Origin of the sequence: Pelovirga terrestris (assembly GCF_014773365.1) — a bacterium.
Taxonomy (GTDB): Bacteria; Desulfobacterota; Desulfuromonadia; order Desulfuromonadales; family Geopsychrobacteraceae; genus Pelovirga; species Pelovirga terrestris.
Window position 1 is genome coordinate 115,343 of record NZ_JACWUN010000001.1, and the last position, 57,671, is coordinate 173,013.

At 50.3% G+C, this 57,671-nt stretch carries 45 protein-coding genes (2 of these 45 running past the window's edge); 34 read left to right on the plus strand and 11 right to left on the minus strand.

The annotated features are described in order from the left end of the window. The 4 genes from ICT70_RS00500 to ICT70_RS00515 all read right to left on the minus strand — a co-directional run. Positions 1-787: the 5' portion of an MlaD family protein gene (locus ICT70_RS00500; RefSeq protein WP_191153421.1), read on the minus strand. It extends 296 nt beyond the left edge of the window; the window shows 787 of its 1,083 coding nt (coding positions 1-787); its start codon is at positions 785-787; the stop codon falls past the left edge of the window. 35 nt (positions 788-822) lie between these two features. After that, complete coding sequence (locus tag ICT70_RS00505) at positions 823-1,572, minus strand: ABC transporter ATP-binding protein (protein WP_224746718.1); 750 nt, start codon at positions 1,570-1,572, stop codon at positions 823-825. Beyond that, on the minus strand, positions 1,572-2,654 hold the full coding sequence (locus ICT70_RS00510; RefSeq protein ID WP_191153422.1) for an ABC transporter permease: 1,083 nt from the start codon (positions 2,652-2,654) through the stop codon (positions 1,572-1,574). The genes ICT70_RS00505 and ICT70_RS00510 overlap by 1 nt, the downstream gene beginning before the upstream one ends. Before the next feature lie 191 nt (positions 2,655-2,845). Then, a complete protein-coding gene (locus ICT70_RS00515) occupies positions 2,846-4,384 on the minus strand; it encodes a sensor domain-containing diguanylate cyclase (protein WP_191153423.1) in 1,539 nt (512 codons plus the stop codon). A gap of 232 nt (positions 4,385-4,616) precedes the next feature. Between ICT70_RS00515 and ICT70_RS00520 the strand changes: the two genes are divergently transcribed. The 11 genes from ICT70_RS00520 (at position 4,617) to glnA (ending at position 22,149) form a co-directional block, all read left to right on the plus strand. Beyond that, complete coding sequence (locus ICT70_RS00520) at positions 4,617-5,540, plus strand: homocysteine S-methyltransferase family protein (RefSeq protein ID WP_191153424.1); 924 nt, start codon at positions 4,617-4,619, stop codon at positions 5,538-5,540. Further along, the gene (locus ICT70_RS00525) at positions 5,537-7,969 is read left to right on the plus strand and encodes a methionine synthase (protein ID WP_191153425.1); all 2,433 of its coding nucleotides are present in this window, start codon (positions 5,537-5,539) and stop codon (positions 7,967-7,969) included. The genes ICT70_RS00520 and ICT70_RS00525 overlap by 4 nt, the downstream gene beginning before the upstream one ends. Before the next feature lie 39 nt (positions 7,970-8,008). Then, complete coding sequence (locus tag ICT70_RS00530) at positions 8,009-9,382, plus strand: sodium:solute symporter family protein (RefSeq protein ID WP_191153426.1); 1,374 nt, start codon at positions 8,009-8,011, stop codon at positions 9,380-9,382. A gap of 290 nt (positions 9,383-9,672) precedes the next feature. Continuing rightward, on the plus strand, positions 9,673-11,418 hold the full coding sequence (locus ICT70_RS00535; RefSeq protein ID WP_191153427.1) for an autotransporter assembly complex protein TamA: 1,746 nt from the start codon (positions 9,673-9,675) through the stop codon (positions 11,416-11,418). Beyond that, positions 11,412-15,332 carry a translocation/assembly module TamB domain-containing protein gene (locus tag ICT70_RS00540; protein ID WP_191153428.1) on the plus strand — a complete coding sequence of 1,307 codons (3,921 nt, stop codon included), beginning with the start codon at positions 11,412-11,414 and terminating at the stop codon, positions 15,330-15,332. Before ICT70_RS00535 ends, ICT70_RS00540 begins: the two co-directional genes overlap by 7 nt. Positions 15,333-15,732: 400 nt before the next feature. Next, a complete protein-coding gene (locus ICT70_RS00545) occupies positions 15,733-15,918 on the plus strand; it encodes an antitermination protein NusB (RefSeq protein ID WP_191153429.1) in 186 nt (61 codons plus the stop codon). A gap of 271 nt (positions 15,919-16,189) precedes the next feature. Then, positions 16,190-17,158: a calcium/sodium antiporter gene (locus ICT70_RS00550; protein WP_191153430.1), complete on the plus strand. Its 969-nt coding sequence runs from the start codon at positions 16,190-16,192 to the stop codon at positions 17,156-17,158. Positions 17,159-17,283: 125 nt separating this feature from the next. Continuing rightward, complete coding sequence (gene lysA, locus ICT70_RS00555; protein ID WP_191153431.1) at positions 17,284-18,552, plus strand: diaminopimelate decarboxylase; 1,269 nt, start codon at positions 17,284-17,286, stop codon at positions 18,550-18,552. Positions 18,553-18,554: 2 nt separating this feature from the next. After that, positions 18,555-19,877: a class I SAM-dependent RNA methyltransferase gene (locus tag ICT70_RS00560; protein ID WP_337906468.1), complete on the plus strand. Its 1,323-nt coding sequence runs from the start codon at positions 18,555-18,557 to the stop codon at positions 19,875-19,877. Positions 19,878-20,126: 249 nt separating this feature from the next. Continuing rightward, a complete protein-coding gene (locus ICT70_RS00565) occupies positions 20,127-20,465 on the plus strand; it encodes a P-II family nitrogen regulator (protein WP_191153433.1) in 339 nt (112 codons plus the stop codon). Positions 20,466-20,739: 274 nt separating this feature from the next. Continuing rightward, on the plus strand, positions 20,740-22,149 hold the full coding sequence (glnA, locus tag ICT70_RS00570) for a type I glutamate--ammonia ligase (protein ID WP_191153434.1): 1,410 nt from the start codon (positions 20,740-20,742) through the stop codon (positions 22,147-22,149). A 151-nt stretch (positions 22,150-22,300) separates the two neighbouring features. Here the strand turns inward: glnA and ICT70_RS00575 are convergent, their stop codons facing one another. From ICT70_RS00575 to ICT70_RS00585, 3 genes are all read right to left on the minus strand, one after another. Further along, a complete protein-coding gene (locus ICT70_RS00575; RefSeq protein ID WP_191153435.1) occupies positions 22,301-23,131 on the minus strand; it encodes a mechanosensitive ion channel family protein in 831 nt (276 codons plus the stop codon). Between the two features lie 54 nt (positions 23,132-23,185). Next, a complete protein-coding gene (gene thrC / locus ICT70_RS00580; protein WP_191153436.1) occupies positions 23,186-24,577 on the minus strand; it encodes a threonine synthase in 1,392 nt (463 codons plus the stop codon). Positions 24,578-24,775: 198 nt separating this feature from the next. Next, a complete protein-coding gene (locus tag ICT70_RS00585) occupies positions 24,776-27,037 on the minus strand; it encodes an NADP-dependent malic enzyme (RefSeq protein WP_191153437.1) in 2,262 nt (753 codons plus the stop codon). 464 nt (positions 27,038-27,501) lie between these two features. On the opposite strand from ICT70_RS00585, the gene ICT70_RS00590 reads away from it, so the two are divergent. Together ICT70_RS00590 and ICT70_RS00595 are read left to right on the plus strand one after the other, a co-directional pair. Further along, on the plus strand, positions 27,502-28,101 hold the full coding sequence (locus ICT70_RS00590) for a MotA/TolQ/ExbB proton channel family protein (protein WP_191153438.1): 600 nt from the start codon (positions 27,502-27,504) through the stop codon (positions 28,099-28,101). A gap of 1 nt (position 28,102) precedes the next feature. Beyond that, the gene (locus ICT70_RS00595; RefSeq protein WP_191153439.1) at positions 28,103-28,537 is read left to right on the plus strand and encodes an ExbD/TolR family protein; all 435 of its coding nucleotides are present in this window, start codon (positions 28,103-28,105) and stop codon (positions 28,535-28,537) included. A 39-nt stretch (positions 28,538-28,576) separates the two neighbouring features. Here ICT70_RS00595 and ICT70_RS00600 read toward each other — a convergent pair whose 3' ends face one another. After that, positions 28,577-29,083: a hypothetical protein gene (locus tag ICT70_RS00600; RefSeq protein ID WP_191153440.1), complete on the minus strand. Its 507-nt coding sequence runs from the start codon at positions 29,081-29,083 to the stop codon at positions 28,577-28,579. Between the two features lie 177 nt (positions 29,084-29,260). Between ICT70_RS00600 and mutS the strand changes: the two genes are divergently transcribed. From mutS to ICT70_RS00630, 6 genes are read left to right on the plus strand one after another with little or no spacing between them, the layout of a single operon-like run. Continuing rightward, positions 29,261-31,870 (plus strand): DNA mismatch repair protein MutS, encoded by a 2,610-nt coding sequence (mutS, locus tag ICT70_RS00605; RefSeq protein ID WP_191153441.1) that lies wholly within the window; start codon positions 29,261-29,263, stop codon positions 31,868-31,870. Continuing rightward, positions 31,867-33,573, plus strand: coding sequence for an N-acetylmuramoyl-L-alanine amidase (locus tag ICT70_RS00610; protein WP_191153442.1), 1,707 nt, complete (start codon positions 31,867-31,869; stop codon positions 33,571-33,573). The genes mutS and ICT70_RS00610 overlap by 4 nt, the downstream gene beginning before the upstream one ends. Continuing rightward, positions 33,570-36,263: a [protein-PII] uridylyltransferase gene (glnD, locus tag ICT70_RS00615; protein WP_191153443.1), complete on the plus strand. Its 2,694-nt coding sequence runs from the start codon at positions 33,570-33,572 to the stop codon at positions 36,261-36,263. Before ICT70_RS00610 ends, glnD begins: the two co-directional genes overlap by 4 nt. A gap of 15 nt (positions 36,264-36,278) precedes the next feature. Next, on the plus strand, positions 36,279-37,169 hold the full coding sequence (gene xerD, locus ICT70_RS00620; protein WP_191153444.1) for a site-specific tyrosine recombinase XerD: 891 nt from the start codon (positions 36,279-36,281) through the stop codon (positions 37,167-37,169). Positions 37,170-37,188: 19 nt separating this feature from the next. Then, entirely contained in the window at positions 37,189-38,388 is a 1,200-nt protein-coding gene (locus ICT70_RS00625) for a cofactor-independent phosphoglycerate mutase (protein ID WP_191153445.1), read from the plus strand. 3 nt (positions 38,389-38,391) lie between these two features. Beyond that, on the plus strand, positions 38,392-38,832 hold the full coding sequence (locus tag ICT70_RS00630) for a DNA polymerase III subunit chi (protein ID WP_191153446.1): 441 nt from the start codon (positions 38,392-38,394) through the stop codon (positions 38,830-38,832). A gap of 126 nt (positions 38,833-38,958) precedes the next feature. Here the strand turns inward: ICT70_RS00630 and rpmB are convergent, their stop codons facing one another. The 3 genes from rpmB to purM form a co-directional block, all read right to left on the minus strand. Next, on the minus strand, positions 38,959-39,150 hold the full coding sequence (rpmB, locus tag ICT70_RS00635; protein ID WP_191153447.1) for a 50S ribosomal protein L28: 192 nt from the start codon (positions 39,148-39,150) through the stop codon (positions 38,959-38,961). A 234-nt stretch (positions 39,151-39,384) separates the two neighbouring features. Next, on the minus strand, positions 39,385-40,038 hold the full coding sequence (gene purN / locus ICT70_RS00640; RefSeq protein ID WP_191153448.1) for a phosphoribosylglycinamide formyltransferase: 654 nt from the start codon (positions 40,036-40,038) through the stop codon (positions 39,385-39,387). Positions 40,039-40,053: 15 nt separating this feature from the next. After that, positions 40,054-41,097: a phosphoribosylformylglycinamidine cyclo-ligase gene (purM, locus tag ICT70_RS00645; RefSeq protein ID WP_191153449.1), complete on the minus strand. Its 1,044-nt coding sequence runs from the start codon at positions 41,095-41,097 to the stop codon at positions 40,054-40,056. A 252-nt stretch (positions 41,098-41,349) separates the two neighbouring features. On the opposite strand from purM, the gene rimI reads away from it, so the two are divergent. From rimI to ICT70_RS00720, 15 genes are all read left to right on the plus strand, one after another. Further along, complete coding sequence (rimI, locus tag ICT70_RS00650; RefSeq protein WP_191153450.1) at positions 41,350-41,799, plus strand: ribosomal protein S18-alanine N-acetyltransferase; 450 nt, start codon at positions 41,350-41,352, stop codon at positions 41,797-41,799. 119 nt (positions 41,800-41,918) lie between these two features. Further along, positions 41,919-42,794 carry a dihydroorotate dehydrogenase electron transfer subunit gene (locus ICT70_RS00655; RefSeq protein ID WP_191153451.1) on the plus strand — a complete coding sequence of 292 codons (876 nt, stop codon included), beginning with the start codon at positions 41,919-41,921 and terminating at the stop codon, positions 42,792-42,794. After that, positions 42,791-43,729: a dihydroorotate dehydrogenase gene (locus ICT70_RS00660; RefSeq protein WP_191153452.1), complete on the plus strand. Its 939-nt coding sequence runs from the start codon at positions 42,791-42,793 to the stop codon at positions 43,727-43,729. Before ICT70_RS00655 ends, ICT70_RS00660 begins: the two co-directional genes overlap by 4 nt. A gap of 12 nt (positions 43,730-43,741) precedes the next feature. Next, positions 43,742-46,441, plus strand: a complete 2,700-nt coding sequence (locus ICT70_RS00665; RefSeq protein WP_191153453.1) for a CBS domain-containing protein — start codon at positions 43,742-43,744, stop codon at positions 46,439-46,441. Positions 46,442-46,513: 72 nt separating this feature from the next. Continuing rightward, positions 46,514-47,200 carry a site-2 protease family protein gene (locus ICT70_RS00670; protein WP_191153454.1) on the plus strand — a complete coding sequence of 229 codons (687 nt, stop codon included), beginning with the start codon at positions 46,514-46,516 and terminating at the stop codon, positions 47,198-47,200. 11 nt (positions 47,201-47,211) lie between these two features. Then, on the plus strand, positions 47,212-47,982 hold the full coding sequence (locus ICT70_RS00675; RefSeq protein WP_191153455.1) for a segregation and condensation protein A: 771 nt from the start codon (positions 47,212-47,214) through the stop codon (positions 47,980-47,982). Then, positions 47,975-48,526 (plus strand): SMC-Scp complex subunit ScpB, encoded by a 552-nt coding sequence (gene scpB, locus ICT70_RS00680; protein ID WP_191153456.1) that lies wholly within the window; start codon positions 47,975-47,977, stop codon positions 48,524-48,526. Before ICT70_RS00675 ends, scpB begins: the two co-directional genes overlap by 8 nt. A 19-nt stretch (positions 48,527-48,545) precedes the next feature. Then, complete coding sequence (locus tag ICT70_RS00685; protein ID WP_191153457.1) at positions 48,546-49,259, plus strand: pseudouridine synthase; 714 nt, start codon at positions 48,546-48,548, stop codon at positions 49,257-49,259. A 317-nt stretch (positions 49,260-49,576) separates the two neighbouring features. Then, positions 49,577-51,697, plus strand: a complete 2,121-nt coding sequence (locus ICT70_RS00690) for a tetratricopeptide repeat protein (protein WP_191153458.1) — start codon at positions 49,577-49,579, stop codon at positions 51,695-51,697. A gap of 40 nt (positions 51,698-51,737) precedes the next feature. Beyond that, positions 51,738-52,640 (plus strand): ExeA family protein, encoded by a 903-nt coding sequence (locus ICT70_RS00695; RefSeq protein ID WP_191153459.1) that lies wholly within the window; start codon positions 51,738-51,740, stop codon positions 52,638-52,640. A 92-nt stretch (positions 52,641-52,732) separates the two neighbouring features. Continuing rightward, positions 52,733-54,589, plus strand: a complete 1,857-nt coding sequence (gene mutL, locus ICT70_RS00700; protein WP_191153460.1) for a DNA mismatch repair endonuclease MutL — start codon at positions 52,733-52,735, stop codon at positions 54,587-54,589. Continuing rightward, on the plus strand, positions 54,586-55,521 hold the full coding sequence (gene miaA, locus ICT70_RS00705) for a tRNA (adenosine(37)-N6)-dimethylallyltransferase MiaA (protein WP_191153461.1): 936 nt from the start codon (positions 54,586-54,588) through the stop codon (positions 55,519-55,521). The genes mutL and miaA overlap by 4 nt, the downstream gene beginning before the upstream one ends. Positions 55,522-55,531: 10 nt before the next feature. Next, positions 55,532-55,765 carry an RNA chaperone Hfq gene (gene hfq / locus ICT70_RS00710; protein ID WP_191153462.1) on the plus strand — a complete coding sequence of 78 codons (234 nt, stop codon included), beginning with the start codon at positions 55,532-55,534 and terminating at the stop codon, positions 55,763-55,765. A gap of 90 nt (positions 55,766-55,855) precedes the next feature. After that, a complete protein-coding gene (locus tag ICT70_RS00715) occupies positions 55,856-57,169 on the plus strand; it encodes a DUF512 domain-containing protein (protein ID WP_191153463.1) in 1,314 nt (437 codons plus the stop codon). 33 nt (positions 57,170-57,202) lie between these two features. Then, on the plus strand, positions 57,203-57,671 hold the 5' portion of the coding sequence (locus tag ICT70_RS00720) for a heavy metal translocating P-type ATPase (RefSeq protein ID WP_191153464.1). 1,754 nt of this gene lie beyond the right edge of the window; the window shows 469 of its 2,223 coding nt (coding positions 1-469); the start codon lies at positions 57,203-57,205; its stop codon lies beyond the right edge, outside the window.

The following is a 57,671-nucleotide window of genomic DNA, read 5'->3' on the forward strand; positions in this document are numbered from 1 at the left end:
CTTGGAACGCCGTCTCTAGGTTAGCATCGATGCCGGTCAGGGATTTTTGCGATCGGTTCAATGTCTCTTCAACGTTATCCATCAGTGCTGGAATCCCGGCGTTCATCGCGATCAGCAGCTCGTTGAGCAATGCGGCAGTGGTGTCAAATTGTTCAACGGCATTGTGGAGATGAGATGAGTTAAACAGCCGCTGTACCCCATCAGCAGATTGCATCAATTTGTCGACCAGCTCCTGCCAGGGAAGATCCTCAAAGGTTTTTGTCAGTTCGGCCAGGCTTGAGCTGATAGCAGGAATCTGTGGGTAGTCGCTCGGCAGGTCAACCTTTGAGGTCGGTGATTCCGGAACCATATCCAGATTCACAAACAGCTGACCGGTCAACAAGCTGTCAAGCTGCAGCTGAGCTCTTAAGCCTTCAGCGATCAAGGGTAAAATAGGATCCTCCGCCTGAACGCTGGTTTTTAATGTTTCAAATAGGCCCTGCTCGGATCCTTCTGCCCGGATTTTTTTAGGATCCAGTTCAATCACCACAGGGATATGAAATTCGAGATCATCGGGGCGAACCCTGATACTGATTTCTCTGACCTGACCAATCCTGACCCCGCGAAAACGTACCGGTGAGCCGACGTTTAAGCCCTTAACCGAGCTTTCGAAATAGATGACATAACGACTGGTTTCGGTGAACAGTCCGCCGGGGCCAAAAAAAATCAATCCTCCGACAATCAGGACAACGGCACCGATAACAAAGATACCAATCGTGCGCGGATCAACCTTTTTTCTTGTATGCATGGTGTTCCTTTAGCCCCCGGATTGCAGTAGCAGGATCAAGCGCTACGGGTGAGAAAATTGCGGACTCTGGGGTCGGTAGATTCTGTTAATAGCTGTTTTGGTGGACCTGATGCAATCATGGTTTTTTCATCAGTATCCAGAAAAATTGCCGTATCACCTACCGAAAAAATACTTTCCAGCTCATGGGTGACCATCACGATGGTTGTGCCCAAGCTCTCCCGCAGCTCAAGTATCAGCCGGTCGAGCAGTTTTGCACTGATCGGATCAAGTCCCGCTGAGGGTTCATCGACAAACAGGATATCGGGGTCCAGAGCCATCGCTCTGGCGAGACCGGCACGTTTACGCATGCCACCACTGATTTCCGAAGGGTAGTAGTCCTCAAATCCAGCCAGCCCAACCAGTGACAGTTTATAGGAAGCAATTTTTTCAATCTCGGAGGAAACCAAAGATGTGTGTTCGGAAAGAGGTAACGCAATATTTTCGCCGAGGGTCATGGAACTGAATAATGCACCACTCTGATAGAGAACACCAGTGCGGCTGATCATCTGTATGCGCTCATCGACGGTGGTGTCCCAGATATTAATGTCATTGATCAGGATCTCGCCCGCGGCCGGTTCCATCAAGCCGATCAAGTGGCGCAACAGGGTGCTTTTACCACATCCGCTGCCCCCCATAATGATAAATATTTCCCCGTGTTTAACGCTAAAACTGAGGTTCTGCTGAATCACTGTGTCAGCATAAGCCATGGTCAGATTTTTTACCTGAAGGTGAGTGGACTGTGACATTAAACCCCCAGAACCTGACAGGCAACGGTAATAATAGCGTCGGCAACGATAATCAGCACCAGCGAGGTAACGACCGCACTAGTGGCTGCAAAACCAACCGCAGAGGCACTGCGACCACACTGTAAACCACGAAAACAGCCCGAGCCGGCCACCAGCACACCAAAGACCGCAGCCTTTAGAATTCCGATAATGAAATGTTTTAATTCAACAAAGTCCTGTATCTGCAGGTAATACTGATAAAAAGAAACATCAAAAAGACCGGCACTGACAACAGCACCGCCAAATATCCCCATAAAGATAGAATAGATACATAGCAGGGGCATGGTGATGCAAAGCGCCAACAAGCGTGGCAAAACGAGAAATTCAATAGGAGAGATCCCCATGGTTCTGAGTGCATCAATCTCTTCGTTAACCTGCATGGTACCGATTTGCGCAGCATAGGCCGATCCGCTGCGACCGGCCATGATGATCGCCGTCATAATCGCACCCATCTCACGCGCCATCCCCAGTCCGACCAGATTGGCGATAAAGATTTCGGCACCAAAAAGACGTAGCTGCACAGCGCCAACAAAAGCCAGAATCATGCCGACCAGGGTGCTGATCAGAGTGATAATCATCAAGGCGGAAGGACCCGCGGCTTCAATCTGGTAAAACAGATCAGAAAGGCGCAAACGTGCCCGCCCACGCGCGAGGTTGAGTGTCGCTTTACCCATATCCCCTATAAAGGTCAGCATATCGTTCCAGGAACGATGCATCTCAATCGTCACAGTGCCGATTTTCGCCAGCACCGGTTGCCCCAGTATCGTGCGGCGCGCCCCCTTACGTTCAGGAACCGCATAGGCCAGTTTCAACAGGCGTCTGGCTCCCTGAGGCAGATGCGTTTTGTCAATCAGGATATTGTTTTGTTTACAATGATCGATCAGCTCGATCAGAAAGGTCATCAAGCCACTGTCCCACGCCTGAAGTTGCTCCGCATTGAAGGCGATAGTCGTTGTTTTCGTGTTGTTGATGTGATGTAAAAGAGGAGGGACGGCAGGAATGCCGGCAGAATACGACCAGTCGCCAACAAGATGAAGCAACATGCCTTTTTCAGTGGATTCAAACCGGTATTTTGCAGGTACTGATTCAACCATGGTATCCCTGTCATTGTGGGGAATTCATCACAATGAACAAGAAGTTACCATGTTAGCGGCTGGGTATCCAGCCGGATTCTGTCCGAAATCGGTCTTGTTTCGTCCAAAAAAAGGTCTTTTCCACCCCACTGGCGCAATCTTCAGCTGTCAATGTGACGTATATCCAGAGTAGATATCTGATTTCTGCCACTACTTTTTGACAGCATCAGGGCCTGATCAGTGGCTAAGATCAATTCGTCCTTAGAAACCTCATTGGTCTCCGGGGTGGTCGTGGTTAAGCCGGCACTCATGGTGACGTATATCACCTGATCCAGATGATTGGTTACAATCCCTTCAACACAGCATCGTAAGCGTGAGGCAAAGACCCGTGCTCCTTCTGCCCCGGTTTCAGGAAGAATAATCGCAAATTCATCGCCACCATAGCGGGCAACAATGTCACAGGGTCGCACAGCTAAACAAACAGCCTTGGCAATATTCATCAGGATAACGTCACCTACCGGGTGGCCGTAGCGATCATTGGTTTTTTTGAAATGATCAATGTCAAAGATGATCAGGGAAAGAGAGGAATGATAGCGCCTGGCGCGCGAGAGTTCCTTGTCCAGGGTTTCATGAAAATAACGATGGTTATAGAGCCCGGTGAGCCCATCGCGGTATACCAGCTCACGTAGACGTTCATTGCTTTCCTGCAGCCGGCGCGTCATCCGTTCTGATTTGGTCCGGGCAACATTGAGTTCCAGGACCATCTGTTCCTTGCTCAGGTTGATACGCGTCAACTCGGCATTGGCCTGCTGTAAAAGCACTGAATACGGCACCATTTGTTCTGATTTGATATCAAACAGCTTAATAATAGCATTACTTTCCGTTGCCGTTTCGTCAAGCAGACGGTAGGTCTGTTGATCTGTAAGACCGTAATCTTTTTCCAGTTGTTCCTGCAGCACCGGGGCGGTTGTGGTGGCTCCGTAATCACGACAAAGGGACGCCAGCTCACCGGCAAAATAAAGGATTCCAGCCGTTTGTCGGTTTTCTTCAGGCGCACGGTCAGGATGAACATGATGGAGGATCGGTTCACAGATATCGTCCGGCAGGTTCCAATGCTTCAACAGTGCATATCCGACTTGTGCGTGGTTATAGCCATACATGTTGTTCTCTGCTTTAACCAGATGATTATTATCACTAACTTCTGCGATCAAGCGGTTATATATGTCGCCTTTTGCCTGGGCGATCACCAGGATACCAATATCTTTCAACAGGGCAGTGATAAAAATATTATCGTTTTGTTGATTCAGTTCCCGTGACAAAAGTTCTGCGGCCACAGCGGCTGCTACCGACAGTTGCCAGAATCGATCCATATTAAAACCGGATTTTCCACTGTCGCGGTAGTCAGAAGAGATAACAAAGGAAAGAGCGATATTCTTGATGACATCGGTTCCCAGTGCAACCATGGCTCGTTGAATATTGGATATATTGCCTTTTGAATAGAACATTCCGGAATTGGCAATCTTGAGCATCTTAGCTGTTAACGCCGGATCCTTGGCTATGACATCACCGAGCGCCGTAAGGGGTGCTTCGTCTTTTCGAACAGCATTCAGGATATTGACGGCAATCGCAGGGGGAGTTGGCAATTGCAGATTATTCTCTATCAACTTGATGATGTTGGCATGTTGTGACGTTTTTTGCATGGTATATCCACCGATTTTTTATGACGTTTCAGATAACTGACTAGCGTCATTCTATCATAAATAGTTAGTCGTTGGTAATAAATCTTGCTCAACATATGTCAAGGGAATAAATCTTGATGCTGGACAGGGCCATTGGCTCTAGTTACTATAGCGACAATTTTGCCGGGCAACTGGTGCTGGTCGGCACTGGTCTTGAGGTTTTCTGGCCTAACCCTACGCTATGGATTTTTTGATGAAACTGACGGAATACCCTGTTCTAATCTTCGATGGTGCCTGCGGAACTAATCTTCAGCTGTTTAATATTCTCCCGGCAGAATGGAATGGCTGTGAAGGATGTAACGAGTTCCTCAATGTAACCGCCCCCCACCACATCGCGCGACTTCATGGTGAGATGCTTGATGCCGGTGCCATGGTGCTTGAAACCAATACCTTCGGGGCTTCACGTATTGTGTTGGCTGAGTACGGTTTGCAGGACAAGGTGCGGGATATCAATATCCGGGCGGTAGAGATTGCCAGACAGGCCATTGACGGCAGGGAAGGGCGTTTCATTGCCGGTTCGGTCGGGCCGGGAACCAAGCTGCCGTCTCTGGGCCATATCGATGTTGATGCTCTGAAAACCGCAACCTCCGAGCAGATTGCTGCCCTGCTGGATGCCGGAGTGGATTGCCTGATTATTGAGACCTGTCAGGACATGCTCCAGACTAAAACTGCGTTAATTGCTGCATTTGAAATGCTTGAAGTTGCCGGGTTGGAACTGCCGGTACTGGCCTCGGTGACCATTGAACAGCAGGGGACGATGCTGGTCGGCAGCGATATTGCCGCCGTTGTAGCCACCCTGGAGCCCTTTCCTGTCCTTTCGTTGGGACTGAATTGTGCTACCGGTCCCAAAGACATGGTTTCCCACGTTCATTATCTCAGTCAGCATTGGCCGGGACGGATCTCGGTGATTCCTAACCAGGGGATGCCCGAGGTTGTTGATGGCAAAACCCATTATCCCTTGACGCCCGAAGATTTTGCTGAACAGATGTGGCGCTTTGTTACCCGGCAGGGGGTCAGCATTGTCGGTGGCTGTTGTGGCACCAGTCCGGGCCACATCGCTGCTTTGGCCGCGCGCCTTAAAGACACGACTCCGGCCCGGCGGGAGGTGATTCAATGAAAGCATCGGTAGCCAGCCTTTATCAGGCCGTAGAGTTGCATCAGGAAATCCCGCCTTTGTTAATTGGCGAGCGTTGTAATCCTAATGGTTCCAAGGCTTTTAAAGAAGCGCTAATTGCTGAAGATGATAACGCCTGCCTTAAGGTTGCTCTGGATCAGGAAGCCCGTGGCGCTCAAGTCATTGACCTGTGTGTTGCCTATGCCGGTCGGGATGAGTTGACCGACATGATGCGGCTGACCCGGTTGTTTGCCGGATCCTGCAAGGCCCCCTTGATGTTTGATTCCACCAGCCCCGATACCCTGGAAAAGGTCCTGCCCTTGTATCCGGGTCGTGCCATTATCAATTCAATTAATCTAGAAGATGGCGGTGCGAGCCTTGATCGCATCTGCAAACTGGCAAAAAAATACGGCGCTGCGGTGGTCGCACTGGTCATCGATCTAGAAGGAATGGCTTTGACCTCGGTCAGAAAGTTGGCTGTCGCTCGGGAAATCTACCATCGTGCGGTAACGATCCATGGACTGCGGCCACAGGATCTATTGTTTGATCTGCTGACCTTTACTGTCGGTTCCGGCGATGAAACCATGCGCCGTTCAGCGATTGAAACCCTCGAGGCGATCAGGCTGGTGCGCCGTGAACTTCCTGGCGTTGGTTTTACCCTGGGGGTCAGTAATGTCAGTTTCGGGCTGCGCCCGGCCGCGCGCAAGGTCCTCAACTCCATTTTTCTGCATGAAGCGGTTGAGGCTGGTTTGAACACCGCTATCGTTGATGCGGCCAAGGTCCTGCCTTATTCGGCCATCAGTGAAGAGGACCGCAAGATCTGTTTTGACCTTTTGTTCGATCGTCACCCTGACGCCCTGATGGCATTTATTGATTATTATGAGCAAGCAACCACTAATGACGATCAGAATGAGGATGCTCCGCAGTTGCGCCTCGAAGAGCAATTACGCGAGAAAGTGCTCAAAGGCGACAAGAATGACCTCGAAGACCTGCTTGCCGAATTGCGCGGACGCTGGAAACCTCTTGATATTGTTAATCGCCTGCTGGTGCCGGCAATGCGTGAGGTCGGTGAGCTGTTCGGTCGTGGCGACTTGCTGCTCCCCTTTGTTCTGCAGTCGGCCGAGGTGATGAAACTCAGCGTCGCCCTGCTCGAGCCCTACATGGAAAAGCTCGACCAGCAAGGACAGGTCAAGGTGCTCCTTGCCACTGTTGCCGGTGATGTTCACGATATCGGTAAAAATCTGGTTGATATCATTCTGACGAATAACGGTTACAAGGTGTTCAATATCGGCATCAAGGTTCCGGCTGAGGAAATCCTTGCTAAAGCTAAAGAATATCAGGTTGATGTTATTGGTCTTTCGGGATTGCTGGTCAAATCAGCATTATTAATGAAGGACAATCTGGCCCAGTTCAACGATGTCGGCCTCAACCTGCCGGTGTTGCTTGGTGGCGCCGCGTTAACCCGTAAGTATGTCGCTCTGGATTGCGTGCCACAATATCAGGCTCCGGTCGTTTACTGCGCGGATGCTTTCGATGGTCTTAAGGCCATCCGTGCCTTTGAAGCCGGTGAGTTAACATCTACAAGCTGGTCCGACACTGCCGTTGCTCCCAATCGTCCCGGTGCACAGATCGCCGTTATTGACCGTCAATGGGAGTGCCCACCAGTTCCTTTTATTGGTGACCGTCAGGTCCTCGACATCGACCCGGAGATGCTCTTTAATTATCTCAATCAGCCGGCCCTGTTCCGCGGCCGTTGGGGTTATCGACGTGGAAAGATGGCTAAAGATGAGTATGAGCGTCTGCAGGCTGAGACCGTCCTGCCCCTCTTCGAGCGACTTAAAAACGAAGGGTTAAGTGATGGCTGGTTCGAGCCTAAAGTCACTTATGGTTACTTCAATTGCTTCAGTCGTGAGAACCAGTTGGTCGTTCAGCATGATGGGCAGGATTACACTTTTGACTTTCCGCGCCAGCAAAGCGCTGCCGGCTTGTGTATTGCCGATTTCTATCATAGTGAGGAAGAGGGTGGGGATAAGGCTGGTTTTTTTGTCGTCACCATTGGCGAAAAACTGGCGCGGGTTACCTATGAGCTCTACGCCGCAGACAGCTACCACGATTACCTGATGCTCCATGGATTAGGCGTCGAATTGACCGATGCCCTGGCCGAATACTGGCATGAACAGATGCGCATCGAGATGGGGATCCAAGCCGGACATACCGACATGACGGCCTACGTGGCGCAAGGGTATCAGGGTTCACGTTACGGTTTCGGTTATCCCGCCTGTCCTGACCTGGCGGCCCACGGGCCGGTTTTTCAGCTGCTGCATCCCGAGCGGATTGGGGTCAGCTTGACCGAATCCTTTGAAATGGTGCCGGAGATGACCACCTCGGCGATTGTTGCCTATCATCCCCAGGCCAAATATTTTGCGGTCTGATCTGTTGCTCGCCGGCAATGGCAGCACTCTGGTTGACCCATGACCCTGGATCTGTCATTTCTTCTGGCTTTCTTCGCAACCCTGGCCGGCATCTTTTATCTGGCCTGGGGGGGGAAGGCCCGGGCGACCAATGGTGCTGATTACGTCTTGACTGGTCGCAAAGCATCGAGCCTCAATGTGTTTGGTGCCATTACCGGTACCCTCGTCGGTGGGGCCTCTACCATCGGTACCGCCCAGCTGGCCTTTATGTATGGCTTGTCAGCCTGGTGGTTTACCTTGGGAGCCGGACTGGCCTGTTTATTTCTTGGCTTGTTTATTGCCGTCCCCCTGCGGCAGAGTCAAGCCCAGACCATCCCTGAGTTTATTGCCCTGTATCACGGTGAACGGGTACGTACTGCTGCCAGCCTCTTTACCGCCGCCGGCATGTTTATCCAGATTGTTGCCCAGCTGTTGGCCTGTGGTGCTGTGATGGCAGTTCTTTTTGACCTGTCGATGGTGGCCAGTGCGACTATCTCTGTCCTGCTGGTAGCTTTTTTTACCCTTGGTGGCGGGATGAAATCTGCCGGCGTGACCGGTATGATCAAAATGGTGCTGATCTACTTGACTATGGCGGTGGCGGGCCTGGTTGCCCTTAATCTGGCTGGTGGTTGGCGTGGTTTGACATCAGGTTTTGCCGCCTGGCCCTGGTTCAGCCTGTTTGGGTACGGGATCAAGGAAGGGGTCTCTGATTTGGTATCGATGCTGGTAGGCGTTATATCGACCCAGACCTATCTGCAGGCAATTTTTTCTGCCAACAATAGCAGTGTAGCCCGGCGCGGCACCCTGCTCAGTGCAGCGCTGATTCCTCCTTTAGGGCTGTTCGGTATTCTGGTTGGTCTGTTTATGCGCCAGACCATGCCGGAGATCCAGAGCGCCCTGGCGCTGCCAACCTTTATTCTGCAGCACTTGCCGTCAGGTTTTGCCGGTATTGCCTTTGCTACCCTGTTGATTGCCGCAGTGGGCACTGCGTCAGGCCTCGCCCTGGGTGTAGCGACAACCTTGAAAGTCGATCTGCTCCGTTACTGGCTGCAAAACAAGCCATCCGAATTGTTGATATTTCGATTAATCACCCTGGCTGTTGTAGTTGGAGCTTTTATCCTTCTGCTGAGTAACCTGGGTTCTGCGATTATGGACTGGAGTTTTTTGTCCATGGGGTTGCGCGGGGCCACCCTCTGTTTCCCTTTACTTTTTGCAGTCTTTTTACCCAAAACCAACTGGCGTCAGGCCGGTTTTGTTTCGATTATGGTAGCGCCAACAGCGGTCGTATTGCTAGGATTTTTCCCCATAACCGGCATCCCCCCGTTGTTTTTTGGTCTGGGTTTGTCGTTGCTGGTCTTTTTGTTGACACTGCCCTTGCCTGGGACAAAGAGTTAAGGTCGGTTAGAGTTAATTCATCGGTTAACTTCTTTGCCTGAAAACACCACAGTCAGATCAAATTAATGCTATATTGATAGTATCTATTCAGCACCTGATCTTCGGTTTCTATGTCAAGGGACGCTTTTCGTCATCCCTGGCCGCTAGTTGTCACCATGGACGGCGACAAACACCCTTGCCACAGGATCCAAAGGCCCTGCGCAAGGACAGTGGTGAATAGTTACATTGTTTTTTTAGCCTGTTATTTGACGATGTTATTAATGATTGCGGTTCTGAGCTTTTGACACCTGATGCGTCTTGTTACTCTGTTTCTGTTTTTTTTCATCATCACAACTTCTACCGCTTATGCGACCCGCCTTGACGTCGATGTGCGCAGTAGTGAGCCCTCTTTGCAGCAGATTGTCAAAGGTGCCCTGACTACGCCTCTATTGTCGCAAAAGGATGAGCGTCTTAATCGCCAACGTCTGGGTTCATATCAGCGTCAACTACCTACAATAGTTAAAGAAATAATCGAACCTTACGGATACTTCTACAGTACTGTCTCGACCCGACTGGAACAGCCAGCCGCAGACCACTTTCGTATCATTATTGAAGTGGAAGCCGGGGAGCCGTTGGCGATCACCAAATTCAATCTAGACCTTTCTGGTGCCGGATCAAATCATCCTGCGCTGCAACGGCTCATCAATCAGTTCCCGTTGCGGATCAATGATATTCTCCGTCAGGATCTCTATGAGCAGGGCAAGGCTGGTCTGCGTCAGGCAGCGGCGGCCCTCGGTTATCTGGACGCTTCCTTTGAGGTCCATCTGATAGAAGTTTATCTGCAGGAGCGGCGTGCCGAGATTGACCTGCGGTTTAACACCGGTGAGCAGTATCATTTCGGCGCAATCCGTTATGTCGATCGGGCCGGCTACCCTGAGCGATTCCTTAAACGTTTTGTCAGCTATCATCAGGGTGATGTTTTTTCTTACAGTCTGCTGGGTAAAACCCAGGTGAATCTGATGAATGCAGATCTGTTCAGCTCCGTGTCGGTTCAGGCCAAGGCGCATGAGGCGGAAAATTATCAGGTGCCGGTGGAGATTGCATTGCTGCCATTGCCACGTCATCGTTTGCGTCCGGGAATCGGCTATGGCACGGATACCGGTGGTCGGGTATCCCTTGATTATCGCCACCTGAACCTGTGGGAGGCTGCTCACGAACTGGTAGGTAAACTGCTTATTGCCCAATGGCGTCAGCAGCTACAGACAACCTACATTATCCCTGATCGCCGGCGCCTTGACAGTCTGACTCTGTTGACCGTCGGTACCGAACGGGAAGATGTCGATGCCTACTATCGGCGTGAAGTCTTTGGTGAAGCGGAATATCGGCGTTCTTTTGGCCGAGGATACAGAGGATCCCTGTTTGTTCGGGCGACGTCGGAACGCTCGCGCGTTGCTGATAGTGACAGACGCACCCAGCTGTTATTGCAAGGATTCCGCCTGAGCTGGCAGCAACTTGATCACCCCATGACTCCGGAGCGTGGCAGCAAGATTCAGCTTCAGGTGCAGGGCGCTGATGAAAACTGGTTTTCAGATACTTCCCTGTTGCAACTCACCGTTGATGCCGCGACCCTGATACCCCTGCCACAACGCTTTTCTGTTTTTTTTCGTTTAGGTGGAGGGACAACCTGGCATCGCCAGGAATTTAATATCCTGCCGGTTTCGTTACGCTATTTTGCCGGCGGTGATCGTAGCGTCCGAGGGTTTAAATACAATTCCCTCGGCCCCGTCAATGAAGACGGCGAGGTAGTTGGTGGCAAACATCTTCTGGTAGGCAGTGTCGAACTGGAAAAAAGGTTTCTGCAACGGTGGGGATTTGCTACATTTTATGATGTCGGAAATGCCTTTGACTCGTTCAACGATTATGAACTCAAACAGGGAGCCGGGCTAGGTATTCGTTACTTTACCCAGATAGGTGCAATCCGCCTTGATGTCGCCAGACAGCTGGGGGAAAAGGACAACGGTTATCGTCTGCATTTCAGTCTGGGGTTGGCATGGTAAGAGGATTGACCGTCACCTTCGTGGTTTTCTCTCTGGTTGTCACCCTGATGGTTGGTGCTGCTATCTGGCTATTCTACACTTCTGCCGGCGCGGACTTCGCCTTGCGGCGATTGGCGCAGCAGCTTGATGCCCGGATCACAATGTCACAACTTAGCGGCTCTTTGGCACGCGGGCTCAGTATCACAGAACTGGCGTTCGAACAGGCAGACGTCGGCTTGCAAGCTCGCCACATCCAACTGGATATGGCTGTTTCTTCCCTTTATCCCTTCCATTTATCCCTGTCTACCGTTGCCCTGGCTGATGCTGACTTGCTCCTGCCTCAAGCTGAGCCAAGTGGACAACAACCGGGTCTTGCCCTGCAGATTCCGCAGTTGCCGGCAATCCTTGATCTGTTGCAGGTTGATATCGCGCGGCTTGATGTAACAAATATGTCAATCATCCGGGGTGATGACATTCGGGTGGTAGAAGAGTTGAACGCGGCTATAGATTTTCACTACAGAACATTATCAATAAGCGATCTTCGTTTGCGTATTGATGATCTGTTTGTTGCTGCAACATTGAATCTGGATATGGCTGATTCGGCCTTGGATCTGGCGGCAACGGTAGAAAACAGTGGTGTCGACCAGCCCTGGAGAGCGATCAGGGTAAAAAGTTCACTAACCGGTATTGATGCTGACACTATGGCTGGAAAAATTGATTTAAGGGTGGATCTGGTTGATCGGCAGCCCTTTTTTCTGCAGGCGGATATGAGTATTAGTGAAAATTTTCTGGGTATAGAAAATCTTCGGTTACATCAGACCCAACGGCCCGGTTCCGTTACGGCTGCGGGACAGCTGCAGTTTAAAGAAAATGGACCGGCCCTGACGGTCGATATTTTCCTTCGGAATCTTGATTTAAGCCAGGAAGCAGGTCTGTCTATAGCTGTGGACGGAAAAATAGCCCTGACGTACGCCCAGATGCAGTATCACGGTCAGCTCAATCTGAGTACCCAGGGTGATGAGTTGGCCATGACTGAGCTGGCTGCTGACTTTTCCGGTGATCATCAGCATTTGCAACTGCAGCAGATCAATGCCTCCTGGCTGGCAGCGCAGATTAGCGGCAATTTCGACCTGGATTGGTTGGAAACCTTGAATGTGGCAGCGCAGTTACAAATCGAACATCTCTGCCTGGAACCCTTTCTCCCTGATAGTAACAGTCTGCTCAATGCCCACCTGGAGGCCAGTTACCGTCATGACGAGCAATCCCCTCAAGCTCATATCAATGTCGAGCTGTATGATTCAATCCTTTACGAATACCCTCTGTTTGGTGTTGTCGCAGCAGACTACAAGGATGATAGTCTGATCCTTCACCACTTGAATCTACTCAGTCACAGTGCGCAATTGCAGGCGCAGGGGGATTTACAGAACAGCATCGATTTTACTCTGACACTGCAACAAATTGGAGATTTTTATCCGCCGGCTGCCGGTGCCCTGACGGCGCAGGGATGGCTGACCCACGGGGAGGAAGGCAGCGCAGCAGATCTTCATCTTGCCGGCTCGGATCTCTTGTATGATCAGTGGCAGTTATCTTCCTTCAACACCCACTTCAGTCTTGATCCGGATCAGAGCGTCGAAGCGGTTGCCCACTTTCGTCAGTTAAGCTCCATCCCGCAACAGCTGCTGGTGAATGCGATTGATCTACAGGTTTCAGGTTCACTGCTCAATCATCAGATCGATATTAATGCCCGAGCCCAAGAAACGACCCTGAAAACAAAACTGCAGGCGAGCTGGTCCGAGTCCTTGTGGACAGCGCTGCTACAGCAATTGGATATCAATGCCTTAGGCAGTTATTGGCGTCTTAATGATCCTGCTTCAATTGTCGTTGGATCACAGATTGTCAGGGTGTCTGACCTGAATCTAGATGCTGGAGCACATCAGTCAGTGCGCTTACAGGGAGAATTTTTACCTGCAAAAGAATCCATCACTATTGTCCTTGACTGGTCGGATCTGTCACTGAGCCTTTTTAGCCCCTGGCTTGACCCATCTTTGATGCAGGGGCATACAGGCGGAACCTTGTCTGTGGATCATGATCCTGAACATACTAAAATCCACCTCTCTGCGAAATTAAATGCCGACGTTCAGTACCAACAGATGCATCTGCAGGACACCAGCACCCGATTAACCCTGGATTGGGGGAGGGATGGGCTGACGGGAAATGTCCGTATCGATATCGGCTTGCCGGCGCATCTTGAGCTTAACGTTGATTCTCCTGCCCCGGCAGGGATGGCGTTACCTGACATCACCAACGTTACATTGGCGTGTCGGCAGGTGCCCTTACAGTTGATCCAGCCCTGGTTGCCGGGAGAAATTATTTCCAAGGGGATTTTAACATGCGATATGGAAGGTACGTGGTCCGCAGAAAAGACCTTTGCTCTCCACGGAAAGGCCGATATCAGTGCGGGTTCCCTGTTTTGGTATGATGATGAACAAGAAATTGAGCTTGGTCTGGAAACCGCCATGTTCAACTTTTCCTGGGAGGAAAAGTCCCTGCGCGCTGAGGTGAATCTGGTTCATGATTTTGGTCATATCAACGGCCATCTCGAGCTAGGGCTTCCAGCGCAAGTGCCGATCAATCTGGAGGGCCATACCCCCGTTGCCGCTGATGTCGGCTCATTGCTGCAAGAAAGCGGGTTGCTAACTCTGTTATTTCCTCAGTATGTTTATGACAGCAAAGGGGAAATCGAGCTGCAGGCGACCATCGGCGGGACCATCGGTGATCCGTTGTTTGCCGGTACAATGAGCGTGCAAGGGGCTCAATTGTACGTACCGGCAGCTGGAATACGTATTGCGGACATTCATGCATCGGCACAGCTGGATGGACAACAACTTAACCTGTCAACGTTGCGGATGACTTCTGCCGGCGGCACAATCAGCGGTCAGGGACGTTTGGATCTGCTTGGATGGTCTCCCGACAGCTTTCACCTTTCACTGTCGGGCGAAGGTTTCCAGTTGATCAATGTAACTGACCTGGCTGTCCAGATCAGCCCTGAACTTGTCATTGATGGTGATTTCGATCTCATTCGTGTCCGTGGAAGTTTACGCCTTCCGCAGGTGATGATCAAAGATCAAACCCGTAGCCAGGTCGTTCAAAATAGCCCTGATCTGGTTATTGTCGATCGTCAGGCGCCCGGACGCAAGGCAACCGCTATTCGTCACGATATTGATCTTAATCTGATTCTTGGTGAGCAGGTGTTGCTCGATGTTGCCGGGCTGCAAGCGCGAATTGCCGGGTCATTGCGTCTGTACAGCGATGCACAACAGGATATTGCGGCACAGGGACAATTATTTGTAGAACGTGGCCGTTTTTCAACCCTTGGTGTTTCCCTGGATATCGAACGGGGTGATCTGTATTTTGCCGGCGTCCCCTTACGGTATCCTGCCTTAGATATACTGGCAACCCGCCGCGCCGGCGAAGTCCGGGCCGGGGTGCGAGTGACCGGAACGCCCCAGGACCCACTGGTCAGTCTCTATTCGGAACCGCCTATGCCCGATGCGGATGTGTTGTCGTATGTGGTGCTCGGTCGCCCCCTCGACAGCCGTGGCGGCGATACGGATCTGTTGATGTTAGCCACTGGAGCATTATTATCGCAAGGGGAGTCCATTATTTTACAGGAACGGCTGAAAGGTCGTATGGGGCTGGATGTGCTTGAATTTTCTGCTGGGGATGGTAATGCCAGCGATGCTGTTATCACTACCGGGAAATATGTTACCCCCGATCTTTATGTGAGTCTCGGTTATTCACTGTTCAATAACAGCAACGAGATCAAAATACGTTATCGGCTTTCATCCAGACTGGAACTGGAGTCAAGTTTTGGCCAGGAATCCGGAGTGGATCTTTTTTATCGTTTGGAAAGGGATAGGCTGATTAAAAAGTGAAAGGCCCGCCATGGTAGCGGGCCTTCAACGATTACTGTGTCGTACCTTCAGAATCCTCCCTGTCACGGGAATTGCCGGTGTCTCGAAACACCGGTGTGGTGGAAAACCTTCTCAACTGCTGTATCTCGTCTTCGATAGGCATTCCTCCTTTCTGATGTTGTTTTTATTATAGCGAACTTGAAAAAATAATCAAAGGGGACAGAACCGATTTTAACAAAGCAAGCGGTCAGGGATGATCCAACGGGAAACAATCGCGGCCCTTGACCTGGGAACCGAAAATCCGGTGCAAAGGGTTTATCTTTACCGCTTTTTATATTTGCTGTACCTTGCTGTTGGCGCGAAATTGGTTTGTTAAAAAGCTTCAGTCCATTGGCTGAGCTGACATGAAAGGTTTTTTAGTATGACAAACAGTGTCCCTTTTTTTGTTTTATGGGTTGTCATGGCCTGTGGGGCTTATGCTGTGGCCAAAAGTCGGGGGCGTAACTGCCGTCTCTGGTTTGCGATTGGATTGATGATCGGACCCTTCGCCGTCCTGATTGTGGCATTGCTGCCATTGGGGCCGAATGCCAAAAAAGGGTACCATTAATTCTTCAATGAAAAAACGTTTCTACAAATTACTCCTCTTTGTCACCGTGGCTTCACTTGGCGGCGCATTTATCGGTTACCTCGGACACTGTGTCGGCAGCACCTGAGGTGCTTTTGTCAGCCCCTGGTCAGGGGCTTTGTTTGGCGCATTGATTGGTTTTTTCCTTGGCCTGCTCCCGTCAGATCAGGGTAGGTGAAATGTCATGGTCCGTTTTGTTGCTGGTCTGAGAGATCAACCTGTTTTTTCTAGGTTGTCCTGGAGATAAATCACCTTGATCCTTCCTGTTATAGCTCTGATATCCGGTTTAATATTACTGGTCTTTAGTGCTGATCGTTTTGTTGACGGTGCCGCAGCGACTGCCCGCCATGCCGGGATGCCGTTGCTGCTGGTCGGGATGGTCGTCATTGGTTTTGGTACTTCAGCACCTGAAATCCTGATCTCCGCCATTGCCTCTGTTCAGGGGAACCCCGGCCTGGCGCTGGGAAATGCCTATGGTTCGAATATCTCCAATATTGCCCTGATTCTCGGGGTCACTGCTCTGATCAGCCCAATTCCGGTCCCTGCCAAAATTCTCCGTTCTGAACTACCGGTCCTGGTAGCAATTACCCTGTTAACAGTTGTGCTGCTGTGGAATCTGTCCATCAGTCGTCTCAATGCCATCCTGTTGCTGGTGGCGTTTGCTGCGGTTATTGTCTGGTGGGTCATCATCGCTTTGCGTCATAAGAACGCTGATAAGTTGCTGGCCGCATCGGAACATGGAGAAGATGCATTTTTGCCGCTAAAGCCGGCAATTTTCTGGTTGGTTGTCGGGTTAATCATGTTGGTCGCAAGTTCCCGGATACTGGTTTGGGGCGCGGTTGAAATTGCCACGTCCCTGGGTGTCAGTGATTTAATGATCGGCCTGACAATTGTCGCAGTAGGTACCTCTTTGCCCGAATTGGCTGCTGCTGTTGCTGCCGCCCGCAAAAAAGCTCACGATCTGGTTTTGGGCAATATTATTGGTTCCAATATTTTTAATACCCTTGCGGTCGTGGGTATTGCCGGTGTTATCCACCCCCTTGAGATCGGCAGTGAAGTTCTCTACCGTGATTGTCTGATTATGGGTCTGCTGACCTGTTGTCTTTTTGCGGCGGCATGGCGCGGCCGTTATCGTTTGTCTCGCCGGTTTGGCGGCATACTGGTGTTGAGCTATGTCGCCTATCTGGGATTACTGGGATTCCAAATTCTTGGCTATCTATGAAAAAAAAACGGTGGCTTACCCCTTGACACATCGTTGAATATGAATGATTTTGATAGATTATAAAATCCATCTTCCAGCCCACTAAAAACTTTTAGTTACAAAATATTGACGATTAAGGAGTCATTATGCCGATTTCTGAAGATTTTAAATCACGTTTGTACCCTGTCGCCAACCAGTTGGTGGAACACTATGGGACCCCTTTTCATATTTATGATGAGGTCGGAATCCGACAGACCGGTGAACAGCTCAAACAAGCATTTTCTCATCTGGCCGGCTTTCGCGAATATTACGCGGTCAAGGCTTTACCTAATCCACGCATCCTCCAGTTAATGGCCGAAATGGGCTTTGGTTTCGATTGCAGCTCCATTGCTGAAGTACTGCAAAGCCGTCAGGTTGGTGCGCGTGGTGAAGACATCATGTTCACCTCGAACAACACTAATCAACTGGAATTCGAAACTGCTCTGGCGGACGGTGGATGTATTTTAAATCTGGATGATATTTCCCTGATCGACAAAGTAAAGGACTTTCCCGAGTTGATTTGCTTCCGCTATAATCCGGGTCCGAGACGATCAGGCAATGTCATTATCGGTAATCCGGTTGAAGCCAAATACGGGGTAAGCTACGAGCAGATTATTGATGCCTATCGCCAGGCCAAGCAACGTGGTGCCCGTCGATTCGGCCTGCATACCATGGTTGCCTCCAACGAACTGGATTACACCTACATAGTGGAAACGGCGCGCATGGTGCTGGACATTGTTGAAATGGTCAGCAATGAACTCCATATCCGGTTTGAATTTGTCAATATCGGCGGTGGTTTCGGCATTCCCTATCGTCCCGAGGAAAAGCCTCTTGACCTTGCCGCTATGTCCCGTGAGATGGGCGATATTTTTACGGCCTTTAAGGCCAAACAGGGTTATGTCCCGAAAATGTACATGGAAAGCGGCCGTTATATGACCGGTCCCCATGGTTGCCTGGTGACCAGGGCGATTAATCACAAAAATATCTATCGCAACTATATTGGTGTTGATGCTTGTATGTCTTCTCTCATGCGCCCGGGCATGTATGACGCCTATCATCATATCGAGGTTATCGGTAAAGAAAACGAACCCGCTGATCAGATCTACGATATCGTCGGCTCTTTGTGTGAAAATAACGATAAATTCGCTATCCAGCGCCAGTTTCCTCGAATCGAAGAAGGAGACATCCTGGCAATTCACGATACCGGTGCCCATGGTCATTCGATGGGCTTTCAGTACAATGCCAGATTGCGCCCACAGGAGCTGCTGCTGAAGGCTGATGGCACTGTTGAGTTGATCCGTCGGGCCGAAACGCTTGAGGATTACTTTGCTACCCTGAATTTTAACGCTGATCATTTTTCTCCAAGTCGGTCATAGATGTGTCGTTAGAACAAAGTCGAACAAGGCGGGAACACCAGATATTGCCGCCATTGACTGTGGAAACCCTGGTCAATGGCGGTTCCGGTCTTGCCCGTTTTAACGGATGTGTTGTGTTTGTCCCCCACACCAGTGCCGGTGATCTGGTTCGTGCCAAGGTGGTGCGCTCCAAAAAAAATTACCTTGAAACAGAATTACTTGAGGTGCTGGAACCGGGCCCGGACCGTCATACCCCTGTTTGTCCGGTGGCAGGGGAGTGCGGCGGTTGCCAGTGGCAGCACCTTCCTTATGACCGACAGCTTCATTGGAAACATCAGCTCTTTGTTGAAACCTTGAGCCACCAGTGTCAGATTGATGTTTCCATCATCAAACCAATTATCCCTTCCGCAGACCAATGGCACTATCGCAGCCGTGTCCAGGTGAAATGTTTTAACCGTGACGGTCATTTTATCACCGGTTTTTATCGGCCCCGTAGTCGTTATGTCGTTGCTGTTGATCAATGTCCGATCATGGATCAGCGCCTTAACCGGTTGCTGACTGACCTTAGGTCTCAGATCAATGGCTCTGCCTTTGCTGATAAAATTCCACAGATCGATCTGGCGGTCGATGATAGCGGCAAATGCGTAGCTGTTGTGCACTATCTAGGCGGGCAGGACTCAGGTCTGATCGATTGCTTGCGCCATTCCGGCTTGAAGGCGGATGTTCTCGTTCAGTTTGGCTCCAGAAAAAACAACCAAACGATTTGTGGTGACGGGATGTTGGAGATTCAGGTCGATAGCCCACCAATATATCTCAATTACCGCGCGGGATCTTTTGCCCAAATCAACCTGCAGCAGAACCGGGTGCTTGTCGATAGTCTGATCGCCACTCTCCCCTGGAGCAAAAATCAACGGGTGTTGGAGCTTTTCTGCGGCATGGGGAATTTGTCTTTTCCTCTGGCTCGCCGGGTAAAGCATCTGACCGGCATTGAAGAATCGGTGACCTCAATCCGCATGGCACAGCATAATAGTCACAAAAATGCCATCACCAACCTGACGTTTGCCGCAGCTTCAGCCGAAGATGTCTTGGCCACTGCAATCGCTCAGGAACATTTTGATATTGTTGTGCTTGATCCACCCCGATCGGGGGCCTATGCTGTGATAAAGGGTCTGGTCACAGCAGGAATTCCTTCTCTTGTGTATGTGTCCTGTGATCCACAAACCCTGGCTCGCGACTTGAAACCTCTGGTACATGGCGGCTATCAAGTCGTTGTCACTCAACCGCTTGATATGTTTCCGCAGACACATCATTGCGAAAGCATCACATTGTTGCAGAAGATCAACTGATTCATCATTGTCTGTTTTCTGTGCAAACCTGATTTTGATGATTATTATTTGTGCAACTGTTTGTTGGCATCCTTGTACTTCAATTTTTTCAACCTTCAAATTTGATGTAACTGTCCGATTATATTCAACAATATATTTTTCATCATTTTCATATCGTTATGGCAAGGTCTTTGCTTTTTTTAGGTGGGTGTTGGCGGTTGGGATCGACGCCCGGTCGAAATATTTATCTGGTGACAGGAGGCAAGTGTTATGCGCAAGGTCGAAGCAATAATTAAACCGTTCAAGTTGGATGAAGTCAAAGAGGCGTTGAACGAAATCGGCATCCAGGGAATTACTGTAAGTGAAGTGAAAGGTTTCGGGCGGCAGAAAGGGCATACCGAACTCTATCGCGGGGCCGAATATGTTGTCGATTTTATTCCCAAGATCAAAATGGAAATTATCGTGGCTGATGATCTTGTGGCTAAGGTTGTTGATACCATTGCCGAAACTGCGAAAACCGGACGTATCGGTGACGGCAAGATTTTTGTCACAACCATTGATGAAGTTGTCAGGATCAGAACCGGTGAGCGGGGAGAAGATGCCCTTTAATTATTGATCCATCTACCCACAGGATCCATCAGAGTAATTATTTGTGTATCTGTTCAGCACCGCGTCTGTGAATCCTATGTCAAGGGACGCTTTTCGTCATCCATGACCGCTTTTTGTCGCCGTCTATGGCGACAAAAAGCCTTGCCACAGGACCCCCGACCCTGCGCAAGGATAGAGCTGCATAGCTACTTATTTATATCGTCATCATATTTTCAGCTTGTAAGGGCTGTGAAGCGTTCCAACAGTCCCATACTATTCAAAGGAGAAGGAAACAATGACACCAAATGAAGTCGTTAAGTTTGCCAAAGAAAATGATGCTAAATTCGTAGATTTCAAGTTTCTCGATTTTGTTGGAATTTGGCAGCATTTTGCCACTCCCATTAGTGAGTTCAGCGAAGATATTTTCGAAGAAGGTCTGGGATTCGATGGTTCGTCTATACGTGGTTGGCAGCCCATTCATAATTCCGATATGCTGCTGATCCCCGATCCCACTACCGCAAAAATTGACCCTTTTATTGAAATGACAACCCTAAGTCTGATCTGTAACATCTTTGATCCGGTGACTCGTGAAGGCTATACCCGCGATCCGCGATTTATCGCTCAGAAAGCCGAAGCGTACCTCAAATCAACTGGTATTGCCGATACGGCCTATTTCGGTCCGGAGCCTGAGTGCTTTATCTTTGATGATGTGCGATATTCCTCCAGCTCTAATGAGTCTTTTTACGCCATCGATTCCGTTGAAGGGATCTGGAATACAGGTCGTGAAGAATTTCCTAACCTGGGGTACAAGCCGAAAAACAAGGGGGGTTATTTCCCTGTTGCGCCAACCGATAGCATGGTTGACCTGCGCAATGAAATGATGATGGTACTGCAGGAAGTCGGAATGGTCGTTGAGTGTGGCCACCATGAGGTTGCTACCGGCGGTCAGTGCGAAATCGATATGCGTTTTGATTCACTGCTGGCGATGGGAGACCATCTGCAGTGGTTTAAGTATGTCCTCAAAAACGTTGCTTTCCGTAATGGTAAAACCGTTACCTTTATGCCGAAACCGATCTATGGTGACAACGGCTCCGGCATGCACTGTCACCAATCTCTGTGGAAAGACGGCAAGAATATGTTTGCTGGTGATGGCTACGGTGGCCTTTCTAAGATGGCCATGTACTACATCGGTGGGATTATGAAGCATGCCAAGGCGCTCTGTGCTTTTACCAACCCAACCACCAACTCCTACAAGCGTCTGGTTCCAGGTTATGAGGCACCGGTTAACCTGGCTTATTCCAACCGCAACCGTTCAGCCTCATTACGAATTCCGGTAACCAGCAATGAAAAGGCCAAACGGGTTGAATATCGTACTCCGGATCCTTCAGCCAATGGCTATCTGGCCTTCGCCGCCATGCTGATGGCCGGTCTTGACGGTATCGAAAACAAGATTGATCCAGGTCAACCTCTCGATAAGGATATCTATGGCTTGTCCCCGGAAGAGTTAAAGGATATTCCCAATGTTGCGACTTCCCTTGAAGATGCCCTGAACAATCTGGAAGCAGATCATGCCTTCCTCCTCAAGGGAGATGTCTTTACCCCAGATGTTATTGAGATGTGGGTCAACTACAAACGCAGCGCTGAGGTTGATCCGGTCCGTATGCGTCCGGTACCCGAAGAATTCGCTCTCTACTTTGATTGCTGATTTTCAGTAAGATCTTAATCACAGATAAAAAAGCCTCCGGTACCACCCCGGAGGCTTTTTTTACGATCTTCTGCTGTTACTTTATCCCGATTCAAACTTCCATCCCAAGTCGGTTTCAGGACCTGGCTGCCTGGACTAAACCGATCAGGTTTTACGCTGCAACAGTGTCTTTTGGGTTACTGACAATGTGGATATCTCGTTGTGGAAAGGGAATGCTGATACCTTCAACATCAAAACGCAGCTTGATCGCCTCCTGCAGATCAAATAATACCGGCCAATAATCACCGCTGTTAACCCAGGGACGGACAGCAAAATCAACACTGCTTTCACCAAGCGCCAGCACCCCGATGGTAGGTTGCGGTTCCGGTAAAATTCGTTCCTCTGTGGCAAGCACTTCGTTTAGTACCGCTTTAACTTTCTGCAGATCATCTCCATAGCCAACCCCAATAACCAGATCTAGCCGGCGGGTCGGTTTGGTTGAGTAATTGGTAATGGTCGTTCCCATAACCTGGGAGTTGGGTACAATAATCTGTTTATTATCCCCAGACCGCATCAGCGTGCTAAATATCTGAATTTCTTCAACAATCCCTGAAATGCCAGCAGCCTCTATAAAGTCACCTGTTTTAAATGGTCTGAAAACAATCAGCAGAACACCAGAAGCAAAATTGCTTAAGGTTCCCTGAAGTGACAGACCAATAGCCAGACCGGCGGCTGCGACGACAGCAGCAAAAGAGGTTGTTTCGACGCCCATTTTGCTGATAGCGGCGATAACAACAAAAACCATGATCGCCACAAACAGCATATTTTTGGTGAATTTGACCAGGGTTTCTTCGACCTTGGCCTTGGTCATGGCTTTCGCTACAGCGCTTGAAATAATTCTGGCAATCATCCGACCGACAATAAAAATGATCACTGCCCATAGCAGTGGCAGGCCGTAGGTCTGAATCAAGCCGTAAAACATGTCAGGTGAAATGTCGTTCATGGTGCCCTCCTTGGAGAAGATTGACTGTCGTAATGGGAGTAATTTTTTGTGATTTTATGATTTAGAGGAATTTCGCGCAACCATCTCTTTAATTAAGCTGGCATCAGCAGCAAGCCGTTCACAACGGCGGGGTAAGCCACGTAATCGCTCGATGATCTCAAGGGGTGGCCGTTTATCCTTAATCGCCTTGTTGATGGCTTCCGGAAACTTGGCCGGGTGAGCAGTTGCCAGGCAGACCAGGGGGACATCTTCGCCAACCTTACTAGCGGCCTTAACCCCGACCGCCGTATGTGGGTCCAAGAGATAGCCAGTGTGATGGTAAAAGGATGAAATCTGCTCGAGGGTTTGCTGATCATCGACGCTGGCAGCAACGAAATCCTGTTGAATTTTAGTCTGCAACGCTGCAGAAAAAGTGATTTTTCCGGTTTTTTTAAAACGATCCATGGCCGTAACAACTGCCGCAGTGTCGCCCTCATACAGATAATAGAGATAGCGTTCAAAATTGCTGGCAACCTGAATATCCATCGATGGAGACAGGGAATGGTGGACATCGGCAAGGGAATAGTCACCTTCATTGACAAAGCGACAGAGAATGTTATTGGAATTGGTGGCCAGAATAAAACGACGGGTTGGTAAACCCATCTTTCCGGCGATATATCCGGCAAAAATATCACCGAAATTACCCGTTGGCACACTAAACTGGACCTGTTCACAGGCCGTTTGTTCACGGACGCGGAAATACGCATAAAAGTAATAGACGATCTGTGCCAGCACGCGTACCCAGTTGATTGAATTGATCGAACCTAAAGCGTGTGTCTGTTTGAACTGTTGATCATTGAAAATCTCTTTGATTATCGCCTGGGCGTCATCAAAGGTGCCATCAATCGCGACATTGAAGACATTGTCATCAGTAACCGTCGTCATCTGCATTTCCTGAACGGAAGAAACCCGACCGAAGGGAAATAGAATGAATATGTTGATATTTTTCTTGCCACGTACGCCGGCGATGGCAGCGCTACCGGTGTCGCCACTGGTGGCCCCGATGATGTTGAGATTCCTGTTATCCCTGATCAGATAGTATTCGAACAGATTGCCAAGAAACTGCAGGGCCACATCCTTGAAAGCCAGGGTCGGGCCATGGAAGAGCTCCAGAATGTAGACATCATCCTGCTTCACCACCGGTGTAATTTCAGGGTGATTAAATGATGCATAAGACGTGTTCACCAGACGGCGCAGATCGGCAGCAGGCACATCGGTTGCGTAAAGGGAAATAATCTCGTAAGCCAGATCGGTATAGCTGAGGCGGCTAAATGACTCCAGTTGCGGTTGCGTAAGCTGAGGAATCTGTTCCGGCAATAATAAACCACCATCGGAAGCCAGCCCCATCATCACTGCGTCACTGAAGGATAAATCCCGAACCTGGCCACGTGTGCTGCAATATTTCATAGGTTTAGAATCACTTTCCTGAAGTATTTTCTAGCGCCGGTTTTATGCCGGCATGTCAACCTGCCCTTGAATCTTCTGAAAGTATTAAGCAGGTTCAGATATAGTACTGATTATCATAGCCGAATAAAAGTCGTCAGCAAAAAAAAAGCGTAAGGCCCTAAGAGGACCTTACGCCTGGTATTGATAAGGAAAAGTTACTTAGTTGTGCTCAGCTTCCTGAGCGTCAACCACAGCAACTGCAGCCATATTGACGATGTCAGCAACATCGTCACCGCGCTGAAGCACGTGAACCGGTTTTTTCATCCCCATCAGGATCGGACCAATGGCCTCGGCGCCACCCAACTTGTTCAGCAGCTTGTAACTGATATTGCCTGACTGCAGGTCGGGGAAGATAAAGACGTTGGCATCACCCTTAAGCATGGAGAAGGGGTATTGTTTTTCAGTCAGTTCCGGATCAAGAGCCACATTCGCCTGAACCTCACCATCAACAATCAGATCAGGATCAAGTTGCTTGACCAGTGCTGTCGCTTTTTTAACTTTCAGTGCTTGTGGTTCGGTACTGCTGCCAAAGTTAGAGAAGGACAGCATGGCAACCTTGGGGACGATATCAAACTGGCGTACTTTTTCAGCCACCAGAATCGCTGTTTCCGCCAATTCTTCCGGTGTCGGGTCGATGGCGACCGTAGCATCGGCAATAAAGACGACCTGTTTTTTGAACACCATCATATACATGCCGTGAACCTTGGACAGGTTGTTTTGCTTGCCGATGATTTCAAGTGAGGGTCTGATCGTTTCCGGATAGTGATGGTTGATACCGGAGAGCATGGTGTCAGCATCTCCTTGTTGCACCATCAGGGCACCAAAATAATTATAGTTGCCTTTGAGTTGACTTAAGGCCCCGTTGTGGGTGACGCCTTTACGCTGGCGCAGTTCAAACATTTTGCCGACGTAATCATCGCGCATTTCGCTGGTAGCTGGATCAATAATAGTGATCCCGTGTAAATCAATATGCAGAGTGGTCGCCTTGGCAGCGATGTTGTCTGGATTGCCGAGAAGAATCGGAGTCGCAATGTTTTCGCTGACCAGGATCTGGGCCGCACGCAGGATTTTATCTTCTTCGCCTTCAGGGAAGACAATGCGTTTTGGCGCCGCCTTTGCTTTATTGATCAGGGTACGCATGACCTCCTTGGATCGGCCCTGCATCGCTTCAAGTGATTCACGATACTTTTGCATATCCTTGATCGGACGGCGGGCAACGCCACTATCCATCGCTGCCTGGGCGACAGCCGGAGCCACATGCAGCAGCACGCGCGGGTCGAAGGGTTTAGGGATAATATAGTTGCGCCCGAACTGGATATCTTCACCTGCGTAGGCTCTGCGGACAGAGTCCGGCACATCCTCCTTAGCCAGATCGGCAAGAGCTTTAACTGCCGCAAGTTTCATTTCGTCATTGATAGCGCTGGCGTGAACATCAAGTGCTCCGCGAAACAAAAACGGGAAACACAGAACATTATTGACCTGATTCACATAGTCGGAACGACCGGTACCGATGATGACATCATCACGAACTGCCCAGGCTTCGGGGGGGGTGATCTCAGGATCAGGGTTTGCCATGGCGAAAACTATGGGATCTTTTGCCATTGTTTTCAGCATTTCTGCAGTTAGGGCACCCTTTGCCGATACGCCGAAGAAAATGTCTGCACCAACTATTGCATCAGCAAGGGTTCGAGCCTCGGTGTCGGCAGCCAGGCGTTCTTTGTATTCATTCATTCCCTCGGTTCTGCCCTTGTAGATGACACCCTTGGTATCACAAAGAATGACGTTATTCTTGTCAATTCCCATGGTGACCGCCAGGTTGGCGCACGCAATGCCTGCCGCTCCGGCACCATTAACAACCATTTTAACGTTGTGGACGTCTTTGCCGACAATTTCCAGAGCGTTGATCATGCCGGCTGCGGAAATAATCGCCGTGCCATGCTGGTCATCATGAAATACCGGAATATCCATGATTTCCTTGAGCTTTTCTTCAATGTAGAAACACTCAGGCCCTTTGATATCCTCAAGATTGATGCCACCAAAGGTCGGTTCCAGTAGTTTCACCGTACGAATAATTTCGTCAGAATCTTTGGTGTTCAGTTCAATGTCAAAAACATCAACATCGGCAAAACTCTTAAACAGAACACCCTTGCCTTCCATCACCGGTTTACCCGCTAACGCACCGATGTCACCAAGACCAAGTACCGCCGTGCCGTTAGAGACAACCGCGACGAGGTTTCCCTTGGCTGTATATTTGTAGGCATCAGCGGGGTTTTTTTCTATTTCCAGGCAGGGCTCGGCCACCCCGGGACTATAAGCGAGAGACAAGTCCCGGCTGGTCGCGCAGGGCTTGGTGGTGATGACTTCGATTTTTCCTTTTCGACCGGTACTGTGATAATCAAGAGCATCTTGGCGCATTGACATGGATGTATTTCCTCCTGTAAGAGAGTGTGAAGTTAACGGGTGTGACGAGAAATCAACGCATTTGATTTTTTTGCACACGACATTATTCAGGGTAAAAAATTATAGTTTTACTAAATATCTGTCAAGCTGAAAGGTCATAACGTATAGAATATAAACTATTTCTGCTAATACGCAATGCCAATGCCAAAATTGTGGTTATGCTAAAAAATAGATAAATTCGTTAGTTGCAAAATCTTGTGCGACTTATGGTAATAAATGCACTCAAAGATGTGCTTATTTCCGTGAATTCAGGCGCTTTTTCGCCATAAAATGAATTCAGATCGAAGGCAATTGTTGTGAAAATTGGTGTCCTGACAGATATTATCGATCTATCGTAGTCTCGTCATACTGGAACACCACTTGACCTGGCTGTTAGTTCATCCGCTTGTCAGTTCTGACCTCAATATGTAAGGAAAGTTGTTTTTATGCTGGATATTTTTTTTCGTGGTGGCCCGTTGATGTATCCGATTCTTTTTTGCTCGATCATCGGCTGGGCAATTTTCATGGAACGCTTTGTTGCCTACGTGCAGATCCGCAGGGAGTTACTTCGCCTGAGAACCAAGGTTTCAGATCTATTAAGCAACAATCGGCCCGAAGATGCCCTTGAACTTTGTCTGCAGGGGAGATCACCGCTGGCCCGTATTCTGGTGGTTGTGCTTAAAAATCGTGGTGCTTCACGGGCTCACCTGAAATCCCTGGCAGAAGAAGTAGGGGAGCGTGAAGCCGTATTTCTACAGCGCTACCTTGGCCTGCTGGCCACTATTGCCAACGTATCCCCCTTGCTGGGACTGCTCGGGACGGTGCTGGGGATGATCAACGCATTTAATGTGATTGCCGTTGAAGGGGTCGGTACACCGGCTACCCTGGGCGGTGGTATTTCAGAAGCATTGATCACCACCGCTGCCGGACTCAGTGTGGCAGTGCCGATGCTGCTGGTCCATCGCTACCTGTCTGCGCGCTCCGATCGCTTGACCCTTGAGCTGGAAGAAGCCTCCATGAAGATCGTTGACCAGGTTGAGGGTTAACATGGGATTTCGGCGTAAGGACAGTGAATCTCCACGGGTCGAATTGACCCCGATGATCGATGTGGTTTTTCTGTTGTTGATTTTCTTCATGATCTCAACAACCTTCATTGAGCGCCCGGGGGTGAACATCGATCTGCCGGAAGGAGGAGCCCAGCAGGTTGCTACGGAAAAAAAAGAGGTTGAAGTCTATCTGACTGAAGAAGGAGACCTTTACCTGCAGCGTGAGGCTATTACCCTGTCTGAGTTGAACGAGCATCTGGTCGGATTAGGAGTTGAAACGACCAGGGAAATGACTTTTTTGCTGATGGCTGACAAGTCAGCCCGTCACGGCTGGGTTATTGAGGTGATGGAAATTGCCCGCCGCAACGGTTTTGTCCGCCTTGCTATTGCGACGGATAAAACGATAGATGAAAAGACGATCAGGCAAGGGGAATGACTCTGGATTAATGCCACGCCAACGCATAGTAGTCATTTTTCAATTTGTTGGGCACTGTTCACACCACCCCGGATAATCATCACCGGTCAAGGCGTGAAAGCTGTCGATACGTTCACGAAAGTAATCTAGATCGCAGCAGATCTCAGCAATCTGATGGCAAACGGTTGTCTCTGCCCAACTATTATTTGCACAGTAGCAATAAAACTCCCGCACGCCCTTGAGTATCGTCTCAAGCTCTTTCATGTTGGGTTCAAGGTTACGATGAACGTACCAGTTGCCGGCGAAACCGCGTACTTGCCTGGCGGTGATATGAAAAATATTAGCCCGCAACGAGTCGATGACAAAATCGCGGAGAAAGTAATCCGCCCCTGAGGCCATGGACCCGGCTTCAAGCGGGCTGAACTTGCCACTATCGAGAAGATGTTGATGGAAGTGCTTTAATAGTTTCTGACACAGCTGCTCTACGCGGATTTCATCACTAAGGTGGTTGATGTAAAAATTGTCGGGCTGGACGTTTAGCTCAGCCGTTTTGTTCAGCGAGTTCATTTTCGTATATCCTGTTCCTATTTGTTGACGTATAGTTGTGCTCTTTTACCCCGTCAGATATTTACGGTCAAGCTCCAGCACCTGGTTACCGACAATCCCTGATTTACACCGTCACCGTCCTTTGCTAGACTCACGGCCTTGTTTGCCGTCTGTATCCTTCTGTCACTGGAAAACTGCATGTCAACAACCACTCCTTTGATGCGTCAATTTCTCGAAATCAAAGCTGATTACCAGGATGCTATCTTGTTTTTCAGGCTTGGTGATTTTTATGAAATGTTCATGGATGATGCCGTTATCGCCGCAAAGATTCTCGGTATTACCCTGACCTCGCGCAACAAGGGGGATGAGGATGCCGTTCCCCTGTGTGGGGTCCCGTATCATAGCAGTCAGGGATATATCGCCAAATTGGTAGCAGCCGGCCACCGGGTGGCTATTTGCGAGCAGGTAGAAGACCCGAAAACCGCTAAGGGTATTGTCAAGCGCGAGGTGGTCAAGGTTGTCACTCCGGGTTTGATTACCGATACCGACACCCTGGAGCCTAAAGAAAACAACTATCTCCTCGCTTTAGCCGCAACCGCTGATGCTTTTGGGATGGCCTGTGTTGATATCACCACCGGCGCTTTCCGCGTTACCCAGGTCGAAACCATCGCCCAGGTGGAGAGCGAAATCAGTTCCATCCGACCACGTGAAATCGTGATGGGTGAAGGGGAGGGTGGCCAACGCCTGCAACGTCAACTGACCCAATTGCTTGAGCCCCTGATGTGTAACCGGCTGCCGGAATGGATCTTTACTGAAGATTATGCCAGGGAGCAGATCTGTTCCTTTTACGCCGTGGCGAATCTGTCCTCTTTTGGTTGCGCCGATCTGCCGGCGGCACGTCAAGCCGCCGCTGCTATTCTTTATTATCTGCAGCAGACCCAGAAGGATCAGCTTAAGCATCTGCAGCCTCTTAGCACTTATCACGTGCGCGACTCGATGGTGCTTGATGATGCCACCCGACGTAATCTTGAACTGACAGCGACCTTGCAGGACGGCAAAAAGAAAGGATCATTGCTGGGTGTGCTGGACCGCACGGTAACGGCGATGGGTGGCAGAACCCTGCGGCACTGGATCCATTATCCGTTGCTTGACCTCGATCAGATCACCAAACGCCAGTCCGCGATTTCCGAACTGGTGGACAACAGTCTGCTGCGCCTGGATGTACGGGAAGCCCTTGATGGCGTTTACGATCTCGAACGCCTGAACGGCAAAATCTCCATGGCTGGTGCCAATCCGCGCGATCTGGTGGCGCTACGTGATTCCCTGGCACGCATCCCGGCGATTGCTGACTACCTTGATTCTTTTGCCGACCCCTATCTGAAGGAATTGCAATCCCGGTTGGACGCCTTACCCGACTTGAATGCGTTACTCACCCGCGCGATTGCAGATGAACCACCCTTTGTCGTGCGTGACGGGGGGATTATTAAGGATCATTACCATGAAGATCTCGACGAATTGCGGGTGATCAGTCGCGAAGGCAAAGGCTGGATCGCGGCGATGGAAACCAGGGAGCGCGAGCGCACCGGCATTTCATCTCTGAAGATTAAATACAATCGGGTGTTCGGCTATTTTATCGAGGTAACTCATCGTCATCTTGAGCGGATACCCGATCATTATCAACGAAAACAGACCCTGGTCAACGCCGAGCGCTATATTACTGCCGAGCTCAAAGATATTGAGGCCAAAGTTCTTGGTGCCGAGGAACGCATGGCAGAACTCGAATACAGCCTGTTTCAGGACATTCGTCTTCATGCCGCTGCTCAATCGGAGCGGATCCAGCGCAGTGCTGAGGCCCTGGCGATTGTTGATGTATTGACGGCGCTGGCCGATCTATCGCATGAACGACGCTATGTCTGTCCCCGCATGGATCATTCCGGCAAGATCCGGATTGACGCCGGACGCCACCCGGTCATCGAAGGGATGCCTCTGCAGGAGGCCTTCGTGCCTAATGATGTCCTGCTTGATAAGCAAGAGAATCAGCTGCTGATCATTACCGGTCCGAATATGGCGGGCAAATCAACCTTTATGCGGCAGGTGGCGCTGATCACTCTGATGGCACAAATTGGCAGTCATGTTCCGGCTGATGAAGCGCAGATCGGTGTGGTTGACCGGATCTTTACTCGGGTTGGGGCAAGTGATAATCTGGCTAAAGGTGAATCAACCTTCATGGTGGAGATGAATGAAACCGCTAATATTTTGCGCCATGCGACACCGGATAGTCTGATTATCCTTGATGAAATCGGCCGAGGAACCTCTACCTACGATGGTGTCAGTATCGCCTGGGCGGTTGCTGAGTATGTGCATGATCATCCCGATGTTGCCGCCAAAACCCTGTTTGCCACTCATTACCACGAGTTGACGGATCTGGCGTCAAGTTGCACGCGGGTTAAAAACTTTAATGTTGCAGTCAAGGAGTGGAACGACCAGATTATCTTTCTGCGTAAGATCGTCGCTGGTAGCGCCAGTCGCTCATATGGGATTCAGGTCGGCCGTCTGGCAGGTCTGCCGGAAGCGGTTATCCAGCGCGCAAAAAGCATTTTAAAGGACCTGGAAAGTGGCGAACGAGACCATCGTGGCAACCATTGTTCAAAAAAAATACGAGAAAACCAGGCCAGTTTCCAGCTTTCCTTATTTGAACAGGATCTTCACCAACAACTCCGTGAGCGGCTTGAAGGCATTGATATCAGCCATCTAACCCCTCTGGCAGCATTGAATCTGCTGGCCGAGATGAAAAAGTTGATCGAATGAGAATTGTTCTTTTTGTTGCCTTGTTACAACTGCTACTGCTTTTTTCTGCGGTCGATTCCGGTCAAGCCCAGGGAACGTCCTATGTGGAACTGCGACAGGATTATCAGCAACTGATCACATCAGCGCAGCTACAGCGTCAGCGCACCAACTGGGAACGTTTGATCTCAAATTTTGACCGTTTTATCGCTCAGCGACCAGGTGATACCGCCATCGAAAACGCTTATTTTCTACGCGCCCGTACCTGGCACGGTTTATCCCAGGCGTCGGGTGGACGTAGCGATGCGGAAGAGGCTATCCGACTTTACCTGGATCTGGCAAAGCGCTTTCCCGCCAGCCGTTTTGCCGATGATGCCCTGTTCCATGCGGCCGAGATCGCTCAACAACGTCTGAACGACCAGAGCCGTGCTATCGGTCTGTATCGTCGGGTTATTCATGATACCCCAACGGGAGACATGGTATCTGAAGCCCGTAAGAAGTTGACCGCCCTGTCGGTTACTGTACCGCCTGAGCCGGTGACAACCAACGTCGAGCAACATCAATACGAGGAGGTCGCCCAGGCCCCTCTGCTACAGTCAATCCGATATTGGAGTGGTCCCGAGTACACTCGGGTTGTTCTTGATCTGTCGGCGCCGGTTGTAGCCAAGCCCAATCTTCTTAGAGGTAATTCACCGCGTCTTTATTTTGATCTGGTTTACACCGATCTGTCAGGTCAATTACCTGATGAAATCATCATCAATAATGGCCTTGTTCAACGAGTTCGTGCGAGTCGTTTCGACACCCAGCGTTCTCGTGTCGTCATTGATTTGGAGCGTGAACTGGAATATCGTATCACTACTCTGGACAATCCCCATCGTCTGGTTGTTGACATTATGGGCTCACCTAGTCGTGCGCCGCAGGTCCAGATCGCCCGACCGCCAAGTACGTCTCCTATTGCTGATGATTCGATTGCCCATATCCTTGGCTCCTCTGCCTCTAAGCAACCGGTCATGCGGATCAAACAACAATCCAACGGCGATGGTATCCGCCTGATTGTCGTCGACCCCGGTCATGGTGGCCGGGATCCTGGAGCGATTGGCCCCAATGGAACCAGGGAAAAAGATGTGAATCTGGCAATGGCAAAGATTCTTGCGGCAGCGCTACGTCAACAATTGGGAGTCAAGGTGCTGCTAACTCGTGAGGATGATCGCTATCTGGAATTGCGCGAGCGTACTGAATATGCCAATCGGGTTGGAGCCGACCTGTTTATTTCCCTCCATGCCAATGCTACGACCGGTAGCCGCGCTTACGGTGTTGAAACCTATTTTCTTAACCTGGCAAAAACCGATGAAGCTGCCGCGGTTGCAGCACGAGAAAATGGAATGACCCTGCAGGATATCAGTAACCTTGAGGCGATTCTTTTTGATTTGATGGCCAATGCAAAAATCAACGAATCGAGTCGCTTGGCGGCAGAAGTTCAGCAGTCTCTGGTTGCCGGGCTATCTTCTCGCTACAGCAATATCCGCGACCTCGGGGTCAAGCAGGGGCCCTTCCATGTCCTGCTCGGTGCTACCATGCCGTCGGCCCTGGTTGAATCGGCCTTCATTACCAACCCGCGCGAAGAAAAACGTTTAAATTCTGTAGATTATCAACGCCATGTAGCTAATGCTATCGTCCAGGGTATTAAAAAATATGCGGCAGCTATGGGTCAGGTAGCGTGGAAATGACCTACCAGGTAACCTCCATCAGTCACGATCTTATTCCGTTTAATGCTCCGGCAAATTACACAAATTTCGAATCGGTGCGGCCCCAGGTGGTTGATGCGGCGCGTGCTTATATCGATGAAAATTTTGCGATCTTGCAGAAAAAATGTCTCGATGGGGCATCAAGCCGGTTTATTATCAAACAATTCAGCCTGCTGTTTGACCAATTGAACCAGAACCTGTTCCGCATCGCGGTGACTGGTTTTGACCACGCGGCGGTTTCCGATTGCGCTTTGCTGGCGGTCGGTGGTTATGGGCGCGAAGAGATGAACCCGCGCTCTGATCTTGACCTGATGTTTTATTATCTCCCCGAAGGCGAAGATCGTATCCGGGTTATTGCTGACCGCCTCTTGTATCTACTGTGGGATTTAAATCTCGATGTTGGTTACAGCATCCGTTCATCATCCGACTGTCTAGAGCAGGCCCGTGATACGACGGTTCGCACAGCTCTTCTTGACGTGCGTCTGATCGCTGGCGAACAGCGGGTTTACCAGGATTTTGTTAACGATGTCGGACAGGCGCTGCAGAAGCAAGATCCCCAAGGCTTTATCAAAAGAAAACTGGAAGAACGAGATGAACGTAAAAAAAAATACGGGTCGTCCGTCTATCTGTTGGAACCCAACATTAAGGAAGGTGAGGGCGGATTGCGCGAGCTTCAAGACGCCCTGTGGATTGCACGGATAAAATACAAAGCCGACAGCTTACACGAATTACTCACGCGTGGCATTGTTACCGAACAGATGGTCGAGTCGTATGTCCATGCCCAGGACTATTTGTGGACAATCAGGAACTTTCTTCATTTTTCCACCCAGAGAAAATCCGAACAGCTTACCTTTGATGTGCAGCAGCAGATTGCTTCATTTCTGGGCTATGCCAACGTATCAACCGGTTCCGCGGTTGAACAGTTTATGCAGGATTATTACGCTTACGCAAATCAGAATGAATATCTTGCATCAAAGATGATAGTTGACGCGACCATGTCACGTGGCGCCCCGATGGGGGTGTTTAATTTTCTGGTCCGGCGCAATTTGGATGACGGCTTTTATTTGTTGCGCGGCGAATTACGGGCGGCAAAAAACCTGACCCTGCTTCAACACCCTGAGTTGATGATGGTGGCTTTTGAATTGGCGCAGAAACACCAGGCTGATCTATGCCTGGAGTTGAAGCAGCTGATTCGGGAAAACTTGCATTTAATCACCGACAAGGTACGGCGTTCAAAGCGCATCAACGACTCCTTTATGGTTATTTTGCGCGATGTTAAGGGGGCGGGAAAAACCCTTCACAAGATGCATCATCTTCAGTTTCTTAACGCTTTTATTCCTGAGTTTAAGCACATTTATTGCAAGGTCCAGTTTGACCTCTATCATATTTATACCGTCGATGTTCATACCCTCTTTGCCGTTGAAGAGGTAGAAAAACTCTGGAATGGTGATTATCAAGATTCTCAGCCACAACTGAGCCGGCTGATTCATCAGATTGAAAAACCGGAACTGTTGTTGCTGGCCATTTTGTTCCATGATATCGGCAAAGGTAGCGGAAAAGATCACAGCATCCGTGGGGCGGAAATGATTCCGCGTATTGCCAGAAGGCTGAAGCTTAATCGTGAAGACAGCCAGCGCATGCAATTCCTTGTCGCTCATCATTTGAAAATGGCGCACATCTCGCAGCGGCGTGATCTGCAGGACCTGAAAATGATCGCCCAGTTTGCTGAATTGCTGCAGACCAGTGAAAATCTACGCATGCTTTATTTACTGACCTTCGCTGATATTAAGGCCGTTGGGCCGGATGTCTGGTCGGAATGGAAGGGAACGCTGCTCCAGGAATTGTATGAAAAAACCTACGATGTCCTTGAGAAAAAGGATTTTTTCCAGGAACAGCGCACCGAAAAAGTACGCAAGCGCAAGCGCAAAATTCGTCAGGCATTGCTTGGCGAATTTTCGGAAAAGCGTCTGGTTAAAGCCATTAATAGTCTGAACAACAGATATCTGTTAAGTAATCGCTCTGCTGAGATCATCCCGCATTTGCGGTTGGCGCTGAATCGCGGACGTAACGCTCTGGCTATGCAGATTGAGCACATGGATGAGGCTAAATTTACCGAGGTAACTATTTCGACTATAGATTCACCGGGACTTTTCTCACAGATCGCCGGGGTCATGGCTGCTCACTCAATCAATATTCTGGGAGCGCAGATCTATACCCGTAAAGATGGTGATGTTCTTGATGTGCTGCAGGTTAATAGCGTTCATGGTGAAATTGTCAGTAAACCGGAAAAGTGGCGCAAGCTTGAGGATGACTTAACCGCAGTGCTGGAAGGGCGCGTGATGGTTGAAGATCTCGTTGCCAAGCTCCAGACCCCGAGTTTTTATACGAAAAAGAACAGACAAGTGCCGCGACCGAATCGGGTAGAGTTCGATAATGAGGTCTCCGACAATTATACGGTTATCGATATCTTTGCTACCGACAAGGTGGGCCTGTTGTACCAGATCACCAGTACGATAAAAGAGCTTGGGTTGTATATCGCTGTGTCAAAGATAGCTACCAAGGTAGATCAGGCAGCTGATGTGTTTTATATCCACGATATTTTTGGCCAGAAGATTGTTGATCCGGTGCGGATTGACACCATTCGCCAAACCCTGCTGAACCGATTGGAGTAAAGTGACCCACTGACAATGAATACTTGTGTTGATCATTTTCTGAATTTCATCAGTGTCGAAAAAGGGCTGGCTGCCAATACCATATCTGCCTATGCGCGTGACCTTGCCGCGTATAGTGAATACCTGTGTCGTTCTGAACAGGTTGAAAAACCCGGAGATATTGAGCCGTTGATGATTGTTGGTTTTCTCACCCATTTACGGGAACAGGGGTTGGCCCCTCGCAGTCGGGCTCGCGTATTAAGCACCCTGCGGCATTTTCATCGGTTTCTGTTACGTGAGGGGCATGCACCGTTAGACCCTACCACGCGCATTGATGCACCAAGAACCCGATCACCATTGCCGCACCTGCTCAGCACGGTTGAGGTTGAGGCGCTGCTGGAAACACCACGCGCTGACACCCTGGTTGCTCGCCGGGATCGAACGATGCTGGAGGTCCTCTACGCCACCGGTATGCGGGTCAGTGAGATAACCGATCTGCGCCTGGCAGATTTGAAGCTCGACATCGGTTGTGTAAACGTCATGGGGAAGGGGTCAAAACAACGCTTAATCCCTTTAGGTGAAGTTGCCCTTGAATTTCTCAACGATTATTTGCAGAATGTCAGGCCCCTGATAAAGAAGGGCAAGTCGCGCCAGGAGGTTTTTTTAAATACCCGCGGCGACAAATTAAGTCGCCAGGGGTTCTGGAAAAAACTCAAAGGCTATGCGCTTTGCGCGGGTATCAACAAAACCGTCTATCCGCACCTGTTGCGCCATTCTTTTGCTACCCATCTTCTTGAAAACGGGGCAGACTTACGCGCGGTCCAGGCGATGCTCGGTCATGCGGATGTGTCAACCACCCAGATTTACACCCATGTCATCCAGGAGCGCCTGAAGCAGGTGCATCAGCAGTTTCACCCGCGCGGATGACCAGACGACAGGATAAAGCATGAAATACATTATTCTCCTCGGCGACGGCATGGCCGATGAACCAATGACGGAACTCGATGGAAAAACGCCTCTGGAGGCCGCACACACACCTAACATGGATCAGCTATGCCGTAAGGGTCAGGTTGGGCTGGCAGCAACTGTCCCGGACGGTTATCCGCCCGGCAGTGATGTCGCCAATTTGTCAGTGTTCGGTTACAACCCGGCGGACTGTTATTCCGGCCGTTCACCCCTGGAGGCCGCCAGCATGGGCGTTGAGCTGGGGCCGGACGATGTGGCATTTCGCCTGAACTTTGTCTGGCTGGAAGCCCATTTTGGTAAAATCTACATGGGCGATTTTTCTGCCGGTCATATCAGTACCGAAGAGGCCACTGAGCTGATTCAGTGCCTGCATGGTGAACTGGGCGGTGATGAGTTCCATTTCTACCCTGGGGTTTCCTACCGTCACCTGATGGTCTGGAAAAATGGTAAAGATCAGCTAAAATTTACTCCTCCCCACGATATTTCAACCCAAAGCATCGAAGATCATCTGCCGCAAGGGGAGGGGGCAGCTATCCTTCACGATCTGATGAATTCAGCCCAGATGCTCCTGCTCGACCATCCGGTCAACAATCGCCGCGTCGCGCAGCGACAGTTGCCGGCAAACTCCATCTGGCTGTGGGGTCATGGCCGCCGCCCGACCATGGAGACCTATCAGCAGCGCTATGGCTTGAGTGGCGCCGTCATTTCTGCCGTCGATCTGATTCGCGGCATCGGGGTCAACGCCGGCCTTGATATCATTCAGGTACCCGGAGCTACCGGTTACATTGATACCAATTATCGTGGCAAGGCCGAATATGCTATTGACGCGTTGAAAAGCCGTGACTTTGTCTATCTCCATGTTGAGGCCCCGGATGAAGCTGCCCATGGGGGCTTATTGAAAGAAAAGATTGAAGCGATAGAACATTTTGATCGTGAGGTTGTCGGCACGATCATCAATAGTCTCGAGCAAATCGGAGACTGCCGGATCCTGGTCACACCTGACCATCCCACCCCGATTGCCAAACGCACCCACACCCGTAATCCTGTTCCTTTTGTCCTCTACGATTCACGCTGTGATTTCGCTTCTTCAGCACGTGCCTATTCTGAACAAGAAGCAGCCAAAACCGGATACAAGGTTAACGGGCATGAACTGATGAATCTCTTGCTTGATCGTCCTTAAGTAATGACTCTGCCGGCTATTTTTTTTGTTCGACTGGCACGGCAGGAAAAAGCCCTGCATATCGCTCGCCTCACGGAAATGCATTTCAGCCGTGGTCAGCGTGTGGTGGTGGTTGTTGCTGATGATGTCATGGCTACGGCCCTTGATCGTTATTTGTGGGCCTGGAAAAAAGATTCCTTTTTGCCCCATAAGGTGATGAGTACCGTCGGCGAGTTCTGTGATGACGCGGTAGTTATTTCAACGGTTGAGTTTAATCCCAACAGGGCCACGGTGTTGATCTGTGCCACTCCCTGCTCACCGGACTTTTTAAAAAATTTTCAGCAGATTTATGATTTTGCCGAAACCTATGATCCGCACCTGGCTGAAGCAGCGCGGGAACGGTTTCGTCTGTTCCGCCAACAGGGGTTCGATCCACAACTGGAACCACCTGCAACCGACACCTGAACGATATATTAGCGGGCAGCTGTTTTTAGTTGGTAAATGGGGTTGTTTTCAGAATGCTACACGACAAAAAGGGATGACCGGCAACGGTCATCCCTTTTTGTCGTGTAGCGCTAAAAAAGGTGCGTATTAAACGACCTTTTGAACCTTGCCGGAACGGATACAGCGGGTACAGACCTTCATGGTTTTGATGGAACCTTCGTGTTGCGCCCGGACTTTCTGCAGGTTTGGATTCCACACCGTGCGGGTTTTGTTGTGCGCGTGACTGACGTTGTTTCCGGTAATCGGCTTTTTACCGCAAATTCCACATTCTTTAGACATCTCGTTATCCTCCTGAAAGTTTCGAACGCGATTAACTAACACAGATCTTCAATAGATGCAATTATTTTAAGCGCGTTATGCTAAAAAAACTGCATATTTCCGTATTACATGCCAGCAATCCAGGCCGTTAAAAAGTACCTCTAAAATCCAGAGGAATTCATAAAAAACAGGTTTTCTGTATTCTCAGTGGCTCTAGTGAGCGATGCGCACGGGTGCTAAAAAGGGTCGCTGATCTCAGTTAGTCGGATTAACAAGAGCAGTTTTGTCGCCGCTGGTGTTAGCGATCAGCACGTTGCGCCCCTCAATCTTCACCCGCCCCTCGGCCAACCACTGAATCGCCTGTGGATAGATGCGGTGTTCCTGTTCGAGGATACGTTCTGCCAGGGTTGCAGCTGAATCATCGGGTAAGATCGGCACCACCGCCTGAATGATAATAGGCCCGGTATCCACCCCGGCGTCAACAAAGTGGACCGTACAACCGGAGAAGCGCGCACCATAATCAATCGCCTGCTGCTGCACGTCAAGACCGGGAAAAGCGGGCAACAGGGCTGGATGAATATTGATGATCCGTTGCGGAAAAGCTTGCAACATGACCGGGGTAAGAATTCGCATAAATCCGGCCAGAACGATCAGATCAATGTCCGCTTGCTGCAAGGCATTTACCAGCTCCCGATCAAAATCTTCTCGATTGGGATAATTGCGGTGGTTGATGCACAAGGTATTGATGCCGGCCTGCTGCGCACGAACCAGGGCCCCGGCGCCGGGATTATTGCTGATCACCAGAGTGACATCAACAGGCAGCCTGCCACATTGCTGTTGATCGATAATCGACTGCAGGTTGGTACCCCCGCCGGAGGCCAGGACCGCTATGCGAAAAGGCTTTTTCACTGAAGACTTCCGTTGCTACAGGATATCGACACAGGCGGTGTCAGCATCAGCAATATGACCAATATGCCAGGCGGTTTCACCCAGCGTTGACAGACGTTGCAGGATGTGGTCGGTTTGTTCCTGGGGTACAACGAGAACCATGCCGATTCCATAATTAAACGTGCGGTACATTTCTTCAAGCGGGACATTGCCTCCTAGCCGCAGCAAGTCAAAAATGGCCGGCTTGTCCCAGCTGTTCGCGTTGAGCACGGCTTTGCAGTGCTGCGGCAGCACCCGAGGAATGTTTTCGAGCAGGCCGCCGCCGGTGATATGGGCAATTCCTTTGAGCTGAAAATTCTGGAGCAGACTGAGAATGCTTTTAACGTAAATCCGGGTCGGAGTAAGGAGGACCTCACCTAAGGGGCGATCCAGCCCGGCAGGAGTGGCAGCAAGGTCAAGTTTGAGCGATTCAAGCAGGATTTTGCGGGCCAGAGAGTATCCGTTGGAATGCAGACCGCTGGAGGCAATGCCGATAATCTGATCGCCGCTGGTAATAGTGGATCCGTCTATGATCTGGTCCTGGTCGACTACTCCAACCGCAAAGCCGGCCAGATCGTATTCACCACTTTTATACATACCGGGCATTTCTGCCGTTTCTCCGCCAAGCAGGGCACAGCCGGCTTGTTTGCAGCCTTCCGTGATTCCTTTGATAACCTCTACCGCCTGTGCCTGGGTTAATTTTCCGGTGGCAAAGTAATCGAGAAAAAACAGGGGTTCAGCGCCCTGAACAATAATATCATTAACGCACATGGCGACCAGATCGATACCCACGGTTTCATGCTGGTTCATCATAAAGGCGAGCATCAGTTTGGTGCCAACCCCATCAGTTGCTGCAACCAGCACCGGACGCTGGTATTTTGTTGCATTCAATGCAAACAGGCCACCAAATCCACCGATATCGGCAACAACTTCCGGCCGCGATGTCTGCTTGACCAGGGGTTTGATCTGGTTGACAAATTCATTGCCGGCCGCAATGTCAACACCGGCATCCTTGTAGGTCATGGGGGTTTTATGGCTCATTGATCTGACTCCTTGCTTGAGACGCGCGGCATTACAGCATTACCGACCATCCTTGTCAATCAGGTAATGGGGATTGGGTAGTAGCTAATGGGAAGTGATGTCAATCTCAGCTGCCGACTACCCACTACCGACTACCCACTACCGACTACCCATTACCTATAAATAAACAAAACAAACATTTTTCTGTATTCTGGTGCGCAGCTTCTATATTCTACCAGCGTTTTTAGCAGATCCGTCAGCATGGGAGAGGTGATGATCAACCAAGATATGACGATCAGGGCGGCAACCCGGAGGGATATTGACGTACTGTTGGCCATTGAACAAGAATGTTATCGCTTTCCCTGGAGTCGCCGGCAGTTTGTTGATGAACTGGATAACCCGATTGCTGCGCTTGACGTGGCGGTGGTTGATCATCAACTTGCCGGTTATCTCTGCTCGTGGTTGATCTGCGGGGAGTTGCAGATCCAGAATCTGGCGACCTCGCCGCATTATCGGCGTTGTGGTATAGGTCAGGCATTGCTCACCTATGTTATTGAGCGGAGTCAGCAACAGGGACTCCTGGCGGCCTGGCTGGAGGTACGGGAAAACAATCAGGCGGCAATCAATCTTTATCAGGCTTGCGGCTTTAAACTACAGGGGCGGCGCAAAAAATATTATCAGGATGGGGAAGATGCCTTGTTGTTGGGCCGGAAATTTACGTAGTTTCCAGTTCGGAAGCTGCATTATGTTTTGTTTGTCCAGCGTTTCCGGATGAACACTAAGTAACAGATTGAGGATATTCACTCCCTTGGCGGGGTGGTGAAACAGTTATTGGAGACTCTATGAAAAATCACAAGACCATCGTTTTGTCTAACCAGGAAGTTTCGCCGGGTTATTTCCGCATGCGGATTCTGGCACCGGACTATACCCGCTTAGCCAGACCGGGGCAATTTGTCATGTTTCGTGTGCAGCGCGCTCTTCTCCCCTTATTGCGTCGTCCTTTCGGCATTTTTCGTGCCGGATTCATGCCGGCCGATTGCGATACCATGCCGCCAAAGGAATTTATCGAGATTATCTATAAGGTGGTCGGCAGTGGTACCGAGATCATGCAGGGGTTGCACTACGGTGACCCTGTTGAACTGCTCGGCCCCTTGGGTAGCGGCTTCGACTTGAACTTGACGTCCGGCGACAGCATTCTGGTCGGTGGTGGCATTGGTCTGGTGCCCCTGTACATGCTCGCCGAGAGTATAGCTGAGCCATCACGGGCGGAGGTCCTGATCGGTGGTCGCTGCCGTGATGACATTATCACCGTGACGGAATTTGAGCGACTGGGCGTTAGAACGTTTGTATCGACTGAAGATGGCAGCCTTGGTGATAGGGGGCTGGTGACGAAAGTGCTGGAACAACGGATGGAACAAAAACCGCAGGCAAAGGTTTTTGCCTGCGGTCCGATGCCGATGATCCGGGCAGTGGAAAAAATCTGTCGCGACAAAGGGGTTCATCTCCAGGTATCCATGGAAGAATTAATGGCCTGTGGGGTCGGCGCCTGTCTGGGCTGTGTGGTTAAAGGGGAGGGACATACGACTGAAAAACCCAGTTATCTGTGTACCTGTACCGTAGGGCCGGTCTTCAACGCCAGTGATCTGGCCTGGGATGACCATCAAAGCGCTAGCGATGTCGCCGGTGGCGATGGGTGTGAATGTGGAGCAAAACCATGAAAAGAAGAGAAAAGGTCGAAAAAACCGTCAACCTGCAGGTGGATATTGCCGGGATAACTTTAAAAAATCCGATCATGCCGGCATCCGGCACCTTTGGTTACGGCGAAGAATATGCCCCCTATCTGGATCTGAATTCCCTCGGGGCCATTGTTACCAAGGGGCTTTCGCTCAACCCCAAAGCCGGCAACAATACCCCGCGAGTGTGCGAAACGGTAGGCGGCATGCTCAATGCAATTGGACTGCAGAATGTTGGTGTCGAGCAGTTTATCCATCATAAAATGCCTTTCTTAAAACAGTTTGACACCCCGGTTATCGTGAATTTCTTTGGCAACACCCAGGAAGAATACGGCGAGGTCGCTGCCCGTCTTGATGAATTGCCCGGGGTTGCCGGTCTGGAGATGAATATCTCCTGCCCTAATGTTAAACACGGCGGCATCGTTTTCGGGACCGACCCTAAAGCCGCCTTTGCAACCGTTGCTGCGGTACGTAAAAAGACCAGCAAACCGTTGATTGTCAAATTGACCCCCAACGTAACCGATATTCAGGTGACTGCCCGTGCGGTAGAGGACGCAGGCGCTGATGCGATCAGTCTGATCAACACCCTCACCGGGATGGCGGTTGATGTGAAAACCCGGCAGCCGCGCCTGGCCAACACCATCGGCGGTCTGTCCGGCCCGGCAATCCGTCCCATTGCGGTGCGCCTGGTCCATCAGGTGGTACAGGTGGTGAAGGTGCCGGTCATTGGCATCGGTGGTATATCGCGAGCCATGGACGCCCTGGAATTTTTGATTGTCGGGGCAACGGCGGTGCAGGTTGGTACGGCCAACTTTGTTGATCCCAATGCCATGGCGACCATTATCGCCGAATTAAAAACCTTCTGTCTGGAAGAAGGTATCGCTGACATTAATGACCTGATTGGGTCACTGAAGGTCTAACCAGGGCCCCGCATGGATGTCATAGCAACCCACATCAACGCTGACTTTGACTGTCTTGGCGCAATGATCGCGGCAAAGCGTTTGTATCCCGACGCGGTGCTGGTTTTTCCCGGCGGTCAGGAACGTGGACTCCGGCATTTTCTTCTGGAAAGTTCCCTCTATGCTTATGATATCAAACGGCCTAAAGATATTGATCTTACAAAAATCACCCGCCTGATTCTGGTGGACGTGCGCAGTGCCCAGCGGATTGGCCCGCTGGCCGAGGTCGCCCGCCGCACTGATATTGAACTGCATATCTACGACCATCATCCCGCTGACGAAAACAGTCTGCAGGGCACCTTCGAGCTTATTCGTGATGTTGGTGCTACCACGACCATCCTTGCCCAGGTGTTTATTGAACGTAATATCACCCCGAGCGCCGATGAAGCGACCATGATGATGCTTGGTCTGTTTGAGGATACCGGGCAGTTGCTGTTTTCAAGCACTACCCCTGATGATTTCCGGGCGGCAGCTTATCTCCTCGAACAGGGTGCCAACCTCAATGTGGTTGCTGATTTTCTGGTACGCGAGATGACTCCGGAACAGGTTGAACTGCTCAACGATCTGCTTAAATCGACAGAGAAAATCACGATCAACGGGGTTCAGGTTGCCATTGCCAGCGCTTCAACCGACAGTTACAGCGGTGATATTTCAACCCTGGTCCATAAACTTAAAGACATTGAAAATCTTGATATCCTGATTGTCGTGGTGCGGATGGAGGATCGCGTTTTTATTATTGCCCGTTCGCGTGTACCCCAACTACACGTCGGCGAATTATTGCGGGAGTTCGGTGGTGGTGGCCACGCTTTTGCTGCTTCGGCAACGGTGCGGGACAAACCTCTGGCGCAGGTGCTGAAAGAGGTTGAACAGCATCTGCCGCGCTTTGTTCAATCCCATTGTGATGCTCGCCATCTGATGTCGCGCTCGGTGAAAAGTCTGCCCCTTGAGGCATCGATTCAACAAGCGCGTGATCTGATGACCCGTTATAATTTTAATGCCGTACCCATCGTCCGGGACGATGGCAAGGTAGGGGGGATCCTGACCCGTCAGGTGGTTGAAAAAGCCGCCCATCATCGCTTGCACAAGGTGCCGGTGGCGGAAGTCATGAACAGCGATTTTGAACAGGTGGCACCCACGGCCTCATTGCAGGAACTGCAACGGGTGATTGTCGAACATCAACAGCGCAGCGTGCCGGTCGTCGACCAGGGGAAGCTGGTTGGTCTGGTCACCCGTACCGACCTGTTGCGCTACATGCTTGGCAATACCGTCGCAACGGAGGAGGGGCAGAGACAACACCTGGAGCGACGGGGTTTGCAGACAAGACGTAAAAATCTGGATCGCTATATTGCCACCCAGTTGCCACCCAGGGTACGCACATTGCTGCAGCAATTAGGAACGGTTGCCGATCAATCAGGGGTGCGCGCCTATCTGGTTGGAGGTTTTGTCAGGGATTTGCTGTTGCGGCAAAAGAATCTTGATGTCGATGTGGTAATCGAAGGGGATGGCATTGCTTTTGCCAAAGCCTTTGCCGCCAAGGCATCGTGCAGGATCCGCGCCCATGATAAATTCGGCACCGCTGTGATCATCTTCCCTGATGGTTTCAAAGTCGATGTTGCCAGTGCACGGATCGAATATTACGATCGCCCGGCAACCCTTCCGCAGGTTGAGGATGCCTCAATCCGTCACGATCTTTACCGGCGGGATTTTACCATCAACACCCTGACAGTCGCCCTGAATGCTGATCATTTCGGGGTGGTCCTTGATTTTTATGGAGGACAGCGTGATCTGCGCGATAAATCGATTCGGGTGCTGCATAACTTGAGCTTTATTGAGGATCCAACCCGGCTTTACCGGGCTGTCCGATTTGAACAGCGCTTGAATTTTCACATTGGTCGTCAGACTGAACGGTTGATGCACAGTGCCGTTGAGTTGAAAATGGTGCGTAAGGTTGGCGGGGTGCGAATATTAAACGAGCTAAAACACATTCTGAGTGAAGCCCAGATTGTTCCGGCGCTTGAACGTTTGAATCAATTCGGGCTGCTGCAGATCATTGACCCGCGGATTGTTTTTGATGCTGATACCAAAAAACTATTCAAGGCAGCCGAGCAGGCGATCAGCTGGTATGAACTGCTCTATACCGGTATGCCATGCCGCCGCTGGCTGGTCTTCTTAACCTGTCTGCTTGACCGATTGCCGGTTAGTGGTTTGCGCAAGGTGGGCCGGTGGTTTGCCCTGCGCCTGGATGAAAAAGCGGTTATTGTTGATGAATTGCCACAGATCATTCGTTTACATCGTAAAATGTCGCGACTGTTGCGCCGACAACACCAGCCTGCCAACAGCGAACTGTACCATTGGTTTTCCTCTTTCGCGATAGAATCCTTAATCTACCAGATGGCGCGCACAGAGCAGGAGCGTGGCCGTCAGTGGATTTCCCGCTACGTTACCGACCTGCGACGCGAACAGGTGATAATCGATGGTCACGATCTGGTCCGCCTGGGCTTGACTCCGGGGCCTGAATTTCAGACGATCTTCCGACATCTTCTTGCTGGTCGCCTGGATGGTCTTATCACAACCCGTGCCGACGAAATTGACTGGGTTCGCCAGCATGTCCTCAGTGCCGATCGACAATCTGACCACAACACTTCAGTTGACCCGAAACCGCAAGTCAACTAGTATCTCGTATCCCTTGAAATCCTCAAGTCTGCTGCAGGGTTTACGTCACTTTTCGCGCTGTAAAAGGTGTTCATGGAAGCTGTTCTTTCGAAATTAGCCGTCATGCTGGTTCCTGCTTTACTGGCGATCATGATGCACGAAGTCTCTCACGGTTACATGGCCGAGCGCTTTGGTGATCCGACCGCGCGTCTGTTGGGGCGCTTGAACCTGAATCCGTTTAAGCATCTTGATCCGATCGGTAGTATCGCGGTTTTTATTTTTGGCTTTGGCTGGGCCAAGCCTGTACCGGTCAACCCTTCTAATTTTCGCCGTCCACGCAAGGATATGATCTGGGTGGCGCTGGCAGGCCCCCTGACCAATCTGCTGCTGGCGCTGTTTTCAGCGCTGCTGTTGCGAATTCTTGGCTGGTTAGGACCGGGTTCTCCCGCAGACGCCGGCGTGTTCATGCAGATGCTGACACCGCTGAAGATGATGGTTGCCTTTAGTCTCTATATCAATGTCCTCCTTGCAGTTTTCAATCTGTTGCCGGTCCCCCCCCTGGACGGGGGCCGGATTCTGATGGGTTTTGTGCCCGATATGTATGCCGCGCTGCTATCCCGACTGGAACCCTTCGGGCTGATTCTGATTGTACTGCTGGTATTCTTTACCAACCTCTGGTCGTTGGTGCTGGCTCCGATCATCAATTTTCTGGTGCTGTTGATGGCAGGCAAGCAAACGGTATTGGTTGAGCAGGCGATGCGTTTCCTGTTTGGCCACTGACAGGGGGCTTGATGACGGTTGATATCAAGCTTGAAAAATTTTCCGGCCCGCTGGATCTTTTGCTGCACCTGATTAAAAGTCAGGAGATGGATATTTATGATATCCGTATTGTTGAGATTACTGAACAATATCTAAAGATTATTGATCAGATGAAACAGCTTGATCTTGATGTCGCCGGAGAGTTTCTGGTCATGGCGGCGCAACTTATTCATATTAAGTCGCGCATGTTGTTGCCGGTCAGTGAGGAGCTTGCCGAGGAAGAGGGGGACGATCCACGGGCGGAACTGGTCAAGCGTTTGCTGGAATATCAGCGCTATAAGCAGGCCGCGGAATTATTTGATCAGTTGCCGCAACTTGAGCGTGATATTTTTTTGCCCAAAGGTGATGGTGCCGATCTTCTGCTGGAAGATGCACCTCAGGATACCGAGCTGACAATCAGTCTATTCCAGCTCGCCAATGCCTTTCACCAGCTGATGACTCATGCCGCGACCGAAGTGTTTCACGAGGTGGTACGCGAGAATCTGTCGGTGACCGATTACATTGCCATGATCAGTCGCCGCTTGATCGAGCATTCACGCATCAGTCTGCGCGATTTTTTTCAGTCAGGATATCAACGGACCGAACTGGTGGTGACCTTCTTGGCCTTGCTCGAATTAACCCGGATGCGGATGATCAAAATTGAACAGGTAACCACCTTCAGTGAGGTCTGGTTGTCCCGGTTAGCCACCACCGACCAATTGCGGCGTATCTGTCCGGCCGAGGAAGCCCTCGACTATGACTGAGCTGCGGGCCGTGATCGAGGCTTTCCTGTTTGTTGCCGGTTTTCCCTTGACCCTGGATAAACTCGCTGATCTGGCTGAGGCTGATAAGTTGGATATCAAAGAGGTTATTGCCGGATTGTCTGAAGAATACTGCCGTTGCCACCGTGGTATTCGCCTGGTGGAGGTTGCCGGCGGTTACCAGTTTCGTAGCGATCCAGCCCTGGCGCCCTGGCTGCGCCGTTTGCAGAAAGAGCGGGTGCAACGGCTTTCCGCTGCGGCATTAGAGACCCTGGCAATTATCGCCTATCGACAACCGGTAACCCGGGCGGAAATTGAATACCTGCGTGGAGTGGATTCGGGCGGGGTATTGAAGACCTTGCTAGAGCGTAATCTGCTGCGGATCCTGGGGAAAAAAGAGGTGCCCGGGCGTCCTCTGTTATACGGTACCAGTCGCTACTTTCTTGAGCTGTTTGGCCTCAAGGATCTTAATGACCTGCCAACCTTAAAAGAATTTGCTGCCCTTGACCCTGAGCTGGTCGAAGCACTACCGCTTGAATCGTCATAACCGTAAGATTGGAATAATTATGCAGGAACGTTTGCAAAAGTTAATAGCTCGCGCCGGCCTGGCGTCTCGCCGCCAGGCTGAAGAGTGGATTCGGGCGGGGCGGGTTACGATTAACAACCGGGTTGCCACGATTGGTGAACGTGCCGACTTGCGAAATGATCAGATCCGCCTGGATGGAGTTCCTCTGAAAAAAGAGGAACAGAAAATAACCCTGCTCCTCAATAAGCCCAGAGGATATGTCTGCTCCCTGAGCGATCCGCAAGGCCGTGCCCTGGTTACCGAACTGGTCAAGGATCTGCCGGAGCGGTTGTTTCCGGTCGGGCGTCTCGACTATAATAGTGAGGGATTGCTTCTTTTAACCAATGATGGGCAGTTGTCCCACGCCTTGACCCACCCCGCAAAAGAAGTTGAAAAAACCTATCTGGTCAAGGTGCGTGGTCGGTTGACTGTGGCCATAGCAGACCAGATGCGTAATGGTATTGAGCTCGAGGATGGCTTGACCCAACCGGTCAAGGTGGAGCATGCACGGACCTCAGGCAGTAACTGCTGGTTTGAGATGACCTTAAAAGAAGGAAAGAACCGTCAGGTGCGGCGCATGTGTGAATATTTCGGATTGATCGTCGTGCGGTTAAAAAGGATCAAATTCGGCTTTCTTACTCTTGATGGTGTTCGACCGGGAACCTATCGGCGATTGCAGTCGGCAGAGATTACCCGACTTAAAAAAATACGTTGATTTCTAATTGTTCATTAGTGTTTACTTTTCTTTTTATACGTGATAACAAGTGTAAGGAATTTCTGCAATTCAGCAATGTTGTCAATCGTTATCTAGCTGATGATCGTGCCTTGAAACAACTCAAATAGGTAAATTGCGCTTTTCGGCATCCATGATCGCTTGTTGTCGCCGTCCATGGCGATAACAAGCCTTGCCACAGGATCCAAAGGCCCTGCGCGAAAGACGGCAACTGAATAATTGCAATAAATGTAAACGGAGATGTGGGGGTTTTTTTGGCTACAAATAAAGAAAAATTACTAGAATCAGCTCAGAAAAACTTGAGCAAAAAACAGTACACCAAGGCGATCAAGGATTTTGCCAAGATCGTTGAGATGGAGCCGGGCGACATCCGTTCACGGCAGAAGCTCGCTGAGCTGTATGTGCGCACCAACAAGTCGTCGGAAGCCTACGAACAGTATGAAGCCATTGCCCGCTATTATTCCAGTAATGGCTTTTATCTCAAGGCGATCGCTATTTACAAACAGATGCAGCGTCTGGACCCCAGTCAGGTTGCTATCTACAGTCGTCTGGCCGAGCTGAACCAGAAGCAGGGGCTGGTCGGTAACGCGATGGCTGAATATCGTAGCCTGGTAGACTATTATGAACGTAATCAGCTGATTGCCGATGAGATAAAAACCCTTGAAAAAATGCGCGATCTCGATCCTGACAATCTCAATGTCCGGGTCAAACTGGCAGAAGTTCTAACCAATAACGATCGCAAAGATGAGGGGTTTGAAGAAATAATTTCGATTATCGGGGTGCTGAAGGATAAAGGGGATTTTGATAAATGTCTCAAACTCTACACCATGTTCCTGCCCCACTTTCCAGGTAATCGCCAACTCCAAACCGGTCTCGCCCATACGTTTTTTGAAAAAGGTGATTATGTCCGCGGGACAACAATCATCGAAACCCTTCTTAAAGATAAACCTTCAGATCCTGATCTGCTACGTCAAATCAGTAGAGGTTATGCTCAATCCGGAAATTATCTCCGGGCTGTTGCAACCTGTCGGCAATTGTTGCAGATGGACCCCAGCGATCTTGATATTCGTGAAACCCTCATTCAGTGTGAAATTGACAACAAGCATTATGAGTTGGCCCTGAATGAACTGGAAGAGTGGAAAGATACTTTTTTCAAGGGCGGGCGATTGGAGAAGCTCAAAGAGTATTATGAGTTTTTAAATTCTGAGATGCCACATACAACAACGATCATACAAACCCTCGATTCGATTTACGAACACACCGGCGAAGGGGGCAAGCTGCTCGATATTATCTCGGAGCGTGAAGATGATATTGATACCGAGTCTTCTGATCTATTGTCTGACTCTATTCTGGGGTCCGTTGATCTGGATATTGAAGGTGACGAGGACGCATCAGCGGATAGTGCGTTCAGTTATGGCATCCTTGAAGATGACAACATCGATCTGCTGCTTGAGCCTGATGATGAAGAATCATCCGACAATACCTGCCAGGAATTCTCTGACTCTTTTATTGAGCTGGAGGTCTCCAGTAATATCAACCTGACGGTTGCGTCTGCGACAGATGACATTGAGAATGATACCCTGTTTGATCTGGACTTGGATGAAGAAGCGCCAAAAACGGTAAGTGGCGGTCGGGAAAACCTCCAGGCGGATCTTGAGGAGGCCGAGTTTTATTTGCAGCAGGGGCTGTTTGCTGATGCGGCGAGGTTGTGTCAAGACATTCTGGCCTATGCCCCGGAGTCACAGGAATGTCGTCACAAGCTTCAGGAAATTGAAGATCAGCGTAATGCCCAACTAGAGAAGCCCGACTCTCTGACAGAAGTTGTTGTGGACGAGGGAGAGGATTTTGGTTTCGGGGACTTTGATTTTGATTCTGAGCTTGATCAGCTGCAATCCATTGATGGTGACAAGAAAAAAGTCTTTAAAACAGATGTCGATGAGCAGATAGCTGCTGATGACATGGAGTCTCACTACAATCTCGGCATCGCTTATCGTGAAATGGGGCTGCACGACGATGCTATCAGTGAATTTGAAAAAGCACAGAAGGATCCCCTTCGCTACGTTGATTGTCTGACCCTTAAGGGGCTGACCTACTCTGACAAGGGCGATTACTCCAACGCGGAAAAGATGTTTCAACAGGCTTTAGCTTCGCCCCAACTTGAGGATATTCAACAATTAAATCTTGGCTATGAACTGGGCCTGTTATATGAACGCGCCGAACGGCACAATGATGCCCTGGTCAGCTACCGCAATGTGCTCGCGCAGGACAGTAAGTATCGCGATGTGACTGAAAAGGTTGCCACCCTGAAACAACGCCTGGGGATAATTGACGATCCATCCCCCAGGAGCGCGACTACCCCGGCACAAAATACACCGAAGAGCGAACCGGATTCACCAAAAAGACGGGTTTCTTTTTTATAAAAAAATGTTGTTGATCCGTTGAACAGAAAGTGGGGGTTTCATGGGTTACTCAGACTATTTTAATTTTGAACGGGAACCATTTTCCAACGCTCCTAACGAAAAGTTTTATTTTAACAGTGAACAGCACCGTCGGGCGTTACAGCGGTTAAAGTACTCTGTCGATACCGACAAGGGGCTGGCGGTCCTGGTTGGTGGCATTGGTACCGGCAAGACGACTCTGGCTCGACGGATGCTTGATAATCTTCCGGTCGAGCGCTATGAATCCTCGCTGTTGGTTATCATTCATTCAGATATCACTCCGGAATGGTTGCTTTCGCGCATTTGTTTGCAATTGGGAGTGGAGAATCCCGATCCAACCCCGTTAAAAATGCTTAAACAGCTCTTTGAGCGACTGATTGAGATCGAAGAAGAAGGGCGCAAAGCTGTCGTTCTTATCGATGAAGCGCAGATGCTGCAAACCCGTGAGCTGATGGAAGAATTCAGGGGGTTGCTGAATTTGGAGATTCCCGGGAAAAAACTCCTGAATATTATTTTCTTTGGTTTGCCGGCTCTTGATGAAGTGATGATGCTGGATGAACCGCTGGCCCAACGGGTCGCTTTCAAGTACACCCTGACCTCTTTTGAACCGCGTGAAACTGCCGCCTATATCGCTTTTCGCCTGAAGGTCTCCGGCTGTGATCAATCTCCCTTCCTGCCGGAAACCCTCCCCCTGATTCAGAGCTATTCGGGAGGGGTGCCGAGGCTGATCAATACCATTTGTGACAATGCCTTGTTTGAAACCTATCTGCGCCATGGCAGAGAAGTAACCGAAGGGATTATCACCAGTGTGGTCGAAGATCTGGGGTTGAAGATGCTGGCTCCGGTTGCCGCTGATCTGTTTTTTGATCAGGCCGCCGACGATGATGATCTTGAGCTCGTCTTTGATGAATTGGAGCAGAAATAGCGGCAGGCATCAGCAGCAATCAATCTACCAACGGCCGGATATTCCCGGCCGTTAGCATTTTTATGTCAATGGGACAATTAAGCAAAAAATCGATGAGCAATAAACCCAGTATCCAGATTTTACCCGAAGAGTTGTGCAACAAGATTGCCGCAGGTGAGGTGGTTGAGCGTCCTTCATCGGTGGTTAAGGAATTGCTCGAAAATGCTCTGGATGCCGGTGCGACAGAGATTGTGATTGAGCTTGGCGGCGGCGGGAAAACCCTCATTCGGATAACCGATAACGGTTGTGGTATGAACCATCAGGACGCGCTCTTATGTTTTGAGCGACACGCTACCAGTAAAATCAGAAAAGATGATGACCTTTTTGCCCTGTCGACCCTTGGATTTCGTGGTGAGGCCCTCGCATCCATCGCGTCGGTATCGCGCATGCGTCTCAAGACCTGCAATAGTTTAGATGGTCTGGGGCAGCACATCCAGATCGAGGGGGGCAGAATAAAGAAGGTTGAACGACTGGGATTGCCGGTTGGAACGATTGTTGAGGTTAAAAATCTATTTTTTAACCTGCCGGCCAGAAAAAAATTCTTACGCAAAGACCAGACCGAATTAGGTCATGCGGCTGATGTCGTTTCCAAGCTGGCTCTGGCACGCCCGGATGTCAGCTTCCGCTTGCTTCATCAAGATCGTCTGATGCTCGATTTGCGCCATGAAAAGGCACTGCCGGAACGTTTGGCTGCCCTGCTCGGGCGTTCTTTACTGCGCGATATGCTGCCGGTTGATCAAGCGATGGATGAAACCCTCCGTCTATCGGGACTGATCTCACGCCCTGATCTCAATCGGTCGGCGACCAGCCATATCTATACGTTTATCAACGGTAGATATATTCGTGACCGGGTGGTTCAGCATGCGATCATGGAAGGCTATCGACATCTGCTGATGAAAGGGCGTTATCCGGTGGTGGCACTATTCCTCACTCTTGATCCAGCCCTGGTCGATGTGAATGTTCATCCGACCAAGCACGAAGTACGATTCCGTGAGCAGGGCGTGGTTCATGATTTTATCGCTACTACGCTTCAGCAGGTCCTCAAACCTTCCAGCTGGATATCGCAGTCACAATCGAACCATCCGCCGTCAGTAACGTCGCCGGTGTCTTCGGCCTCAGGCCATCAGGTTCAGTACCCACCCATGACAGACAACCTCGATGTCGCTAAGCCATCAGTCAGGGAGGAGCCTCGTTCATTTAGCTTCAACCATGGACCAGTTCCTCCTCCTGACCCTGTCATCCATAGATCAACAGTAGAAGGCCCGCAACCAGGCTCCGCTAACCAGATGCACCAGGAAGAACTGAGAGCCGCTAACGGGAATGTCTTTTTTTCTCATCTGCAGATTCTTGGTCAGTATCATCAGACCTATATCCTGTGTCAGGATCAGGATGATCTGGTATTGATTGATCAACATGCTGCCCATGAACGCATCGGCTTCGAGCGTCTGAAAAAAGCCTATCAAGAAGGTGGCGTGCAACGCCAGCAGCTGTTATTTCCCGAAGTGTTCGAACTTGATTACAAAAGCGCAGCGGCCCTGGGAGAACATCTGGAGGAACTGGAACGACTGGGTTTTGAAGTAGAGCCTTTTGGCGGTAAGTCATTTGCGGTTAAAGCCCTTCCCGCGCTACTGGCCGCAGCACCGATAGTGAAATTAGTCACCGATGTCGCTCTTGAGCTCGAGCGGATCGGGCGCGAAGGTCGGTTAGCGGAATCACTTGATGATGTTCTGATTATGATGGCCTGCCATCGGGTTATCCGTGCTAATCAGGCCCTGAGCCACCAAGAGATCAAGGCGTTGCTGGTTGACCTGGATCGGATCGACTTCAGAGGCCATTGTCCCCATGGGCGACCAGTGCTCGCGCGTATGAGTCTGTATGAGATCGAACGATTATTTCGACGCCACGGATGAGTACCAACAGGCTGGATAAAATACCGGTGCTGGTTATCTGTGGTCCTACCGGTTCAGGCAAAAGCGCCATGGCGCTGGAACTGGCTCAGCATGTTCCCCTGGAGATAGTCTCGGCTGATTCGCGCCAGGTTTACCGAATGATGGATATCGGTACCGCCAAAGCATCGAAAGCCGAACAGGAGCAGGTGCCCCATCATATGATCGACCTGATCGATCCTGATCAGGAATTTTCTGTTGCTGCTTACGTTGATCTGGCCAGACCGCTGATTGAACAGATTCACCAACGGGGACATCTTCCCTGTGTTGTTGGTGGCACCGGTCTTTATATCAAGGCTTTGCTGGGAGGTTTGGCCCAGTTACCCAGTGGTGACCCCCAACTGCGTCAGAGGTTGCATCGGCGTGAAAAGGAGCAGGGTAGTGGCACCCTTCATCGCGAGTTAGAACAACTGGATCCTGAATCAGCTGCGGTGATTCACCCGAATAATCTGATCCGTACGGTTCGGGCTCTGGAGGTTTGTTTATTAAGCGGGCAGAAGTTTTCAACGATTAAAGCGGATCATAATTTCGTTGAAAAGGCTTATCAGGTGGTGACATTGGCACCTGATTATCCGCGTCAGCGCCTTTATCAGCGTATTGATAACCGCACCAGGCAGATGCTTGAAGCAGGCCTGGTTGATGAAGTCAAGATGCTGTTTGAACGCTACGGCAGGGACTTAAAAGCCCTTCAGACCCTTGGCTACCGTGAAGTTCTACACTTTTTGTCCAGCCACTGCCATGCTGTCCAACTCTGTGCCGAGATTCAATTGCGTACCCGTCAGTATGCCAAAAAACAGTTGACCTGGTTTCGTAAAGAACCTGATATCTTTTGGGTTGATTCCACCAACAGGTCTGATAGAGTAAGAAAATACATTGATCATTTGATTTGTCATTAAAGGAGCGGTCATGGCCAAATCACCATTTAATATTCAGGATCAGTATCTTAATCAGGCACGCAAGGAACGAGTAAAGATTGTCATTATTATGATGTCTGGAGAGCGGCTGTCCGGCTACATCAAATCCTTCGACAGTTTTTGTATTCTGGTGGAGAGTGAAGGTGACATCCTGATCTATAAACACGCCGTCAGCACTATCACCTCGTCGGATGGAACCTTCCGACTTCATGGCGGCCGCGATTAATTATTTATCGCTGGCGGCTAAAACTTTGTTGAAATCCTTGCAAGGGCGGTACCGATGGTGCCGCCCTTGCTGTTGCCGGCAGGGAGAAAAATGATAGCAATAGAGCGAATTGAACCCGGTAGCTTTGCTGACGAGGCGGGTCTTTGTGCTGATGATCAGCTGGTCACGATCAACGCCATCCCGATCAATGATCTGATTGATTATTATCGTGCTATGGAAGCCGAGCATCTGGTGATCGAAGTGTTTCGCCTGGGGGAAATACTGGTTGTCGAGTGCGAAAAATTTGCCGATGAAGAGATCGGTCTTGAAGTAGCGCACCCGCAACCACAGCAGTGTGGAAACCAGTGCCTGTTCTGTTTTGTTCATCAACTGCCGAAGGGTCTGCGGCACAGTCTCTACATTAAGGACGAGGATTATCGTTTTTCTTACCTTTACGGCTCTTTTATTACCCTCACCAATGTCAGTGAGGCGGATTTACAGCGGATTGTTACTGACAAGCTGTCTCCTTTGTACATATCTGTTCACGCTACCGATCCATTAATACGCAACCATCTGCTGGGCTGTCAGGTGCCGGCCATCCTTCCGTTGCTTACACAATTGGCGGCAGCAGACATCCAGTTGCATTGTCAGATTGTTTTATGTCCGGGGATCAATGATGGTCCGGTGCTGCAACAGACCATCGAAGAATTGGCCACTTTGTCTCCACAAGTCAATTCGATTGCCGTCGTCCCGGTCGGCTTGACCCGTTTTCGTGAGCGGTTGCCGGTTTTGCAGGTTCCAAATCAGGCAGAAGCTGCACGCTGCATTGGACAAATCAGGGATATACAACAGCAATTTCTGCAAAAGTTGGGAACTCGGCTGGTCTTTGCCGCCGATGAGATGTATCAATTGGCTGACATGCCCTTGCCGGCCTTTGATGAATATGAAGAGTTCCCGCAACTTGATAACGGGGTTGGTCTGGTTGCACATTTTCAAGCGGAGGCGGAAGAGGCTCTGCTTGAGGCGGAACCCCTCGACCTGAAATCCGCTGTTGTTGTTACCGGCCAGTCATTTTTTTTCCATCTGCAGGAAGTCGTCAAACGCATGGGCTTGCGCACCGGGGTTGATATTGAGGTTGTAGCCGTCGGCAATGATTTTTTTGGTTCAAGCGTCTCAGTTGCCGGTCTAGTTACCGGTATTGATCTCGTCCGCCAGCTTCGTGATATGATCAAAGGCAGACCGTTACTTCTGCCCGATGTCATGCTAAAGGCTGATGAACAACGTTTTCTTGATAACATGCACATTGATGAGCTTCGCTGCGCCCTTGGGGTAGCGGTGGTCGTCGTTGAATCCTCGGCCTGGGGACTGTTGGAGGGGTTGGAGCTTTTAGCCGGTGGGCCGGTCGATATCGTTCGTTGTTCATGAGTAGCAATATGAAGCCTTGCTTGAGGTTATTTCATGAAGATAAATAGTCCGGATGCTGCCGTTAATGATCAGCAGCGACTGCGTTTTTCCGTTGGTGGCATGAGCTGCACGTCCTGTGTAGCAACGGTGGAAAAGAAGCTGCGGTCCTTGCCGGGGATCAAAACGGTCAGTGTTAATCTGGCCGGCAACTTTGCCCAGGTCAATTTCGATGCAGATAAGATTTCACCACCGGAAATCTATGCTGCGGTGGAACAGGCCGGCTTTAGAACCCTGGCGCAACACGATGAAGCCAAGGTTGACGGGTCCCGTCAGGACCTGCTGATGGTACTGATTGCCGCCGCCGGCGGCATTCCTATCATGTTGATGATGTTTGCACCAATCCCTGACCGGGTTGAATTAATCACCAGTGGAATCCTGGCTACTATTGTGCAATTTACCGCCGGCTTGGGTTTTTACCGCAGCGCCTGGGGTGCTTTGAGAAATCGCGTTGCCAATATGGATG

Bases quoted from the DNA above. Each gene is read 5' to 3' on its own strand.
- ICT70_RS00655 (WP_191153451.1), top strand. From the start codon at position 41,919: ATGAAAAATCACAAGACCATCGTTTTGTCTAACCAGGAAGTTTCGCCG.
- ICT70_RS00715 (WP_191153463.1), top strand. From the start codon at position 55,856: ATGATAGCAATAGAGCGAATTGAACCCGGTAGCTTTGCTGACGAGGCG.
- ICT70_RS00600 (WP_191153440.1), bottom strand. From the start codon at position 29,083: ATGAACTCGCTGAACAAAACGGCTGAGCTAAACGTCCAGCCCGACAAT.
- rpmB (WP_191153447.1), bottom strand. From the start codon at position 39,150: ATGTCTAAAGAATGTGGAATTTGCGGTAAAAAGCCGATTACCGGAAAC.
- ICT70_RS00510 (WP_191153422.1), bottom strand. From the start codon at position 2,654: ATGTTGCTTCATCTTGTTGGCGACTGGTCGTATTCTGCCGGCATTCCT.
- ICT70_RS00665 (WP_191153453.1), top strand. From the start codon at position 43,742: ATGGATGTCATAGCAACCCACATCAACGCTGACTTTGACTGTCTTGGC.
- ICT70_RS00530 (WP_191153426.1), top strand. From the start codon at position 8,009: ATGACCCTGGATCTGTCATTTCTTCTGGCTTTCTTCGCAACCCTGGCC.
- hfq (WP_191153462.1), top strand. From the start codon at position 55,532: ATGGCCAAATCACCATTTAATATTCAGGATCAGTATCTTAATCAGGCA.
- ICT70_RS00590 (WP_191153438.1), top strand. From the start codon at position 27,502: ATGCTGGATATTTTTTTTCGTGGTGGCCCGTTGATGTATCCGATTCTT.
- ICT70_RS00595 (WP_191153439.1), top strand. From the start codon at position 28,103: ATGGGATTTCGGCGTAAGGACAGTGAATCTCCACGGGTCGAATTGACC.
- lysA (WP_191153431.1), top strand. From the start codon at position 17,284: ATGCCGATTTCTGAAGATTTTAAATCACGTTTGTACCCTGTCGCCAAC.
- ICT70_RS00525 (WP_191153425.1), top strand. From the start codon at position 5,537: ATGAAAGCATCGGTAGCCAGCCTTTATCAGGCCGTAGAGTTGCATCAG.
- ICT70_RS00505 (WP_224746718.1), bottom strand. From the start codon at position 1,572: ATGTCACAGTCCACTCACCTTCAGGTAAAAAATCTGACCATGGCTTAT.
- ICT70_RS00575 (WP_191153435.1), bottom strand. From the start codon at position 23,131: ATGAACGACATTTCACCTGACATGTTTTACGGCTTGATTCAGACCTAC.
- ICT70_RS00520 (WP_191153424.1), top strand. From the start codon at position 4,617: ATGAAACTGACGGAATACCCTGTTCTAATCTTCGATGGTGCCTGCGGA.
- rimI (WP_191153450.1), top strand. From the start codon at position 41,350: ATGATCAACCAAGATATGACGATCAGGGCGGCAACCCGGAGGGATATT.
- ICT70_RS00515 (WP_191153423.1), bottom strand. From the start codon at position 4,384: ATGCAAAAAACGTCACAACATGCCAACATCATCAAGTTGATAGAGAAT.
- ICT70_RS00625 (WP_191153445.1), top strand. From the start codon at position 37,189: ATGAAATACATTATTCTCCTCGGCGACGGCATGGCCGATGAACCAATG.
- ICT70_RS00670 (WP_191153454.1), top strand. From the start codon at position 46,514: ATGGAAGCTGTTCTTTCGAAATTAGCCGTCATGCTGGTTCCTGCTTTA.
- ICT70_RS00565 (WP_191153433.1), top strand. From the start codon at position 20,127: ATGCGCAAGGTCGAAGCAATAATTAAACCGTTCAAGTTGGATGAAGTC.
- glnA (WP_191153434.1), top strand. From the start codon at position 20,740: ATGACACCAAATGAAGTCGTTAAGTTTGCCAAAGAAAATGATGCTAAA.
- ICT70_RS00535 (WP_191153427.1), top strand. From the start codon at position 9,673: ATGCGTCTTGTTACTCTGTTTCTGTTTTTTTTCATCATCACAACTTCT.
- mutL (WP_191153460.1), top strand. From the start codon at position 52,733: ATGAGCAATAAACCCAGTATCCAGATTTTACCCGAAGAGTTGTGCAAC.
- mutS (WP_191153441.1), top strand. From the start codon at position 29,261: ATGTCAACAACCACTCCTTTGATGCGTCAATTTCTCGAAATCAAAGCT.
- ICT70_RS00660 (WP_191153452.1), top strand. From the start codon at position 42,791: ATGAAAAGAAGAGAAAAGGTCGAAAAAACCGTCAACCTGCAGGTGGAT.
- xerD (WP_191153444.1), top strand. From the start codon at position 36,279: ATGAATACTTGTGTTGATCATTTTCTGAATTTCATCAGTGTCGAAAAA.
- purM (WP_191153449.1), bottom strand. From the start codon at position 41,097: ATGAGCCATAAAACCCCCATGACCTACAAGGATGCCGGTGTTGACATT.
- ICT70_RS00695 (WP_191153459.1), top strand. From the start codon at position 51,738: ATGGGTTACTCAGACTATTTTAATTTTGAACGGGAACCATTTTCCAAC.
- ICT70_RS00585 (WP_191153437.1), bottom strand. From the start codon at position 27,037: ATGTCAATGCGCCAAGATGCTCTTGATTATCACAGTACCGGTCGAAAA.
- miaA (WP_191153461.1), top strand. From the start codon at position 54,586: ATGAGTACCAACAGGCTGGATAAAATACCGGTGCTGGTTATCTGTGGT.
- ICT70_RS00545 (WP_191153429.1), top strand. From the start codon at position 15,733: ATGACAAACAGTGTCCCTTTTTTTGTTTTATGGGTTGTCATGGCCTGT.
- ICT70_RS00675 (WP_191153455.1), top strand. From the start codon at position 47,212: ATGACGGTTGATATCAAGCTTGAAAAATTTTCCGGCCCGCTGGATCTT.
- thrC (WP_191153436.1), bottom strand. From the start codon at position 24,577: ATGAAATATTGCAGCACACGTGGCCAGGTTCGGGATTTATCCTTCAGT.
- ICT70_RS00685 (WP_191153457.1), top strand. From the start codon at position 48,546: ATGCAGGAACGTTTGCAAAAGTTAATAGCTCGCGCCGGCCTGGCGTCT.
- ICT70_RS00630 (WP_191153446.1), top strand. From the start codon at position 38,392: ATGACTCTGCCGGCTATTTTTTTTGTTCGACTGGCACGGCAGGAAAAA.
- scpB (WP_191153456.1), top strand. From the start codon at position 47,975: ATGACTGAGCTGCGGGCCGTGATCGAGGCTTTCCTGTTTGTTGCCGGT.
- glnD (WP_191153443.1), top strand. From the start codon at position 33,570: ATGACCTACCAGGTAACCTCCATCAGTCACGATCTTATTCCGTTTAAT.
- ICT70_RS00610 (WP_191153442.1), top strand. From the start codon at position 31,867: ATGAGAATTGTTCTTTTTGTTGCCTTGTTACAACTGCTACTGCTTTTT.
- ICT70_RS00540 (WP_191153428.1), top strand. From the start codon at position 11,412: ATGGTAAGAGGATTGACCGTCACCTTCGTGGTTTTCTCTCTGGTTGTC.